This window comes from Psychrobacter sp. UBA6766, from assembly GCF_002453355.1.
Lineage (GTDB): Bacteria > Pseudomonadota > Gammaproteobacteria > Pseudomonadales > Moraxellaceae > Psychrobacter.
Genome location: NZ_DKGQ01000013.1, coordinates 1 through 57,671 on the forward strand (window position 1 = coordinate 1; position 57,671 = coordinate 57,671).

Annotated in this window: 51 protein-coding genes (1 of these 51 running past the window's edge); 28 read left to right on the forward strand and 23 right to left on the reverse strand. The window is 43.4% G+C overall.

What is annotated here, in order from left to right; translation table 11 throughout:
* Nucleotides 1-71 precede the first annotated feature (71 nt).
* The 3 genes from B4K26_RS03090 to B4K26_RS03100 form a co-directional block, all read right to left on the reverse strand.
* Nucleotides 72-1,706, reverse strand: coding sequence for a CTP synthase (locus tag B4K26_RS03090; RefSeq protein WP_296243480.1), 1,635 nt, complete (start codon nucleotides 1,704-1,706; stop codon nucleotides 72-74).
* Nucleotides 1,707-1,933: 227 nt separating this feature from the next.
* Nucleotides 1,934-3,013: a porin gene (locus B4K26_RS03095; protein WP_296243481.1), complete on the reverse strand. Its 1,080-nt coding sequence runs from the start codon at nucleotides 3,011-3,013 to the stop codon at nucleotides 1,934-1,936.
* A gap of 578 nt (nucleotides 3,014-3,591) precedes the next feature.
* Entirely contained in the window at nucleotides 3,592-5,796 is a 2,205-nt protein-coding gene (locus B4K26_RS03100; protein WP_296243482.1) for a malate synthase G, read from the reverse strand.
* Between the two features lie 544 nt (nucleotides 5,797-6,340).
* On the opposite strand from B4K26_RS03100, the gene B4K26_RS03105 reads away from it, so the two are divergent.
* On the forward strand, nucleotides 6,341-7,039 hold the full coding sequence (locus B4K26_RS03105; protein ID WP_296243483.1) for a tRNA-(ms[2]io[6]A)-hydroxylase: 699 nt from the start codon (nucleotides 6,341-6,343) through the stop codon (nucleotides 7,037-7,039).
* A gap of 182 nt (nucleotides 7,040-7,221) precedes the next feature.
* On the opposite strand, the gene B4K26_RS03110 is transcribed toward B4K26_RS03105, so the two are convergent.
* The 6 genes from B4K26_RS03110 to mtgA all read right to left on the reverse strand — a co-directional run bounded on the left by B4K26_RS03110 (nucleotide 7,222) and on the right by mtgA (nucleotide 12,021).
* Entirely contained in the window at nucleotides 7,222-7,446 is a 225-nt protein-coding gene (locus B4K26_RS03110) for a hypothetical protein (protein ID WP_296243484.1), read from the reverse strand.
* A gap of 137 nt (nucleotides 7,447-7,583) precedes the next feature.
* Complete coding sequence (locus B4K26_RS03115) at nucleotides 7,584-7,946, reverse strand: hypothetical protein (protein ID WP_296243485.1); 363 nt, start codon at nucleotides 7,944-7,946, stop codon at nucleotides 7,584-7,586.
* A gap of 96 nt (nucleotides 7,947-8,042) precedes the next feature.
* Complete coding sequence (locus B4K26_RS03120; protein WP_296243486.1) at nucleotides 8,043-8,294, reverse strand: hypothetical protein; 252 nt, start codon at nucleotides 8,292-8,294, stop codon at nucleotides 8,043-8,045.
* Between the two features lie 90 nt (nucleotides 8,295-8,384).
* Nucleotides 8,385-8,555 (reverse strand): hypothetical protein, encoded by a 171-nt coding sequence (locus B4K26_RS03125; RefSeq protein ID WP_296243487.1) that lies wholly within the window; start codon nucleotides 8,553-8,555, stop codon nucleotides 8,385-8,387.
* Nucleotides 8,556-8,903: 348 nt separating this feature from the next.
* Nucleotides 8,904-11,150 carry a polyphosphate kinase 1 gene (gene ppk1 / locus B4K26_RS03130; protein WP_296243488.1) on the reverse strand — a complete coding sequence of 749 codons (2,247 nt, stop codon included), beginning with the start codon at nucleotides 11,148-11,150 and terminating at the stop codon, nucleotides 8,904-8,906.
* 184 nt (nucleotides 11,151-11,334) lie between these two features.
* Nucleotides 11,335-12,021 carry a monofunctional biosynthetic peptidoglycan transglycosylase gene (gene mtgA / locus B4K26_RS03135; protein ID WP_296243489.1) on the reverse strand — a complete coding sequence of 229 codons (687 nt, stop codon included), beginning with the start codon at nucleotides 12,019-12,021 and terminating at the stop codon, nucleotides 11,335-11,337.
* 232 nt (nucleotides 12,022-12,253) lie between these two features.
* On the opposite strand from mtgA, the gene B4K26_RS03140 reads away from it, so the two are divergent.
* The 5 genes from B4K26_RS03140 (at nucleotide 12,254) to B4K26_RS03160 (ending at nucleotide 16,972) form a co-directional block, all read left to right on the forward strand.
* Entirely contained in the window at nucleotides 12,254-12,571 is a 318-nt protein-coding gene (locus B4K26_RS03140) for a glutaredoxin family protein (RefSeq protein ID WP_296243490.1), read from the forward strand.
* A gap of 78 nt (nucleotides 12,572-12,649) precedes the next feature.
* Nucleotides 12,650-13,849, forward strand: a complete 1,200-nt coding sequence (locus tag B4K26_RS03145) for an alpha-hydroxy acid oxidase (RefSeq protein WP_296243491.1) — start codon at nucleotides 12,650-12,652, stop codon at nucleotides 13,847-13,849.
* 246 nt (nucleotides 13,850-14,095) lie between these two features.
* Nucleotides 14,096-15,076, forward strand: coding sequence for a rhomboid family intramembrane serine protease (locus B4K26_RS03150; protein ID WP_296243492.1), 981 nt, complete (start codon nucleotides 14,096-14,098; stop codon nucleotides 15,074-15,076).
* A 79-nt stretch (nucleotides 15,077-15,155) separates the two neighbouring features.
* Nucleotides 15,156-15,968 carry a MipA/OmpV family protein gene (locus B4K26_RS03155; protein WP_296243493.1) on the forward strand — a complete coding sequence of 271 codons (813 nt, stop codon included), beginning with the start codon at nucleotides 15,156-15,158 and terminating at the stop codon, nucleotides 15,966-15,968.
* 140 nt (nucleotides 15,969-16,108) lie between these two features.
* Nucleotides 16,109-16,972, forward strand: a complete 864-nt coding sequence (locus B4K26_RS03160; protein WP_296243494.1) for a DMT family transporter — start codon at nucleotides 16,109-16,111, stop codon at nucleotides 16,970-16,972.
* Nucleotides 16,973-17,112: 140 nt separating this feature from the next.
* Here B4K26_RS03160 and fumC read toward each other — a convergent pair whose 3' ends face one another.
* Complete coding sequence (fumC, locus tag B4K26_RS03165; RefSeq protein ID WP_296243495.1) at nucleotides 17,113-18,516, reverse strand: class II fumarate hydratase; 1,404 nt, start codon at nucleotides 18,514-18,516, stop codon at nucleotides 17,113-17,115.
* A gap of 140 nt (nucleotides 18,517-18,656) precedes the next feature.
* Between fumC and B4K26_RS03170 the strand changes: the two genes are divergently transcribed.
* Both B4K26_RS03170 and B4K26_RS03175 read left to right on the forward strand, forming a co-directional pair.
* Nucleotides 18,657-19,376, forward strand: a complete 720-nt coding sequence (locus tag B4K26_RS03170; RefSeq protein ID WP_296243496.1) for a 5-formyltetrahydrofolate cyclo-ligase — start codon at nucleotides 18,657-18,659, stop codon at nucleotides 19,374-19,376.
* Entirely contained in the window at nucleotides 19,376-19,633 is a 258-nt protein-coding gene (locus tag B4K26_RS03175; RefSeq protein ID WP_296243497.1) for a hypothetical protein, read from the forward strand. Before B4K26_RS03170 ends, B4K26_RS03175 begins: the two co-directional genes overlap by 1 nt.
* 89 nt (nucleotides 19,634-19,722) lie before the next feature.
* Here B4K26_RS03175 and B4K26_RS03180 read toward each other — a convergent pair whose 3' ends face one another.
* Nucleotides 19,723-21,096: a Na+/H+ antiporter family protein gene (locus B4K26_RS03180; RefSeq protein ID WP_296243498.1), complete on the reverse strand. Its 1,374-nt coding sequence runs from the start codon at nucleotides 21,094-21,096 to the stop codon at nucleotides 19,723-19,725.
* 318 nt (nucleotides 21,097-21,414) lie between these two features.
* On the opposite strand from B4K26_RS03180, the gene lon reads away from it, so the two are divergent.
* The 4 genes from lon to B4K26_RS03200 all read left to right on the forward strand — a co-directional run bounded on the left by lon (nucleotide 21,415) and on the right by B4K26_RS03200 (nucleotide 27,587).
* Entirely contained in the window at nucleotides 21,415-23,997 is a 2,583-nt protein-coding gene (gene lon / locus B4K26_RS03185; RefSeq protein ID WP_296243499.1) for an endopeptidase La, read from the forward strand.
* A 142-nt stretch (nucleotides 23,998-24,139) separates the two neighbouring features.
* Nucleotides 24,140-25,234 carry a hypothetical protein gene (locus B4K26_RS03190; RefSeq protein WP_296243500.1) on the forward strand — a complete coding sequence of 365 codons (1,095 nt, stop codon included), beginning with the start codon at nucleotides 24,140-24,142 and terminating at the stop codon, nucleotides 25,232-25,234.
* A 39-nt stretch (nucleotides 25,235-25,273) separates the two neighbouring features.
* Complete coding sequence (locus B4K26_RS03195; RefSeq protein WP_296243501.1) at nucleotides 25,274-26,380, forward strand: META domain-containing protein; 1,107 nt, start codon at nucleotides 25,274-25,276, stop codon at nucleotides 26,378-26,380.
* Nucleotides 26,381-26,435: 55 nt separating this feature from the next.
* Nucleotides 26,436-27,587 (forward strand): META domain-containing protein, encoded by a 1,152-nt coding sequence (locus B4K26_RS03200; protein WP_296243502.1) that lies wholly within the window; start codon nucleotides 26,436-26,438, stop codon nucleotides 27,585-27,587.
* Between the two features lie 79 nt (nucleotides 27,588-27,666).
* Here B4K26_RS03200 and B4K26_RS03205 read toward each other — a convergent pair whose 3' ends face one another.
* The gene (locus tag B4K26_RS03205) at nucleotides 27,667-28,086 is read right to left on the reverse strand and encodes a hypothetical protein (protein ID WP_296243503.1); all 420 of its coding nucleotides are present in this window, start codon (nucleotides 28,084-28,086) and stop codon (nucleotides 27,667-27,669) included.
* Nucleotides 28,087-28,362: 276 nt separating this feature from the next.
* Here B4K26_RS03205 and B4K26_RS03210 point away from each other — a divergent pair, with 276 nt between their 5' ends.
* Nucleotides 28,363-28,920 (forward strand): superoxide dismutase family protein, encoded by a 558-nt coding sequence (locus B4K26_RS03210; RefSeq protein WP_296243504.1) that lies wholly within the window; start codon nucleotides 28,363-28,365, stop codon nucleotides 28,918-28,920.
* Nucleotides 28,921-29,048: 128 nt separating this feature from the next.
* On the opposite strand, the gene topA is transcribed toward B4K26_RS03210, so the two are convergent.
* Together topA and B4K26_RS03220 are read right to left on the reverse strand one after the other, a co-directional pair.
* Complete coding sequence (gene topA / locus B4K26_RS03215) at nucleotides 29,049-31,727, reverse strand: type I DNA topoisomerase (RefSeq protein ID WP_296243505.1); 2,679 nt, start codon at nucleotides 31,725-31,727, stop codon at nucleotides 29,049-29,051.
* 281 nt (nucleotides 31,728-32,008) lie between these two features.
* On the reverse strand, nucleotides 32,009-32,584 hold the full coding sequence (locus tag B4K26_RS03220; protein WP_296243506.1) for a hypothetical protein: 576 nt from the start codon (nucleotides 32,582-32,584) through the stop codon (nucleotides 32,009-32,011).
* 303 nt (nucleotides 32,585-32,887) lie between these two features.
* On the opposite strand from B4K26_RS03220, the gene B4K26_RS03225 reads away from it, so the two are divergent.
* A complete protein-coding gene (locus tag B4K26_RS03225; RefSeq protein WP_296243507.1) occupies nucleotides 32,888-33,427 on the forward strand; it encodes a DUF2799 domain-containing protein in 540 nt (179 codons plus the stop codon).
* 220 nt (nucleotides 33,428-33,647) lie between these two features.
* Here B4K26_RS03225 and B4K26_RS03230 read toward each other — a convergent pair whose 3' ends face one another.
* From B4K26_RS03230 to B4K26_RS03240, 3 genes are all read right to left on the reverse strand, one after another.
* Complete coding sequence (locus B4K26_RS03230; protein ID WP_296243508.1) at nucleotides 33,648-34,049, reverse strand: ExbD/TolR family protein; 402 nt, start codon at nucleotides 34,047-34,049, stop codon at nucleotides 33,648-33,650.
* 97 nt (nucleotides 34,050-34,146) lie between these two features.
* Nucleotides 34,147-34,866: a MotA/TolQ/ExbB proton channel family protein gene (locus B4K26_RS03235; protein WP_296243509.1), complete on the reverse strand. Its 720-nt coding sequence runs from the start codon at nucleotides 34,864-34,866 to the stop codon at nucleotides 34,147-34,149.
* Between the two features lie 155 nt (nucleotides 34,867-35,021).
* Nucleotides 35,022-35,969, reverse strand: coding sequence for an energy transducer TonB (locus B4K26_RS03240; protein ID WP_296243510.1), 948 nt, complete (start codon nucleotides 35,967-35,969; stop codon nucleotides 35,022-35,024).
* A gap of 344 nt (nucleotides 35,970-36,313) precedes the next feature.
* Between B4K26_RS03240 and B4K26_RS03245 the strand changes: the two genes are divergently transcribed.
* The 4 genes from B4K26_RS03245 (at nucleotide 36,314) to B4K26_RS03260 (ending at nucleotide 40,560) form a co-directional block, all read left to right on the forward strand.
* Complete coding sequence (locus B4K26_RS03245) at nucleotides 36,314-37,369, forward strand: siderophore ABC transporter substrate-binding protein (protein ID WP_296243511.1); 1,056 nt, start codon at nucleotides 36,314-36,316, stop codon at nucleotides 37,367-37,369.
* An 86-nt stretch (nucleotides 37,370-37,455) separates the two neighbouring features.
* Entirely contained in the window at nucleotides 37,456-38,562 is a 1,107-nt protein-coding gene (locus B4K26_RS03250) for an ABC transporter permease (RefSeq protein WP_296243512.1), read from the forward strand.
* 93 nt (nucleotides 38,563-38,655) lie between these two features.
* Entirely contained in the window at nucleotides 38,656-39,735 is a 1,080-nt protein-coding gene (locus B4K26_RS03255; RefSeq protein WP_296243513.1) for an iron chelate uptake ABC transporter family permease subunit, read from the forward strand.
* 54 nt (nucleotides 39,736-39,789) lie between these two features.
* Entirely contained in the window at nucleotides 39,790-40,560 is a 771-nt protein-coding gene (locus B4K26_RS03260) for an ABC transporter ATP-binding protein (RefSeq protein WP_296243514.1), read from the forward strand.
* Between the two features lie 46 nt (nucleotides 40,561-40,606).
* On the opposite strand, the gene B4K26_RS03265 is transcribed toward B4K26_RS03260, so the two are convergent.
* The gene (locus B4K26_RS03265; RefSeq protein ID WP_296243515.1) at nucleotides 40,607-42,007 is read right to left on the reverse strand and encodes a PepSY-associated TM helix domain-containing protein; all 1,401 of its coding nucleotides are present in this window, start codon (nucleotides 42,005-42,007) and stop codon (nucleotides 40,607-40,609) included.
* Nucleotides 42,008-42,162: 155 nt separating this feature from the next.
* Entirely contained in the window at nucleotides 42,163-44,238 is a 2,076-nt protein-coding gene (locus tag B4K26_RS03270; RefSeq protein WP_296243516.1) for a TonB-dependent receptor domain-containing protein, read from the reverse strand.
* Nucleotides 44,239-44,941: 703 nt separating this feature from the next.
* On the opposite strand from B4K26_RS03270, the gene B4K26_RS03275 reads away from it, so the two are divergent.
* The gene (locus B4K26_RS03275; protein WP_296243517.1) at nucleotides 44,942-46,375 is read left to right on the forward strand and encodes a uracil-xanthine permease family protein; all 1,434 of its coding nucleotides are present in this window, start codon (nucleotides 44,942-44,944) and stop codon (nucleotides 46,373-46,375) included.
* A gap of 144 nt (nucleotides 46,376-46,519) precedes the next feature.
* Here B4K26_RS03275 and B4K26_RS03280 read toward each other — a convergent pair whose 3' ends face one another.
* Entirely contained in the window at nucleotides 46,520-47,185 is a 666-nt protein-coding gene (locus B4K26_RS03280; protein ID WP_296243518.1) for a TetR/AcrR family transcriptional regulator, read from the reverse strand.
* Nucleotides 47,186-47,543: 358 nt separating this feature from the next.
* On the opposite strand from B4K26_RS03280, the gene uraD reads away from it, so the two are divergent.
* From uraD to B4K26_RS03325, 9 genes are all read left to right on the forward strand, one after another.
* Complete coding sequence (gene uraD, locus B4K26_RS03285; protein WP_296243519.1) at nucleotides 47,544-48,065, forward strand: 2-oxo-4-hydroxy-4-carboxy-5-ureidoimidazoline decarboxylase; 522 nt, start codon at nucleotides 47,544-47,546, stop codon at nucleotides 48,063-48,065.
* A 42-nt stretch (nucleotides 48,066-48,107) separates the two neighbouring features.
* Nucleotides 48,108-48,476 (forward strand): hydroxyisourate hydrolase, encoded by a 369-nt coding sequence (gene uraH, locus B4K26_RS03290; RefSeq protein WP_296243520.1) that lies wholly within the window; start codon nucleotides 48,108-48,110, stop codon nucleotides 48,474-48,476.
* Nucleotides 48,477-48,602: 126 nt separating this feature from the next.
* Nucleotides 48,603-49,949 carry a urate hydroxylase PuuD gene (locus B4K26_RS03295; protein WP_296243521.1) on the forward strand — a complete coding sequence of 449 codons (1,347 nt, stop codon included), beginning with the start codon at nucleotides 48,603-48,605 and terminating at the stop codon, nucleotides 49,947-49,949.
* 76 nt (nucleotides 49,950-50,025) lie between these two features.
* On the forward strand, nucleotides 50,026-51,018 hold the full coding sequence (puuE, locus tag B4K26_RS03300; RefSeq protein WP_296243522.1) for an allantoinase PuuE: 993 nt from the start codon (nucleotides 50,026-50,028) through the stop codon (nucleotides 51,016-51,018).
* Between the two features lie 128 nt (nucleotides 51,019-51,146).
* Nucleotides 51,147-51,671, forward strand: coding sequence for an ureidoglycolate lyase (locus tag B4K26_RS03305; RefSeq protein ID WP_296243523.1), 525 nt, complete (start codon nucleotides 51,147-51,149; stop codon nucleotides 51,669-51,671).
* 131 nt (nucleotides 51,672-51,802) lie between these two features.
* Nucleotides 51,803-52,639 carry a bifunctional allantoicase/(S)-ureidoglycine aminohydrolase gene (locus tag B4K26_RS03310; RefSeq protein ID WP_296243524.1) on the forward strand — a complete coding sequence of 279 codons (837 nt, stop codon included), beginning with the start codon at nucleotides 51,803-51,805 and terminating at the stop codon, nucleotides 52,637-52,639.
* A 232-nt stretch (nucleotides 52,640-52,871) separates the two neighbouring features.
* On the forward strand, nucleotides 52,872-53,147 hold the full coding sequence (locus B4K26_RS03315) for a Trp family transcriptional regulator (RefSeq protein WP_296243525.1): 276 nt from the start codon (nucleotides 52,872-52,874) through the stop codon (nucleotides 53,145-53,147).
* A gap of 111 nt (nucleotides 53,148-53,258) precedes the next feature.
* Entirely contained in the window at nucleotides 53,259-54,677 is a 1,419-nt protein-coding gene (locus B4K26_RS03320) for an anthranilate synthase component I family protein (protein ID WP_296243526.1), read from the forward strand.
* Nucleotides 54,678-54,709: 32 nt separating this feature from the next.
* Complete coding sequence (locus B4K26_RS03325) at nucleotides 54,710-55,369, forward strand: anthranilate synthase component II (RefSeq protein WP_296243527.1); 660 nt, start codon at nucleotides 54,710-54,712, stop codon at nucleotides 55,367-55,369.
* Between the two features lie 75 nt (nucleotides 55,370-55,444).
* On the opposite strand, the gene B4K26_RS03330 is transcribed toward B4K26_RS03325, so the two are convergent.
* The 3 genes from B4K26_RS03330 to B4K26_RS03340 all read right to left on the reverse strand — a co-directional run.
* Entirely contained in the window at nucleotides 55,445-56,185 is a 741-nt protein-coding gene (locus B4K26_RS03330; protein ID WP_296243528.1) for an amino acid ABC transporter ATP-binding protein, read from the reverse strand.
* A 79-nt stretch (nucleotides 56,186-56,264) separates the two neighbouring features.
* Nucleotides 56,265-56,948: an amino acid ABC transporter permease gene (locus B4K26_RS03335; protein WP_409521374.1), complete on the reverse strand. Its 684-nt coding sequence runs from the start codon at nucleotides 56,946-56,948 to the stop codon at nucleotides 56,265-56,267.
* A 53-nt stretch (nucleotides 56,949-57,001) separates the two neighbouring features.
* A protein-coding gene (locus B4K26_RS03340) for a transporter substrate-binding domain-containing protein (RefSeq protein WP_296243530.1) crosses the window boundary here: on the reverse strand, nucleotides 57,002-57,671 show its 3' portion. 167 nt of this gene lie beyond the right edge of the window; the window shows 670 of its 837 coding nt (coding positions 168-837); its start codon lies beyond the right edge, outside the window — the gene reads right to left on this strand; its stop codon occupies nucleotides 57,002-57,004.

Sequence of the window (57,671 nt, forward strand, 5' to 3'; positions counted from 1 at the left end):
CAACTTATGGGGGTCAGTTCAAGATCAGTCTTTTTTATAACGATAGAGCTAAAGCTGTTGTGAGATAAGTATTATTTATTGTCGCTATAGTTTCTTGCGGCTTTAACAAAGCTGTTAAACAGTGGATGACCACCACGTGGCGAGCTTGTAAATTCAGGATGGAACTGTACCGCGACAAACCAAGGATGGTTAGGAATCTCAACCGACTCAACCAAATGCTGCTTGGCAGAATAGCCAGATATGGTCATGCCTGCTTGCTCTAATGGTTCGATATAGCGACTGTTCATCTCGTAACGATGGCGATGACGCTCGGTAATATTGGTTGCGCCATAGATTTGCGCAAGCTTACTACCGGCCACCAACTCGGCTTGCTGAGCGCCTAAACGCATGGTGCCACCAAGGTCTGAATCATCGCTACGAATCTGTAGCTCGCCGCGCTCATCTAACCATTCGGTAATCAAACCAATGATAGGTTCGGCTGCGGTGCGATGGAACTCAGAAGAATTGGCATCGATATGCAATACATTACGCGCGTATTCAATCACTGCTAGTTGCATACCGAGACAGATACCAAGATACGGCACGTTATTTTCACGCGCATAGGTAATGGCTTTCATTTTACCTACCGTGCCGCGCTCACCAAAACCGCCCGGCACCAAAATAGCATCGGCATCGTCGAGACGGGCAAATAACTGCTCATCCGTTTCTAACAGCTCAGCATCGATATAGTCAATTTTGACGTCGGCTTTATGGGTAATACCTGCATGCAACAAAGCTTCGTTGATAGATTTATAGGCATCTGGCAATTCAACATACTTACCTACCATCGCAACCGTCACCGCCGCTTCAGGGTTGAGCTGTGCTTCAACCACTTTATCCCAATCGCTCAAATCCGCTTCTGGTACATCAAGACCAAAACGCTCACAGATTAAGTCGTCAAGATCTTGCTCATGCAGGGTACGCGGTATTTGATAGATGCTCGAGGCATCTTCACACATAATGACCGCACGCTCTTCGACGTTGGTAAATAACGCAATCTTGCGGCGATTGTCTTGTGAGATATGGTGATCAGAGCGGCAGATTAAGATATCTGGCTGCAGACCAATAGAGCGTAGCTCTTTTACTGAATGCTGGGTGGGCTTGGTTTTGGTTTCGCCCGCACTAGCAATATAAGGCACCAATGTTAAATGCATGAGCATGGCGCGATTGCGTCCAAGCTCCACTTGCATTTGGCGAACCGCTTCCATAAAGGGAAGTGACTCGATGTCACCGACGGTACCGCCAATCTCGATAATAGCGATATCATAACCTTGACCACTGGCAAGGATTTTGCTTTTGATCTCATCAGTGATATGCGGAATCACCTGAACCGTACCGCCCAAATATTCACCGCGGCGTTCTTTATTCAATACGTTTTGATAGATGCGACCACTGGTGAAGTTGTTGCTCTTACTCATCTTTGAATGGCGTAAAAAACGCTCATAATAGCCCAAATCCAAGTCAGTCTCGGCGCCATCTTCGGTCACGAACACTTCGCCGTGTTGGAACGGACTCATTGTCCCAGGATCGACGTTGATATACGGATCCATTTTGGTCATCGTTACGCTTACACCACGCGCCTCTAAGACGGCTGCAAGAGAGGCTGCGGTAATACCTTTTCCTAGTGAGGACACTACCCCACCGGTCACAAATATAAACTTGGTCATAGTACTCTGTCGGTAATTGGTAAAGAAGGATTTTACTAAAAATACGCCAAAAAATATAGGGCAAAAGCACAAACTCTTTAAAACACTCAGTTTTTAGCGCTTAGCCACCATAAGCGCACAGTCATCATAGGCATGACTATTATACGCCACTACCCCTTTAAAAAGCGCATAACAAAAAAACTCACCCCGAAGGATGAGCTTTTTATAATCAGATTCTAATGCTTAGATTAGAATTTGTATTCTAGACCAGTACCAAGTACGAATACCTCTGCATCGCCTTTTATATCATTTTTTATACGATCTTCTCCTTCAATAGGTGAATCCGTATAATACGTGTAACCAACATTATCAGCTTTATTCAAACCAGCATAAAGATGAGCAATGATGTTGTCTTTATAAAAGTATTTACCACCAACAACGATTTGATCAGAGTCAGAATTATCAAAACCATTTAGGTTAGAGGTGTTGTTATACTGAGCATACACTGATGCTGGACGAGCAAAGTTCGTTAGAGGCATCTCACCACTGATGACGAAACCTTTTTCTTTTGACTCGCCGCCATCATAATCAGCAACTTGGTATAGGGCGCCCAATCTTACTGGAGCTGCCATAAATTTACCTAGATCAACAGTTGCTGTACCACGGATAACGTCACCACCACCAACAATATTTTGATCCTTGTCATACGCTAAGCCAGCAGTAAATCCTGTACCTTGGTCAAATAGCGCAGCAACACCAAAGCCTGAGTTGTCATTACCATTGGCATCGTCAGAGCTATACATGGCAGATATTTCTAATGGTAAGTTGTTATATTTAGGCGCAGTCCAGATGATTGAACTTGGGATACGGTTACTATCCACCATGTTTAATGCTGAAACCACTTCACTTTCGTTTTGAGTTTGGCCTAGGTTATCCCAGTAACCTTGGTTTACCACAACGTTATCAATACGAGCTAGTGTTGATTGGTTTTTACCAACACGGAATTCACCGAACTGTTTGTTTACAACACCAAGGAATGTATCACGGTTAGTAAAACCATTGCTATCACCATCAATGCGTGTGCCATACTCTAACTGATAGATAACATCAGTGTTAGCAGTCATGGCTTCAGAACCTTTAAGACCGATACGTGAAGCATGAGAATTAATCTCTACGGTATCTTCGTCATAGTTATAGCCAGCAGGTCCATCCAATTCGGCATTAACATAGTCAGCAGCTAAGAATGCTTTACCGTATAGAGTTGGTGCTGCATTAGCCGCAGATACAGATAGGGCAGCGATTGCTGAAGCTAAAAGTAGTTTTTTCATGGGGGTATCTCCACTTTACAATTTTAGTAATGAGCGAGCTATTATTAGCCGTTGCCCAATATGGTATCGTCACAAATCCTCAAAGATATAATGTGTAACTGGCTACCGAGATTAGTCAGAAACAAGTGTGGCGAAGTGCTATTACCGTAAGATGAAAAAAACCATGACTTACATAACTTAGATAAAAATCGTAACTGCCATGTAAACGGTGGTCTTTATCGCTCTGTTGTGTAACATCCGTTACCAAACTCATACTTCGATTACAAGCATAACAACTTTGACATAATTTGCAACATATTTTTCGGTGTTTAATAATGAAAAATATTGAAGTCCCTAGCCAGCATAAGGTTTTACGTTTATTCTTATATAAATAAAAAAACACCCCTACTCGCTACAGACGAATAAGGGTGAGTTTATAATCAACGTTAGTAGACTTAAGTCTTCTGTTGATAAGCAGAATAAAATTTATCAGCATAGGGCTAGTTATCACTGATAAGTAGCCCGACGGTAAAGTCTAATTATGGTCTACCCGACTCATTTATTTTATCACTCACTTAATCAACAATAAAAAAAGCTACCTAGCAGTGAGTATTTGCTTTTAGATCCAAGCGCGCTTGATGCAATAATGGTTCGGTGTAACCGCTCGGCTGCTCGCGACCTTTAAAGACTAGATCACAAGCTGCTTTAAATGCGTAAGAGTTCTCAAAGTCATTTGCCATCGGCTGATAGCTACTATCGCCAGCATTTTGCTCATCGACGACTTTTGCCATGCGCTTCATGGTGTCCATGACTTGCTCTTCACTTACCACGCCATGATGTAACCAGTTAGCGATGTGCTGGCTTGAAATACGTAAGGTCGCACGATCTTCCATTAAACCTACATCATTAATATCAGGAACTTTAGAACAACCAACGCCCTGGTTTACCCAGCGTACGACGTACCCCAAGATACCTTGGGCGTTGTTGTCTAGCTCTTGTTGTTTCTCTTCTTCTGTCCAGTTGGTGTCTTTTGCCAATGGAATAGTCAAAATATCGTCTAAGCTGGCACGCTTGCGTGATTTTAGGCTGTCTTGAACATCCGCGACATTGACCTCATGGTAATGCATGCTGTGCAAAGTAGCACCCGTTGGTGATGGTACCCATGCAGTGCTAGCACCTGCTTGTGGATGCGCGATTTTGCTTTCCATCATCTCTTTCATTTCATCAGGCTTCGCCCACATGCCTTTACCAATCTGCGCATGACCTTGTAGGCCCGTCTCTAAACCAATATCGACGTTCCACTGCTCATAGGCGGGTTGCCAAGCTTGCGATTTCATATCGCCTTTACGTACAAAAGGACCGGCATTCATACTGGTATGCATCTCATCACCGGTACGGTCTAAGAATCCTGTATTGATAAAAATAACGCGCTCTTTGGCTTGGCGGATGGCTTCTTTTAGGTTGACCGTCATACGGCGCTCTTCATCCATAACACCGATCTTAATGGTGTTACGCTCTAAGCCTAATAGGTCTTCGGCAGCATCGAACAGATCGTTTGCCATTTTGACTTCTTCAGGGCTATGCATTTTTGGTTTAACGATATACATCGAGCCTGTACGCGAGTTTGATAGCTCGTTTTTGCCTTTAAGATCATTTAACGACAATAACGGGGTAATCAAACCATCCATCAAGCCTTCGAAAATCTCTTCTTGACCATTGCCCAAATCGACTAAGATGGCTGGGTTTTGCATCAAGTGACCAACGTTACGGAGCAGTAAGAGTGAGCGACCTGGTAAGACAAGCGCACCGCCATCTGGCGTGGTGTATTCGCGATCCGGATTTTGTTTACGCGTACGAGTTTTGCCGCCTTTTTCAAAAGTTTCTTGCAAATCGCCATTCATCAAGCCAAACCAGTTGCGATACACTTCTACTTTTTCTTCAGCATCAACCGCAGCGATTGAATCTTCACAATCTTGAATTGCCGTAATGGCTGATTCTAATAGCACATCTTTGATGTTTGCTAGATCGTCTTTACCAACTGGATGGCTGCCATCGATTTGGATTTCAGCGTGTAAATTGTTGTTCTTTAATAAAATGCCAGTTGGACTTTCGGCCTCACCCACAAAACCTGCAAACTGAGCGGCGTCTTTTAGTTCGGTACTGCTATCGCCTTGCATGACTTCAAGCTTGCCATCAACCACTTTAAAGCCAGTGGCATCGTTATATGAGCCTGATGCTAGGGCAAAGTTTTCATCTAAGAATTTTTTGGCATAGGCGACGACAGCTGCGCCTCGCGTTGGGTTATAGCCATCTTTTGCCTCTTGACCATTTTCATCGCTGATCACATCTGTGCCGTATAAAGCATCGTACAAGCTACCCCAACGTGCATTGGTTGCGTTCAACGCATAGCGCGCATTACGAACTGGTACGACTAATTGTGGTCCTGCGATATGAGCAATCTCGTCATCGACGTTTTGGGTGCTAACTTTGAAATCGTCGCCTTCTGGCAATAAGTATCCGATTTCTTGTAAAAACGCTTTATAAGCTGGGTAATCAATATCGCCATCTTTGGCAGGATGGTCTAGGTGCCATTGGTTAATTTGTTCTTGGATTTTAGCACGGGTCGCGAGTAGCTCTTTGTTGCGTGGCGTAAACTCCTTGATGACCTTTTCAAATCCTGACCAATAACTGTCTGAATCAACACCGACTTTCGGCAGCACTTCGTTTTCAATAAAATCGAACAACTGCTTATCGATGGCAAGAATGCCTTTTTGAATACGATTGGCGTTAGAAGACTGGCTCATATTGTTATCCTTATCTGTTCGTGAAGTGTGTTAATCCTAGGTTGTACTATCTGAGTTGCTACTATTTGCACCAGTTTAAGCAAATACTAAATCGCTAACCTTTACTTTGTGCGCTAGTATTGATAGTTGATATAATGCTGAGTCGCTGACTATTAACTGACAATAATAGTAAGACAAAATGTCCCAAAAGCAAAATATCATCCTACTATCAAATAATAAAATAAACAAGGAAACCTCATTTAGCAAGTAAATACTTAGGCTGTCTATAAATGATACCTTATAAGATATAAGCCTTGAACGCTATAAATAGCTTGGCGGCGTCTATCCACTTAAAAACATATTAGAACTGTAAGTAATAATTACAATATGTATTTATGCTTTATGGTTATCTATCAAATATAAGCACAAGAGGCTCAGAAGAGCGCTAAATGATAGTAAAAAAACTTGAAAGGGTAGTAAAAATACTTGTTGTTAGAAAAGTTATTTTATCAATGCGTTCAAACAACTCCCTTCTCAATAAATTTTAATGAGGCCCAGAGAAACTATGACTATAAATGAGCAGAACCCTGCAGAACTTACTCAAGAGCATGATACACAAGAAGACAGTGTTGATATAACTCAACTAAGAACGCCTCTAAAAGTGGACCTATCGCCTATTTATAAATTTTTGGGGGCCCGCACCACCCAAGCTTGGGTCAATGCCGCCATTGGGGGTTTGCCGTTAATCATTCAAGACCATGCCAATTGCGAGAAAAAAGCAGCTGGCACGGCGATGAATCTAATGTTTCGTTATGAGTTCTCATACGATTTACAGCGAAAGTTAGCACAGTTAATACGTGAGGAGATGCTGCACTATGAACAAGTACTCGGCATCATGAATGAGCGAGGACAAGAATGGACATATTTGAGTGCGGGGCGTTATGCAAAAGGGATGCTTAAACATAAACGCACTTACGAGCCATCAGCGATGGTAGATGTATTAATTATCGGGGCGTTTATAGAAGCGCGCTCTTGTGAGCGTTTTGCAGCGTTGGCGGAAGTCATCAATGATGAGCGTTTGGCGAAGTATTATCGTTATCTGCTCAAGTCAGAAAGTCGTCATTTTGAGTATTATCTGGCGTTGGCGCAGTCGTTGTCTGACGACAATATCGATGAGCGCGTTGCCTTTTTTAAAGCAGTCGAAGCAGAGCTGATATCAAGTCCAGATAACGAGCTACGCTTTCACAGCGGTATACCTGCTTGATTTGCACGGACTTCCTATTAAATTTCATTTGAAGTAAAAAATGATTTAAAATAAAAAGGGTACAACAGTTAGGTAATGACAATCTCGCTAAATGTTGTGCCTTTTTACTTAATCCGGATTAAATCCATTATCTGAATCGATATTTTTTATTTTTCTTAAATACGCTTATTTTATTAAAAACTTCATCTATCGCTTTCTGTTACCGAGGTGTCATACTGCTTATGATTTTTTACAACATGGTGTGGATCATGATCATTCGTTAATCTTTCCGCTTCCGCTGGGTTAACCTTTTGCAGAGCATCATCGGGAACAATCCCCTTATTGTCATCGGCATCTTTAAGTTTAGGATTGTCTTCTGGATGATTCAGTTTTTGGTAAGTGACATCGACTTCCCTATCATTTGGCATATTCATGGCAATTCTCTTTCTAATTTATTAAAAACTAAGGCTGTCAAACTAACGCTATAAAAACAATAACTGTCTGAACATGCCATAATTCTGCATGTGAGTAACCTTTCAATGACCAATGAGTGACCATCTAAAGATTAGACGTCTTTTTCATCGGGGTTTAATACACGCGTTTGCGCATTGTCAATATTTGCATAACGATTCAGGTCATTTATATCTGTACTCTTAGCCGCTTCGTGAATGGTGTTATGCTCATTCACGCCTTCGTCGAAGGCATTGCCCTCTTGATCGCGGCGATCTGGCTGACGCGCTGGGTTATCATTATAATTTACATGCTCTGAATCTATGATACCTTCTTTAAAGGTATCGGTACCTTTATTTATTCTAGTATTTTCTTCTATTTCATCGTGAGCACTAAAGGAATCAACCTCAACATCCGCTTCTTGAAGGCGGGTTTTGGTTAATTCAGGATCTTTGGTTGGCATATCTTTGGATTGCATCGTGGTATCCTTATCTTTTTTTAAATTATTATTTTTATCATGATAGTAAATCGCTACATTCGCTCATTTATCTTTCAATTGAATAACTGCTACCAATTACTCATTATTTTTTTGAGACAAGTCATAAGCGTTTAAATCTGCCACATTCTTGCCACCAGCTGGCAAATTCTCTTCTTTGCGTGGATCTACATAAACTTCATCGGTTTCTTGCGACGCTTGTTCAGGTCCATCAATATCTGGTTCGTATTTTCGACCTTTATAGCTGTTTTTAGGGTTATTTGGTTTTAATGCGGCTGGATCATTAATTGGAACTGGTTCTTCATCATTAGGATGGGTTCTATCTTTCATGGCGCGTGCCTCGCGTTTATGGTTAAGCATCAGATGACATTTACCGATTACGTTTCTCTTTTACTGGTAATAACTCATCATACGAATTTATTATTTGTCAGTGCGTAAATCTTCTTCGATAAAAGGTGTCTTTTGCTGTTCAGTTAAGTTCTCTGGTGTATCTACCTGCTTTTTATTTTCTAAGTTTTTTTCGATTTGCTGACTATCTGCTTGTTCTGCTGCTTTTTTAACATCAGATGTATCATTATTAGTATTGCTCATGGTAAAACCCTTCTTTTTTATAATGGATTTATGATTCATTATCCTTGTCAACCATTTGTAAATTATTAATATATAGATAACTCCTTATGAGTGATAATTTATGAACGACCATTTATTAACAAACAAGCTATCAACGACAAGGTATAAATTAATTATAAGAAGAATTTTCGGCTTCTCACCAGTGTACTGCGGTATCAATGTGTGAATAAATGTGAGGTTACCCGACAGTTTGTAACTTTCATCACTCTTCACCCAATAAAAAAACCAAGCACCTGTGTTTACCTGTACTTGGTTTTATTGGACTTTTACAGAGTATATAGCGTTTAAAAATGGCGCTGGAAAATTACGCTACACTGACTCGCCAACGCCATTAATAACCTTTAACAAATGCTCTTGAGCAATGTGAGGCGTCTCATCTGCCGCTGGCTGCAATTGCTGCCAGACGCCATCACCGCCTAAAATCCACGCTTGAGTATTGTCTCTTAGATAGTTGATTAATCCATCTTGATAAATTTGCTTAAATAGTTTTTTATCTTCAATTGGAAACGCGACCTCAACGCGGTGGAATAAGTTGCGATCCATCCAGTCAGCACTGCCGCAATACAAGCGCTCGTCACCATCATTATAAAAGTAATAAATGCGAGTATGCTCTAAAAAACGCCCGATGACAGAACGTACGGTGATGTTTTCAGACAACCCTTTTACTTGCGGGCGCAGGCAGCACATAGAGCGCAAAATCAGCTCAATTTTAACGCCTGCTTGCGACGCGTCATATAATTTATCAATCAGACGGCGCTCGGTCAGCGCATTGACCTTGACGATGATATGCGCGCGCTTGCCCGCCTCGGCATGAGTAATCTCATCATCGATAAAGCTCATTAGCTTTTCATGCAGCGTGAAGGGTGCATGGAGGAGTTTTTTCAGATTGGCCGGTTTACCCATTCCCGTTAGCTCTTGGAATATTTTGTGCACATCTTCTGAGATGTCAGGGTCGGCTGTGAATAATCCGTAATCGGTATAAACCTTGGCATTGGCAGCGTGATAGTTACCAGTACCTAGATGCACATAACGGCGAATTTTATCGTCTTCACGGCGAATGATAAGCATCAGCTTGGCATGGGTTTTGTAGCCAACAATACCGTAAACTACTACTGCGCCAGCTTCTTGTAGATAGTTGGCGACGGCGATATTTGAGGCCTCATCAAAACGGGCGCGTAATTCAATAACCGCTGTCACTTCTTTGCCATGACGCGCCGCTGCCGCTAAAGCTTTAACGATTTCTGAATTGGTTCCTGAACGATACAATGTTTGCTTAATGGCCAATACTTTTGGGTCATTTGCCGCTTGCCACAGTAAGTTGATAATTGGCGAGAACGCGTGAAACGGATGGTGTGTCAAAACATCGCCTTTACGCATCGCGGCAAACATGCTGGTCGCTTTATCGAGTTTATCGACTTCACGACGAAACGGTTTGGGAACGACATGAGTAAAAGGCTGATAACGCAGCGCTGGAATGTTAAAGTCAAACAGCAAGCGTGTTAAGTTGACAGGACCATTGACGCGGTAAAGTTGATTGTCATGCAGCTCAAACTCATTGAGCAAATAATCGCTAATGGGCGCTGGGCAATCGGTAGTGACCTCTAAACGCACCTTATCGCCAAAACGGCGGTTTTCAAGCTCGCCCTCTAACGCTTTGGCAATATCATCGACATCGTCTGCCAAATCCAAATCGGCATTGCGCGTTAGCCTAAACTGATGGCAGCCGGTGACATTCATCCCCGGGAATAGCTCACCGATATGCTCATGAATCACGGCGGACAGCATCACATGGTGCTCTTTACCACCCGTTAGCTCATCCGGCAGACGAATGACACGCGGTAGACTGCGCGGCGCTGGTACAATCGCCAGGTTGATATCGCGACCAAACGCATCTTTGCCCTCTAACGTAGCAATAAAGTTTAAGCTCTTATTAACTAAACGCGGAAATGGATGGGCAGGATCAATGCTAATCGGTGTCAAAACGGGTGAAACTTGCTCAGTAAAATATTGCTTCATCCACGCCGATTGCTCCGCGCTTAGCTCGTCGCGTTTTAGATAACGGATGTCTTCGTTAGCAAGGGCGGGCAAGATATCTTCATTTAAAATGCGGTATTGTTCATTAATAGCTTCATGAGTAATAGCAGAGATTTCTCTTAATACTTCGCTTGGGCGCATGCCATGAGCACTGGTTGAAACATCACCCATATTGAGTTTTTGCATGATTCCTGCGACGCGAATCTCAAAGAACTCATCCAAGTTAGACGAAAATATAATGAGGAAAAACAACCGCTCTAATAAAGGATGGCGAGGACTGGCCGCCTGCGCCAATACCCGTAGATGAAACTGCAGTAAAGACAAATCGCGGTTAATATAGCTGCTGGCTGAATAGCTACCATCATCCAAACGCTGCCAATCAATTTCCGTTAAGTCCACAGACGAGCTTTGAGTTAAATTTTTATCTACTTCGATAAGGCTGGTGCTGACCTCGATATCGGTGTTTATCTCAACATCAATATTGTCGTCAACTTCATGACCATTATTCTGCTTATTACCCATCTCTGCCACCTTCCTATTCCTTTACCGTGATCGATACGCCGTCATCTTGTATTGTTACTAAAGTCCTTTTAAGCGACTTTTTATGCCAATTGTCTTTTGCCCTTTTTTTTACACCAAAATTTTCTTAGATTATTTTTTCGTTAAGTCGCTTAGCGCAAATCCAGCCGTCATATAAATAAACAGGTTAAGCTGATTGTGGCAAGACGGCATTTTTCATGCGTTTTTTAATAATACGTTGTTTATTGCGCAAGCGTTTGTCGCTTTGATGACCTTCGTAGTATTTTGGATTGGTCAGCATGGCAATGAGTAAAGCCGATTCGTCACGGTTTAGGTTGGCAGCTGATTTATCAAAATAATACTGGGCGGCGGCCTCAATACCATAAATGCCATTGCCAAACTCGGCCACATTTAAATAAGCGGTCAAAATGCGCTGCTTATCCCACAGAGTCTCTATCATTACGGTGATAATCGCCTCCTCGGCTTTACGGGTGTAAGAGCGATGCGAGGTTAAAAATAAATTTTTGGCTAATTGCTGGGAGATGGTTGAGCCGCCCGCTGACATTTTGCCAGTCGCTTCGTTCTTTTTACGTGCCGCCTCAATACCTTTCATATCAAAACCGTTATGCTGGCTAAACGTTGAATCCTCACTGACAATCGCTGCTTGTTTGGCAGATTTGGCAATGGCGTCATACTCTGCCCACGTCTGCGTGACCGTGCCGCCCGTCAAACGATGGGTCAGCATAAACATACTGTTATTGATCGGCTGGGTTTTCCAAATCAACAGTAGTCCTGCGACCAGTATATGGAATGCCACTACCAACAACATGAATGCCAATAATAAGCGTTTGAGAAATTTGCCAAAACTTGCCATGCGAGCGATATCCGAGTGGTTAAAGAATAGTCATCATAATAAATTGCTAACAATAACACGCTAATCATAAATAGCAGGTCATCTTACCTAATCTCACAATCGCTGTCATTATTTACCCCATTTCTTTATCATGTAAATAATACCAAGTGATTTACAGATTTTTGCTTAAATGGCTTAAGATAAAAACTTGGCGACAAAGGCAATAAACAGACATAAGAATAAGAGTGTAAATATGGCTAATGATAATACGGTAGCAATGTTACGGGCACGGATGATTGCCGCGAGCCCCAATCTTGGTACGGCTGATAATCAGAATAAATGGTGGCTACTTGGTACTTCTGGCTGTCATCTGTGTGACATCGCTGAGCAGTTGCTTGCTCAATTTCAAGCGGTGCAGCCGATACGCTATCAGCATGTTGATATTGCCGATTGTGATGAAGCACTGATGATGGAGTTTGCCACCATGATTCCTGTGATATTAACGCCATCGAAACGCTTAAATTACCCGTTTTCAGTGTTGGATTTGCAGCGTTTATTAATAGTGTCATAAAACAGTTTTTATAAAGTGGCTTAATAAAGTAGCCATCATAAACCAGCCATTATAAAGAATCGTAATACTGAGAAACCTATGAAAGAGTTAAGCCCAACTTTAAAAAAAGTTACCGAAATTGAAGACTTACGGCGAGTTGCTAAGCGCAAAGTACCGCGAATGTTTTATGATTACGTCGATTCAGGCTCATGGACTGAAACTACTTATCGCAATAATGAAATCGATTTTGACCGTATTAAATTGCGCCAGCGCGTATTGGTCAACATGGAGGGACGCGCGCTTGCCACTGATATGCTAGGCTCAAAAGTAAAAATGCCGGTAGCTATTGCACCAACTGGCTTTACCGGCATGATGTGGGCGGATGGCGAGATTCACGCCGCACGAGCAGCAGAGAAATTTGGCGTACCCTTCTCGCTTTCAACCATGAGTATCTGTTCTATCGAAGATGTGGCGGAAAATACCAGTGCGCCGTTTTGGTTTCAGCTATATGTGATGCGCGACCAAGAGTTTATGGCAAACCTAATTCGCCGTGCTAAGGCTGCCAATTGTTCAGCGCTTATTTTAACCGCGGATTTACAAGTCCTCGGACAGCGCCATAAAGATATCAAAAACGGTCTATCTGCGCCGCCAAAACCTACGTTTGGGAATATATTAAACCTCATGACCAAGCCACAATGGTGCATGAATATGCTCGGCACCAAACGTCATAGCTTTGGCAATATCGTCGGTCATGCCAAAAATGTCGAAGATATCTCTTCGCTCTCGGCATGGACGGCTGAACAGTTTGACCCGGCGCTGAGCTGGGATGACGTCGCGCATATTAAAGATATGTGGGGCGGCAAGCTGATTATCAAAGGTATCATGGAGCCTGAAGATGCCATCTTGGCTGCCCGTAGCGGTGCCGATGCGTTGGTCGTTTCCAACCATGGCGGACGTCAGCTCGATGGGGCGCTATCCTCTATTGCCGCGCTTACTGATATCGTGCAAGCGGTTCGAGTAGAAAATAGTAATATTGAGATTTGGCTCGATAGTGGTATTCGCTCCGGTCAAGATGTGCTTAAGGCCTTAGCGCTTGGCGCTAATGGAACGATGATTGGTCGCGCATTTTTATATGGTTTAGGCGCTTATGGCGAAGATGGTGTTCGCCGGGCGCTGGAACTTATTTATAATGAGTGTGATATTAGTATGGCGTTTTGTGGCCATACCGACATCAATCAAGTGACCGATGATATTCTGGTTCAAGGCACTTACGAGAATCTCAAAATCAATGCTTATTAAAAAGGTAGCCTTGATTAAATAGTGATATTTTCAGTTCGATATAAAAAGGGTATGTCCAAAATAGCATACTGCTGGTATAAACTTTCCGCGCTTACTGGGTGCTCGGCACTCCAAGCCTTCAAAAAATTTACTGCAACAATGCTGTATCCTTTTTAAGTTGAATCGACTATAACCCACTTATGGGTGACACGCCCTAACCTTAGCCTTTATACTCTACTCATCACTTTTTATTGATAGTTTGCGTTTATGACCATTCAACAATTATTAAAAACCGCGCCCGTCACCACTTTGCTATTAATAAGCTTTATCGGGCTATTTACCATGCAGGTTCTGAGCGGCGTCGATGCCAATAATCCATCGACCGAAGCATTGCTCAAATGGGGCGCCAATGCTCTGCCTTATACCATGGACAATGAACCATGGCGCTTGGCAAGTAGTGCCTTTTTGCACATTGGACTGATGCATTTATTGTTTAACGGTTTTGCCATGTACTTTTTTGGGCAAATCGCCGAGCCAATGTTTGGCTCAGCGAAGTTTTTGGCGTTGTTTTTACTGGCGGCAATCGGTGGCAACTTATTGAACAACTATGTCACGTGGCAAAGTCTCTTGGATGGCACTGGTCAACCTGGGCTATCGGCTGGCGCCTCTGGTGGCATCATGGGTATCGGTGCCGCACTCTTGATAGCCGCGCTATTTAAGATTTCAGTCAATGGCATGGTGCTCAATCTGAAAAGTCTAATCATTATTATGGGCATCAACCTGGTATATGGCTTTGCCGTTCCGGGTATTGATAATGCGGGTCATATTGGCGGCGCGGTGACAGGCTTAATAATCGCGTTGGCTTTTGCCGTTGCTTACCGTCAGCGGTTGGCTATCACGTTACAGAATACGTCTAGTGGAGTTCAAGACATTTATCGCACCACTTATATCAATTCGAGCAGCGCCACTGGCTATTCTACCCAAGCTTCCGCCCCCGTACCCCGCTTTGAAAATGAGGCCGATTTTGTGAATAACAGCAGTTTTAATCATGACTCTGCTGTAAACTTACCTATAAATAATCACGCTAGCCTTAATCACAGCAAAGTTAATGAACAACAAACAACCAAATCGACGCTTATTTGGCAATGGTTACCATGGTTAGTGATGCTGCTTATCAGCGTTGGCTTTGTCTGGTGGTGGCAAGATATTCACCAGCAAATATTACAAATGCTCGCTGTCATTGAGTAAAATGCCATACTTATTTGTGATTATTCCATTTCTCAACTCACTTTTAACCATTTATCCTACCCACTTATGAGAGCAAATCATGTCTAAAACACCAACGCTATCTCACCTAGTTAAGCGCACTGTGCTTAGCGCCTTAACCGCTACTACCTTACTTGGCGTCGCCAGTTTTTCTAATGCCGCGTTTTTCAAAAATAACTTACCAACCGACCAAGATGCTGAGCTCAGCGTTGGCGTCAATGTGATAGCAGTCAAGTCAGCTTATGATTTGGAAGATAGCACCGACATAAAAGTATTGCCGGGTGTGTTTTATGACAACAACAGAGTCTATGCTCGCGGTGCGCAAGCGGGCGCTTATCTCATTAATGATGGCACCAATCAGCTGTCTGCCTACGCTCAGCTTGATGGCAGCGAGTTCGATCCTGACGATGCAACTGGCGCGCTGCAAGGTCTTGATAAACGTAAATCTTCAGCCGCTGCTGGTCTATCCTATCTACGTCGTACCCCTATCGGTGGTTTCCGCCTGCAAGTCGCCACAGATGTGTTAGATAAAAGTGGTGGCAATACGGCGCGCTTAACCTATCTTGCTAAAATCACTAAAAACAAGCTGACGGTTTATCCAAGCATCGGTTTTGAGTACCAGGATGCCGACTATAATAACTATTATTATGGCGTTAACGAGCAAGAGTCGGCGAAAACAGGCGTTGAGGCTTATGAGTCAAATAATAGCTTAAACCCTTATATCAATATCAGTGCCAATTATGATTTCAATGAGCGCTGGGCAGGATTTGCCAATCAAAGTTTAAGCTATCTACCAAATGAGCAATACGATAGTCCAATGGTTGACTCACGGACGGATGCCACGACGACGCTCGGTTTGCTTTATAAGTTCTAGAATTTGATGTTGTAAAAACTTGATTTGGAAAGGCTGAGCATTTTGCTTGGCTTTTTTATTATGTCATTTTGATGATATAAAATATTTGCTTATAATATAAATGCCAGATTTGGTGTCATATAAACAAGGATTATCACACTATGTTCCACTCTACCCTATGGATGATTGGAGCGCTCACCTCATTTTGTTTAATGGCTATTGGCGCTCGTGAGCTCAATGGTCAAATTGGTATTTTTCAAATATTATTTTTTCGAAGTATTGTAGGACTACTGGTATTAGTGCCGATAATATTGGTATCAAATACTTCATCGAAGAGGGGCGGCTTTTTATTCCCTAAACGCATTGAATTACATGTAGTCAGAAATTTATTTCATTTTGCGGGACAATATGGCTGGTTTTTAGGAATAGGACTACTGCCCTTAGCGACCGTTTTTGCTATTGAATTCACTGTGCCATTTTGGACAATAATTATCTCGTACCTTTTTTTAAAAGAATCCATAACGGTAAAAAAAGTGATGGCGGTACTATTAGGTATTCTAGGGGTAATAGTTATCGTACAACCCAGCGCAGAGGGCGCCAACTACGCCTCACTGATCGTTTTGGGCGCAGCCATTTGTTATGCGTTTTCTCATGTTTCCACAAAATTACTGTCTAATACCGAAAGCCCTCTTGCTATCATTTTTATGATGTGTTTGATCCAAGCACCTTTAGGATTATTTTTATTTATAGAAGGTTGGACCACGCCATTAGGCATTCAGTGGCTATGGCTTATCATCATAGGGGTAACCGCGCTATCAGCACATTATTGTATGACCAAAGCCATGCAACATGCAGAGGTGACCTTCGTTGTAACGATGGATATGTTTAGATTACCGCTGATTTCAATCATTGGTGTACTGTTATATTCTGAGAATTTTAGCGTTGCCTTAATAATGGGAATCATACTGATAATGGCGGGTAATTGGTTAAATATATACTCTAAGAAAACCGATAAAGTAAGATAGTAAATAACGACAATACTGGTCGGAAGTGAAGTTAAGCGTATACGATCAGTTTACTATCGCTTCCGAGTCAGAAGAGCAAAAAAAGACCTTGCCACATTACGTGACAAGGTCTTTTTATTATTCTAAAAATATTAGACAGCTTAAGAAGGATGCACCATGTCAGCAGGTGTCACCCACTCATCAAATTGCGCTTCAGTTAATAGTTCTAACTCAACCGCTACTTGCTTCAAGGTTTTATTTTCTTTATAAGCCGTCTTAGCGATTTTTGCCGCGTTTTCATAGCCAACATGACGGTTTAATGCCGTTACTAGCATCAAAGAGTTATGCAAGAAGGCATCGATTTTGTCTTTGACTGGCTCGATACCAACGGCACAGTTTTCGTTAAAGCTATTGCATGCATCGCCCAATAGCTTGATAGATTGCAATAAGTTAAAAGCGATTACTGGTTTATAAACGTTTAGCTCAAAGTTACCTGACGCGCCTGCCATGCTGATAGTGACGTCGTTACCCATCACTTGCGCGACAACCATGGTCATTGCTTCTGACTGGGTTGGGTTGACTTTACCTGGCATGATAGATGAGCCTGGCTCATTTTCAGGAATCGTCAATTCGCCTAGACCACAGCGAGGACCTGATGCCAACCAACGTACGTCGTTAGCGATTTTATTTAAGCTAGCTGCTAGGGTTTTTAGTGCCCCAGAAGCAAATACTTCGGCATCACGAGCGGCTAGCGCTTCAAATTTATTTGGTGAAGTGACAAACGGTAGGCCAGTCAATGTTGCTAGTTGCTCAGCTGCTTTTATTGCATAATCAGGATGGGCGTTTAGACCTGTACCAACCGCTGTGCCCCCTAATGGCAACTCATATAAACCTTGTAGAGCATTGTCGATACGAGTTAAAGAATGATTAAGTTGGCTGACATAGCCGCTAAATTCTTGACCTAGTGTCAAAGGCGTGGCGTCTTGTAAATGGGTACGACCAATTTTTACGATGTTGTCAAATTCTTTAGCTTTCTTATCCAAAGTGTCACGTAGTGCTTGTACCGCTGGAATCAATAAGCTATTGATTTGACGAGCTGCTGCCACACGAATCGCGGTTGGGAAGCTGTCGTTGGTAGATTGCGCATGGTTGACATGGTCATTTGGGTGAATTGGCGTGTAGCTGCCACGCTCAGAACCTGCGATTTCATTAGCACGATTGGCCAATACTTCGTTCATATTCATGTTTGACTGCGTACCAGAACCCGTCTGCCAAACCACCAATGGGAACTGGTCGGTTAAGCCACCATTGATGACTTCGTCAGCAGCTTGGACGATTAGATCACGTTTATCGCCATCGATACGCTCAAGGCTCGCATTAGTAATAGCAGCGGCTTTTTTAACCAGTGCCATCGCTTCAATCATCGGACGTGGCAACGTCTCGCCACCAATTTTAAAGTTCTCACGGCTACGCTGAGTTTGCGCACCCCAATAAGCATCAGCTGGGACTTCCACGTTGCCCATGGTATCTTTTTCGGTACGAGTTGCCTGATTCTGTGTCGACATAACTACCCTCTTTGATGGTTTGTTGTATAGCTGCTTCGAAAAAGTGCAACATACGCTGCACATAAAGGAAAATACGTTTTAAAGTGCCGTTATGATAGCATGACTTATGACAAATTTCTCCAAGTCCGTGAGGCTAACTGATGTCTAAAAGTACCAGCCAACAACAATCTACTACTGCATTATCTGATTCGATATCTCAGTTATCGACCGATGACGCTCGCTCTAAAAATACTGTCCAAGTAGCAAGTATTTTGAACAATCCACCAAGACGGCAATTTACGCGCCAGCGTCGCCAGTTAACGGCTGGCGAACGTAGACAGTACGCGCGCATGGCAAGTTCGCATTTAATTAAATTGCAACAACGCTTACCACCGCATGCGCGTATCGGCTTATATTATGATGGCTTTGGTGAGTTACCCACTCAGCCACTGTTAGACTGGATCATACGCTTAAATTATCAGCCTTATTTACCAGTGGTTGGTTCGCTTGGACGTGACGATAAGGGTAACGTTGATAAACACCTGCGCTTTGTGCCTATTTATCATAAAACATTATTGAATGTCCCGTCACGTATTCATCGTTTAGGAATGAAGCAAAACCATCATCGGCGCTTGCTGTGGGCGCGTGAGTTAGATGTGATTATCTGTCCGCTCGTGGCGGTTGATAAAAATGGCAATCGTATGGGGATGGGTGGCGGTTTTTATGATACAACGCTTGGTAAAAGCTATCAGGCAGGGTTAAAAAAACCGTTAAAAATTGGCTGGTGCTACGACTTTCAAGTGGTTGAGCAGTTACAACGTCAACCGTGGGATGTGCCGTTAGATGGCTTAATAACGCCGAGCGGCATAAGGTGGTTTTAATGAATGATAATGATAAATTTTTGCATACTAACTCTAGCGCTGAGAATGTTGAGGAATATTTGCAAAGACTAGAACAGACGGATGATGTTGAGCTGCTATATTATAGTCAAGAGCAGCCTTTTAGCGCTGATGAGCTAGCACGGCTTATTAATGAAGAACGCTTAAACGAATTACTGGCACAGAGTGATGATTTTTTGCGTAGTGTAAGTGGTGAGATTAAGAGTTTTGATGAGGAAGATATTAATAGTAGTAAATAATGAGGAATATCTAATAAGCAACTAAAAAGGCGAATGATTGTTAAATCCCTCGCCTTTTTCAAATCGGTATTAAGCGTCTAGGTTTTCAATTAAAGTACCATCGCCGCAATCCAACCAAATAGTAATAACGGAATGTTGTAATGGATAAAGGTTGGTATCACGCTGTCCTTAATATGGTCATGTTGACCATCGACATTTAAACCAGAGGTTGGTCCAAGGGTTGAGTCTGACGCAGGCGAACCGGCATCACCAAGTGCGCCCGCCGTCCCAACAATAGCAACCGTCGCAAGAGGTGAAAACCCAAGTGAGATACATAACGGCACATAGATTGCTGCCAAAATCGGAATGGTTGAAAAAGACGAGCCGATCCCCATGGTCACAATCAAACCAAGTAGTAACATGACAAAGGCCGCCATCGCCTTATTACCGCCAAAAACTGCCGTTGCGCCATCAACCAATGGTTGGATTTGCTCGGTGGCTTTCATAACCTCAGCAAACCCTTGCGCGGTAATCATAATAAAGCCAATCATTGCCATCAACTTGATACCGTCATTAAATACCGTATCGGCGTCACGCCACTTGACCACCCCTGTCGCCATAAAAACCCCAAAGCCAAACATCGAGCCAAGTAAAAGTGAATCAGTATATAGCTGAACCACAAAGGCGGTGACAATCGCAGCAATCGCTACTAGCGTTTTCATTTTGCTTTGCGTTTGGGCATCGGCGGCTGTTTTGCTTAAAGCGTCATTTTCTACCACCGCATCGCGAGCGTCTTTATCAATGGTTAATTGGGCATACTGGCGCGGCTTACGATAACTAATAAATATAGCGGTCAATAATCCCACTAACATACCCAGCGCTGGAATTGCCATCGCATGCGTAACCGAAATATTAGACACATCAATACCCGCTTCGCCGACATTTTTGAGCATGATTTGATTGAGGTAAATATCACCAAAACCGTAGGGAATAAACATATAAGTGGTCACTAGACCAAACGTAATCAGACAAGCAATCAGACGTCTATCAATTTGCATGCGATTAAAGGCGAGCAGTAAAGGCGGTACAAGCAATGGAATAAAGGCGATATGAATGGGAATTAAGTTTTGACTAAAGCAGCTCATCATAACCAGTCCTGCAAACAGCATGTACTTAATCATGCCGCCTGTCCCTATACCTGCGCCACCTGCATCAATACGTTTAATGACCGCGCCTGCCAAAGATTGCGGCAAGCCAGAATGCGCAATCGCCACCGCAAAAGCACCCAACAAGGCATAAGACAACGCGATTTGCGCGCCATTTCGGATACCTTCTTGAAAGGCGTTTAAGGTATCGGTTATTCCGAGGCCTGCGATAAGTCCACCTGCCAGCGCCCCGATTAACAAACTAAGTACCACGTGTACCCGTGCCAAAGATAGCCCTAGCATGATGACGACTGCCAGTAGCACCGCATTGATGGTCATATTTTCGCCCCTTACCTATATTTTTTGGTCTGCTATCGACACTTTGCTAACCTATTTATTCGCCCTAGTGTTTTAACCCCCATTTCAATTCATACAGCCGTCGTTTGAACTGAGCGGTTAAGACGCGCGTCAGTTTACCTGATTTTGCTCAAAAAACCCACGCGCAGAACCTAGCAGACATATCAGAGAATGCAAATAAAGACGCAATATTCTCCTTGTGGTTGGTTATATAGCCTTGCAATTTTGTCTAGCAGCACCATTTATCTAATCATGAACCACTAACTTGACTTTACAAGTCTGGTGAACGAGGAAGAATATATGAGTGAACATAAAATTGCCCAAGACAATATCGACATCGATGTCGACGTTTCATCTAGCGTTGCTGATAATAATACGCTAAATACCTCATCTGACGATACGTTAGAAAACGAGTCAGAATCGACGTCTGAAACTGTCGAAGACAATGGCAACAAAGTTAAAGATGGCGAAGAGAACTATCTTCCGCTGCTAGCATTACGCGATGTCGTTGTTTATCCGCATATGCAAATTGCCTTATTTGTCGGTCGTGCGCCCTCGGTAAAAGCCGTTGAATTGGCACAAGCCGAATATGGTAATAAAGTATTGGTTGTGGCGCAAAAAGACTCGCTAACCGAGGATATTGATCAAGATAACTTGTATCAGTACGGAACCGTGTGCCGCATCGTCAGTACCATGCCGCATGATAGCGATGAGAATTGCATCAAAGTACTGATTGAAGGTCAATACCGTGCTCGCGTCGATAGCATCGAAAATCATGACGAGCTATTGATGGCAGGCTTTACGCGTGCTGATCTCGATGTCACTATGGACGAGAGCCAGCAAAAAAATACCATTCAAGCCTTAACGACATTGTTTGAAGGCTATGCCGATGCGCGCCTGCGTAATGCCCGTGAGCTAACCCGCGTCGCAAAACGTATCGATGATTTGCTTGAGCTGGTGTATTTTATCTCAACCCGAGTGTCGATGGATTTAGATATCAAGCAATCGTTTTTAGAAAAAGATGATATCAAAACCCACATCAATACCTTGACCGAATATCTCGTTAAACAAAGTGCTGAGCAAAATATCGAGCAAGATATCCAAGATGCCGTTCGTCAGCAAATGGAAGACAATCAGCGCGAGTACTTCTTAAACGAGAAGATGAAAGCCATCAAAAACGAGCTGTCAGATATGAATGACGGCGCGTTCGATGAAGATGACGTGGCTGAGCTTGAGCAGCGTTTAGATGAAGCTGACCTACCAGAAGATGTGCGTAAAAAAGCGGAACAAGAGCTAAAAAAACTTAAAACGATGCCGCCTGCATCGAGTGAGTCTTCAGTCGTTCGTAACTATATTGAATGGATTTTGGATACGCCGTGGAATGCGACGACCAAAGTTTCCATCAATTTAGACAAAGCTAAAACCGTCTTAGATGAAGATCATTACGGCTTGCAAGACGTTAAAGACCGTATTTTAGAGTATCTCGCCGTTCAGTCGCGGGTGAAAAAACTGCGCGGTCCGATTCTTTGCTTAGTAGGTCCTCCGGGTGTCGGTAAAACTTCATTGGGCGAGTCGATTGCTCGTGCTACCGGTCGTAAGTTCGTTCGCATGGCGTTAGGTGGCGTCCGTGATGAAGCGGAAATTCGTGGTCATCGCCGAACCTATATCGGTGCGATGCCAGGTAAAATTGTCCAGTCATTAGCGAAAGTCGAAGTTAAAAACCCGCTATTCTTGTTGGATGAAATCGACAAGATGGCGCAAGACTTCCGTGGCGATCCAGCATCAGCGTTACTTGAAGTGTTAGACCCCTCACAGAACGATACCTTTAACGACCATTATTTGGATATGGACTTAGATTTATCGCAAGTGATGTTTATTTGTACCGCCAACAGCATGGACATTCCGCCAGCACTACTTGACCGTATGGAAGTCATTCGTCTGCCGGGTTATACCGAAGAAGAAAAGGTCAATATCGCGCAAAAATATCTCGTGCCAAAAGCGATCAAAAATAACGGTCTCAAAGAAGGTGAGATTGAAATTGTTGAAGCGGCATTGCACAGCATCGTTCGCAGCTATACGCGTGAAGCTGGCGTTCGAAACCTTGAGCGTGAAGTCAATAAAATCTGCCGTAAAGTGGTTCGCGGTTCGGTCGAAACTCATGGCGCGCGTGCTCCTAAAAAAGCAGAACGTGAGCTAGTGGTGGTCAATGACAAAAACATCGATGACTATCTAGGTGTGCATCAGTATGACTACGGTCTAGCGGAAGAAGAGCCTGAGATTGGTCGCGTGACTGGGCTTGCTTGGACACAAGTCGGTGGTGAGCTACTGACCATCGAAGCTGTCGCCATGAAAGGTAAAGGCGAGCTAAGCTTTACCGGTTCACTTGGCGATGTGATGAAAGAGTCGATTCGCGCCGCTATGAGCGTCGTTCGTGCTCGCGGTGATAGCTTAGGGATTGATTATGAGACCTTTAAAACCACTGACGTCCACGTCCATATGCCAGAAGGCGCAACACCGAAAGACGGTCCATCGGCAGGTGGTGCGCTAACCACAGCGTTAGTATCGGCATTAACGGGTATTGCGATTCGTCCAGATATTGCGATGACAGGCGAGATTACCTTACGCGGTAAAATCCTACGCATCGGTGGTCTTAAAGAGAAGCTACTTGCTGCGCATCGCGGTGGAATCAAGCATGTGTTGATTCCAGCGACCAATGAGCGCGACTTAGCTGATATCCCTGATAACGTCAAAGAAGGCTTGACCATTCAGCCAGTCGCGACGATCGATGAGATATTAAAAGTAGCATTGGTCAGCATGCCAATACCGATTAAGCCTGCGAAAGTAACGGTTGATAAAACCAAAGGTAAAGCGCTACACAATTAATTGAATAATTAATTAATCAGTCTTAGCCATTCAAAAGCCGCTTACAGCAATGTAGGCGGCTTTTTTTGGCAATAATAAACAACAATCTAAATAAAACCCTATGCTATATTTTATACAAATGTTTATTAACTAGGAAAGTATAATGTTAAATCATTTAAGCGTGTCTCTAGTTGTAATAAGCACATTACTACCCTTCGCTTTATTAGGCTGCCAGACCAACAGCCTTAATCATTCAGCACAAACCAGTACCGTTATCGACGATAAAAACTGGTCAGCGACCACGCTCGAATCCAGACTGTTTCAAACCACCACGAAATATGAGTGGCAATTAACCCATGTCAGCGATGATAAGGGTCGAATCAAGCCTTTTAACCAAAAGCTGCCTTTGATAATGGAGGTACATCCAAGCCTTTTAACATTTACAGAAGGCTGTCAGCGTCAACAAGTTTCTTTTGATATGTGGTTACCATTACCGTACCTTTACGGGCAAATCAATATCAGAGAACCATCTGATAACTGCACCACAGTAAACCATTCAATTATCGAAAATTTGAGTAATAAAAACACAATCAAAAACAAAACAGGAAATGTCGTAAATGGTGTTTTTATACCCTATTCAGATACAGCTTTCAGATTTGATCCAGTACTACCAAACTCTGCACAGAATTCTAACAAGACATTAAAACATCTGGCTCTAAAAACCAATAAAGGAAAAACGCTGATTTTTTCGGGTACGCCCAAGCCTGAATATCCTGTGGCGGGCATGCCGCTTACCAATGAATTATTAGAGCGATACCAATGGCGTCTTATTAGTGCAACTGACGATACCAATAAAACTATTAATAAATTTAATCGTCTAGATGTACCTATTACTGCAAACTACAGGCTCGGTTCACATGATTATAGCAATCCTCAGCAAAGTAGTTTTAGCCAAAGTATTGGATTTTCTGTCGGATGCAATGGGGCTGGTGGGTCTTATGCTTTATCTACTAATCAGACGTTGCTAATTGGTGGCAACCCTTCAATGATGGTAGGGTGTGGTGATGACATTGATGATATTGAATCAAGCCTTAGCCGCCTAATGCTTTATAGCGCTAGTCAGTTAACATTGATCAATCTTGATAAGCAGAGAGTATCCAGTCCTTCTGATAACTCTGAATCTAGCTATCTCCTTACTCAAAAGTTAGAATCAGGCGAAACGTTTATCTGGAAGAATGAAATAAAGAAAACACCTTAGCCTCTATTCATTTTCATATTTTTTAAAAAGGATTTTACAATGCTCCTGCCACCTATAAAGCGCTCATTAACTATTATCAGTTTGTCTGTAGCAGTGGGATTAATGGGTTGCCAGTCTGCGCCATTGAATAGTATCCAGCAGACCACTATCGTCAACGCACCTGTTATTAAAGATAAATCTAACTTTACTGACGAGATAGTAATTAAAGAATCACAAGTAATGCAATGGGTAGCTCACTATGACTGGCAATTGGCGCAAGTAATTAATCAAAACGGTAATATCGTCGATATTGCAAACTTTACGCCGATTACCTTACAAGTAGCACCTAGTTCCATCAGTCTTTATCAAGGCTGTGAGCAGTATAGGATGGATTTTTATGCGATGTCCGCGCCGCCTTATCCCTATTATTCTCATCTTGCTAAAATACCCAAAACTTGTCATAACGACAATAGTACTGATACTGCAACTAAAGAGGATAATAGTATTCAATCGCTATTTGTTGAGTACGCACCTGTTAGGCTTAATTTTGAGTTATTGCCAACTTCGCATTTAACATCAGAATCAACGCCAGTCGCCATACAAGCTGCCCCTAAACGTTTGGCACTTAATATCGAAAACGGCAATCGCTTAATCTTTATAGGTTCATCTAAAACGTTGGCAGCTCCCACTGGATTGCCCATTACTAATGAATTATTGGAGCAGTATCATTGGACGCTGGTAAGCGCCGTCAGTAATACTTATGATGCAAAAGGGGAATTAACTAGAAAATCTTTGGGAAATTTTTATCACCCTGATCACCCTATTTCAGCGAGCTTTGAGAGTTGGCCTGACAGTCAATACGCATCCTTTAGCTCAGGCTGTAATGGCTCGCGCGCGCCTTATTCTTTACTCAATGATAATACCTTCGAAGTCGGCATTATTATTAGTACTGTAATGGGCTGCGGTGAGACAGGCAATAGAATCGAGTCCGCTTTGTTTGATTTAATGCGTGATAGCAGCAGTCAGCTGACATTAAGTTTGCAACCTTCAGAACAAGTATCGACCTCATCAAAAAACCAAATTAATTTTCCACACTATAACCTATTGCAAACGATGGCAACAGGCGAAACCTTAGTTTGGCAAAACGAAATAAAAGAGGCGCCTTAACAATATTTAAATTATTTATACGGATCTACATTTAATATAAAAACGGATAAGCATTATGACCCTTTTATGCCATTTATTGACGCCAGCTCGTACGCTTACTTTAATAAGCATGTTGGGCGTGGCAAGCTTAGTCGGCTGCCAGACTATAGATAATAGCGTAATTGAATCGATAACCGCTAAAGCGCCAAAACCAGTAGAGAACAATGAAGCGATTATTACGTTTCCACAAAGTGAAGATAATGAATACATTGCCTCATGGAAACTGCCCGAGCTACCAGTTGAAAGCCTCAACCGCTTTGATTGGAAACTGGTGCGCTGGATAGATAGCCAAGATGTGGTCACTCATGTGGATTCTGATAGCTATGCTGGGGGCGATACTGTACCGCCATTGATAATGGATGTGCGTCCGAGCAATATAGTATTTACATATGACTGCCAGCGTTATCGCCTGCATCATGATGGCTATCATAATTATACTTATAGCTCTTTTGGCGTCACGACTACCACCCCAGCATCCTGTAAAATAAGGGATAAGCAAGTGGCAAGCGATATTGCGGATTATTTAAATCAGCTATTTCCAAAGTATGGCCGAGGCCGTTTTAACCTTAAAGTCATCTCAACACCACAACAGCTATTGCCAAAACTACCTTCTGTCTTAAATAGTACATCTTTAAAAAAACCAACTCCTTATGAATTGGCATTAAACGCCCAAGACAAACAGTTTATCTTTGAGGGTACGCCTAAAAAATTACAGCCGATATCTGGGCTTCCAATTACCTATGAGCTGTTAAAAACCTATCGATGGCGACTCGTTAGCGCGGTCGATAGTAATAATAAAGCTATTATTGAGATCAGCCGTCCAGGGTTTCCCGTCAGCGCCTATTTTGGTTTTCCCGTATACAATGAGGAGCATCAAGTGGGGTTTGGCTCAGACTGTAATGGCGTTGGTGGCCCCTATATTTTAACGCCTGACAATATGCTGTTAATTGGCTCAGGGCCGCAAACCATGATGGGATGTGGCCCAAAACGCGAGGCCGCCGAAGACAAAATCCGAGAGCTTGAGCAACTAAGTAAAAGCCAATTAACCTTAGAGCAACTTTCAAACGCCAATATCGACAATCCAAGCCTACCTTATTATCTGCTTACCCAAAAGCTTGATACAGGCGAAACAGTAATCTGGAAAAACCAAAAAACCGTCACGCGTTAATATAAATTCAAGGCACAAAAAAGCCAAGCATAAAACAAACGCTTGGCTTTCTATATCAAAAGCTAGCCATTACAGACCACTATTTAATCGTCACCGTCATATAATATGGCTTTGGCGTATTGCCTTCGCGAGCTTGATTGCGCGGTTGCAACACACGAATGGTATGCTCACCCGTTTTATCTAGTGTCACCGTCTCAGAACTGATATCTGGCGAATTGGTGCCATAAAGTACAGGATATACATCATTACTACCAACGATGGTTGCGCTGACTTTTTGTCCTTTTTTGGCATAGAACTGATACTCGCAATATTTACTTCCTTTAATCGCGCCCGCCCGATTCACATCAAAGCTGCCCTTTGCCATACGTAATTCTTTAACACCGCAATCGGCGTTATAGTGTAAGTCGCCTGTTTGCGATGCCGCTTGTGCACTACCACCTACGCTCATCAGCCCCAATCCCAATATAGCTGCAGTAGTAATTTTAGACATAATAGTCATGATGACTCCTTATTGTTTTATAAATATTTATTATTGTTATTTCAATTCGTCATGATGAATGATATTGCATTTGATTAACACTGACATTCGTCATTTTATTTTGGCCAAACGTAATTACGAGCTACTTTAATGTTGCTATATCTATAGTACAAGACTTACATATATTAACGCTTTGTTGCGCTTTTGATGAATATCTACCGATTTAGCTTGGCTATACTATTTATCGAGCTCAAAGAAACTCGATAAATTTTAAATATAATATAAAGGAAGACAATAATGAATAAGACGATGCTTGCAAGTGCACTATTATGCGGTTCTGCCCTAGCGATGACGGGTTGCCAAACGGTAGAAGGTCAAATGCAAACGGGTAATCCTGTTAATCAGCCCGCGCTAAAATCAACCATTAAGGCAGTTTCTGGTAATAAAGATGAAGTGGGACAAGTGTTCTTGCGCCCAGTAGACGGTGGCGTTCAAGTTTATGGTAAACTTATGAATTTGCAACCTGGTAAAACAGTCGCATTACATATTCATGAAACGGGTAGCTGCGCCAATATGGGTAAAGCGGCTGGTGGTCATTTTAATCCAGACAACAAGCCGCACTCTAACCCTGATGACATGAATGGTCATGCAGGTGATTTACCAAACTTGACGGCCAATGCCGACGGCGTGGCAACGATTAACTATGTGAATAAGAAAATATCTGCTGCTGATGTCGGTAAATATAGCGTTAACCGTCGAGCCTTTATCGTGCATAGCGGTGCTGACGACTATAAGAGCCAGCCAGCTGGTAATTCAGGTGAGCGCGTTGCCTGTGGTATCATAGAAAAGATCTAATAAGGTTTAACAAATGAGATTTAAAGAATAGCGTTTAAAGTTAAATGCTATTGGTTTCATGAAAATCCATAGCATAAAAAAAACCTCTTAGATATTCTAAGAGGTTTTTTAGTGATAACATCAGGTTTTTACTCTTCTACCCACTCGCCGTTACGCCAATACAGTCCCCAACGCGTGGCCTTACCATTTTTCTCAGAACCGATATACTGCTCTTTTTTCTTGCGTGACCAACGCAGAATCGTTGGATTGCCATCAGGATCTTCATCTGGCCCTTCAAACAAATACTGGAATTTATCTTCCATTTTATCTTTGATATCACGTAGCTCAGCAAGTTTTGGCGGTCGGGTTTCACGGACTTTCGGGAATTTAGACGCGGCTAAGAACATCCCTGCTGCCCCTTCACGCAAGATAAAGTAATCATCGTGCTTGGTTGATTTTAGCTCAGGCATATGGATGGGCTCCATTCGCGGCGGTGCTGCTTCGCCGGTTTTAAGTACCTTACGGGTATTGTCACATTTCTGACACGCAAAGTAAGGCCCAAAACGTCCGGTTTTTAGTTCCATTTGCCCATCGCATTTATCGCAGTCGATGGTCGGCGCATCTGAACCCGGTACTTCAAACTTACCTTCTTCTAGGATATAGCCGTCGCAATCAGGGTTATTACCGCAGATGTGCAGCTTAAGACCACCATCGACGATATAGCCATTCATCGCCGTTCCGCATTTCGGACAGCGTTTTTTCTCCATCAAATCTTTAACTTCGGCTGCTTCATCATCGCTGTCGCCATCATCAAGATTGGCAAATGCTTCAACTGGCATTAAATTTTTGGTGCCTTTGCAGCGCTCTTTTGGTGGCAAGTTGTAACCCGTACAACCTAAAAATACGCCCGTTGACCCAGTTCGTAGCTGCATCGGACGATCACACAAATCGCAATGGACATCTGGCACATCGGTTGGATCATTTGGGCGCATACCGTCTTTTTCTTTGGCACGGTCAAGAGTCGTCTTAAAGTCGCCATAGAAATTATCAAGGACATCTTTCCAGTCAGTATCGCCTTCTGCGACATGGTCAAGCTTGTCTTCTAGCGCGGCAGTAAAGGTATAATCCATCAAATCGGGGAAACTTGCCGTTAGCCTGTCGGTGACGATATCGCCCATTTTTTCGGCAAATAAACGTTTATTTTCAAGCTTTACATAACCGCGGTCTTGAATAGTCGAGATGATAGAAGCGTAAGTCGAAGGTCGACCGATGCCTTTTTTCTCGAGCTCTTTGACCAAACTTGCCTCGGTATAACGCGGCGGTGGCTTAGTAAAGTGCTGACTTGGATCAAGTTTGTCTAGCGTTAATTTATCGCCTTGTTTGACATCTGGAAGTAAAGTATCGTCGGTCTTTGCTGGTGGCATGACTTTAGTAAAGCCATCAAACACTAAAGTGCGACCGCGCGCTTTTAGTTCAACATCGCTCGCAGCAACAAACAGATTTACCGATAAGTATTTAGCAGGCGTCATCTGACACGCCACAAACTGACGCCAAATCAGCTCATACAGACGGATAGCATCACGCTCAACCCCTTTTAGTTGGGTTGATTTCATATTGACGTTAGAAGGTCGAATCGCCTCATGCGCCTCTTGAGCACCTTGCTTATTACCATAAAAGTTTGGCTTTTCTGGTACGTATTTATCGCCGTAGCTGTCTTCGATATAACCACGCACGGCAGCAAGCGCATCGCCAGATAAGAAAGTCGAGTCGGTTCGCATATAAGTAATATGACCCGCTTCGTATAAGCGCTGCGCCAAAATCATGGTTTTTTTAACCGAAAATCCCAATCGAGTACTGGCCGCTTGTTGCAAAGTCGAGGTAATAAATGGTGCACTTGGGCGCGACTGTGTCGGTTTCTCTTCACGCTCTTTAACAATAAAGTCACTTGTTTTAAGCACTTCTAGGACTTTATCGGTCTGCTCTTTATTAACGAGCTTTAACGTTTTTCCGCCTTGCTTGGTGGCCTCTAAACGAATAGTCTCTTGCTCAGCGTCTGCAGACTTTTTGGTTTTACCACCAGCAACGTGAGTATCAGCATGGATTTGCCAGTACTCTTCTGGGATAAAGGCGCGGATTTCATGCTCACGCTCAACGACCAAACGCATAGCAACTGATTGAACGCGACCTGCTGACAGGCCGCGAGCCACTTTTTGCCACAGTAACGGAGATACCATAAAGCCAACCACGCGGTCTAAAAAGCGCCGCGCTTGCTGGGCATTGACGCGGTCAATATCAAGCTTTGATGGCTGCTTAAAGGCATTTTGAATCGCAGATTTGGTAATCTCGTTAAAGACCACGCGCTCATATTTGCTATCTGCGCCGCCGATGACTTCTTTTAAATGCCAAGCAATCGCTTCCCCTTCTCTGTCCATATCCGTTGCCAGATAGATTTTGTCGGCGTCCTTGGCTAGGGCTTTGAGCTCTTTAATAACTTTGGTTTTATTCGGTAGTACTTCATAAACTGCCGCCCAATCATGTTCAGGGTCAACGCCCATACGCCGTACGAGTGCTTGCTGAGTTTTCTCTTCTTTGGTCAGACTCTTATCTTTTTTGCTCAAAGCTGGCTTCTTCGAGCTTTTACTTGCGCCAACGGGCAAATCTCGAACATGACCAATACTTGAGCGAACAATAAAATCGTCGCCTAAGTATTTGTTAATTGTTTTGGCCTTGGCGGGCGATTCTACAATGACCAAAGACTTGCCTTTTGGGCTGCCTTTAGTTTTGTCAGTAGCCGTAGCTGGGCTTTCTTTGGTTGCGGTTTTTGCCATAAGTGACGACACCATAATAAGTAAAATAGAATAAGAATAAATTTGGCAGCGTGGCGATTTATAATGGTTAGTTATAATGGCTCAGCGAATTATTGTAGTAAGATCTGCCAATAAGAGCGGTTAAAAAACAAACGATAACCTTAATGCATAAATACAGTTATAAAGACGTTACACTGCTAGCCGTTAAACTGTCAACTTAAAATGACTGAGAGTTTGCCAAAAGCGCTTGCATATTGCCTTTTAATGGAGACGAAAAAATAATTTACTAGCTTACTGCGATTTCATGGGCGCTTTTGCATCTTCAATGCCCATTTTTCGAGGTTTGCCTTTAGTATTAACAAGTCGCCTTCAATCGCTTGTTGCTGATAAGCAGGATTGGTCGCGGGACGCACATAAGCAATATCTTCCCAATAGATAACAATGCTATTTGACTTAATCACTAACGCTTTCACAAATGGCTCGATGCTAGCTGGTAGCGCTAGAGGCTCTTTATCTAAGCTAAAATTGGCTTGTACAGGTAAGCTGTTCTTTAAGCCATTGTTGTCGCTATTATTAATACCAACACTTTTATTACCGACATCGCTTGCCGGACGCCATTGACCATCTATCACCTGATATCGCGCCAAGGGCAGCTTCACATTATCCAATACCAAACCGTACTGCCCGATCATGCCGCGGCCATACTCATTGTCTTTGCCCTTCACCCAATCTGGGCAAGTGACCAGCTTTGGGTTGAGCTGCAAACGGCGCGCCGTCATGCGCAGCTTATCTAAACGCTGGTCGATACCGCTAGGTTTGAGCGCCATCATACTCCCTAATACGAATAGTACAATGACGATCGCAATCCACATTCCCATAACCGTCTGACCTTTTAACGAAATTAATGTAGTGCTAGCAATGAAAAGCAGCTCTTCACGACAATCTCATATCTACGTGCTTATAATGAGCGCAAACCTTTAAAAATCAAGCGAATTCAAATACTATCGTTTATAAATGGCCAAACGCTAAGCGAACCTGACACTTACTAACCCCCTATCATTTATAGTGGTATATCAAATGCTTAGTACAGAAAACGCCTCATTTAACAACAAGATGCAAAAAGTTGGTTATTTAAAAAAGTGCTATGATAAACCATAATTTTAAACGCGCGCAGGTTTATTATGAATTATCTTCTTAAGCAGAACTCATCGACCGCTGCACTAGCCAGTAAATGTGTTGGTAAACTGTTGAGTAAATCTGGACTTACCATCCCGCTAGTGGGCGCGACTTTACTTACTTTATCAGGCTGTGCCACTACCCAAAGTCTAACGCCTGAACAATGTCAAAACAGCAATTGGCAAGAAGTTGGCTATGTTGACGGACTTCACGGGCGTTCGGGTGCTTATCTTGGCAACTATACCAATCAATGTGCAAGCGTCATTGGCGCAACGCCAAACCGCGTATTATGGGAGCAAGGACGTCAGCAAGGACTAAAAAACTACTGTACTGAGCTCAATGCCTATAAGTTAGGCCGCGAGGGTTATGATTGGCAGCCTGTCTGTCCGCTCGAAGGCATTGATAAGCTAGAAGAAGCCTACGCGCAAGGTCGCTACTATTATATCCGTCAGCGTGATCTTGATTATCTGCGCTCGCCCTATCCGTTTGGTTATGGTCCCGGACGATTGGGATATGGTTATCGTCCGTTTGGTTATGGTTGGTAATCGCTATAATTGCTACTCGTTATATAATCTACTTACTTAGGCTAAGGATTGCTAAAAAAAGATAACCTCGCCAGGTTACCCAAGCGAGGCGGGAGAAAAATTTATTATTTTAATTATTCTTCTTATTGTCTTGGCTATTTTCTTATTGATCAGCCTAGTGCTTTATCTTGCCAGCGTATTTTTCTAAGCGCTGCCTCTTTAAATTACTTACTTCTGCAAATTACTCGTTAACAAAAGCAATCTTAGTCAATCCTGCTTGACTAGCCGCTGCCAATACTTGTGCCACGGTATCGTATTTACCTTCTTTGTCTGCTCGTAACTGGATAGAAGGATCGTTCCCGCTTGCAGACTGCGCTTGCAGACGCCTTTCTAATGCTTCTATGCTGACAGGCTCATCATCCCAAAATAGGCCAGCATCTTTATCAATACTAATTTGAATGGCCTCTGGCGGTGTTTCATTGACCTCGGCGCTGGTCTTTGGCAGATCTAATGGCACCGTCGGATTCAGTACGGTCGCCGTCAATAAAAAGATAATCATCAATACCAGCATGATATCGATAAGCGGAATAAGGTTCATCTCATTCATGCTTTGACTATCATCATCACCCAAGTGAAATGCCATAACTGTTCTCAATACCGTTAGTTGTCGTCTTTGCTGCTCGTACCTTTAGCTGGTCCGCGCCTTGCTTTTTGGCTTATTTTTCTCTACTGAAGAGCCATTACAGCTGCGATGGCGCGGATTTGTGATAATTCTCAGATGACTGAACAGCCTGTTTGTCTGTATTTGCGCTTTTCATTAACTGAGCTTGAGTCGCAGTAGTACCTTGCTGAATCGATGATTGCTGGACTGCAGACGATTGGAATGATGATTGTTGAACTGCAGCAAACGCGGTAGATTGCGCCAATAAATCATGCGCTCTATCGTTAGCCTGGTACATCACGCGGCGATTGATACGCACCGCAAGGTTATAAAATACCACGGCTGGAATCGCAACGGCGATACCAAGACCAGTCATAATAAGGGCTTCACCTATTGGTCCTGCTACTTGTCCTAATCCTGCTTGACCAGTGGTTCCGATGTTATGCAGCGCATGAAAAATACCCCAAACTGTTCCAAACAACCCAATGAATGGTGCGATGGCTGCTGTGGTTCCAAGAATTGGCAATCCGCGCTCACTTGCAAAACGGTAGCGACCGATATGCTTAAGTAGCGTCTGCTCAATCACCAATCGTCGCGACGCGGCATCCGTGTCAGCTAAGCTTGCTTGTTTATTATGAATATGTTGACTCAAATCGTCAGCGACACTAGCTGCCAGTTTGCGACTTTGTAGTATACGGATGATACCGGTCACCCAAGAGGCAACAGATAAAGCGATGAGCAAAAAGAATAAGGTTCTGGTCACCATATCGCTATATTGCCAGTAGGTTGTAAAGTCCATATCAGACTCCTTAAATTGGGACGTCGTTACTTGTCATTTTTGATTTTCAGCAAGGCATATTTCAAATGTTCATATGCATTTCTAATACTTACTGGCACATATCTTTGTCATAACTGGTTGCTATATATCTGTCTTATAACTATGTTGTTATACATTTACGGAACCGCATAAGCGATTGGTAGGGTGACATTGCCAACCACTGGAGCGCCGTTTTTTGTAAAAGGTTTGAATTTCCCTGAGCGTACTTGACGCTGCGCTTCTTTATCTAAAATCGAATTTCCAGACGATTGGATAACTCGCACGCTATCAATACCGCCCTGTTTATTCACTCTCAATACCAACACCACATTGAGCGTGTCGCCTGAACGGGCTCGCCTAGCAGCGCGGTCGGGAAAGCTAAAGTTTGGCGCCGATGCCCAATTAGCAGCACTGGCTGTAAAGTTAACCGGTTCATTACTTGCCGCTGCCGCTTTAGCATCAGCCTCTGCTTTTGCTCGAGCAGCAGCTTCTGCAGCTTGCTTTGCAGCCTTTATTTCAGCGGCTTGTTTAGCAGCAGTTGCGGCTTTGGCGTCTGCCTCCGTTTGAGCCTCACGGGCGGCTTGCGCATTTGCTTCTTGCATAGCTTTTGCTTGCATTTGTGCTTGTTGCGCGGCTTTTTCTGCCTGTGCCGCTATTATTCGGCGCTGCTCATCAGCAGCTGCTTTATCTATAACTGGTGGCTTGTATTCTATTTTTTTCTTTACTGGTTGTTCTTTTATAGGCGGCTTTTGTGGTGGCGCTTCTTTTTGAACCGTTGGCTTTTCCTCTTTTACCACTGGATCTTGTGGTGTAACGGCTGCAACTTTTTGTGGTGATTTAGCCTTAGGTTCGGGATTATTTTTTGGCGTTTCTTCTACCTCTGTAACCATACTTTCGACAGGCTTAGCAGGTAATGTGACCATTTGAATTTCAAGCGGCGGTGTGTTTTTGATGGAGTCAACTTTAGGCGCAGGCGCCTTGATTAAAACTAAAGCGATTGCTGTCAGCACGTGTAACCCGACCACTACAATAATAGCGATAAGTATCAGTCTCAGAGGTGGCGCGTCTAAATCCGTTGAACTCATAACACCCTAACATTTAACCGTCATAGAATGGCGCTAATAATAATGCAAACGATAACTATTATCAATAGTAAATGTTTAACTCCTCTATTTTTTTGCGGCCTATCTTAAGTAAAGCTCTTAAGCAAAGTTGTTTTAAAAGTAAAAAGCGCTTAATAAAAACCATTATCATTAGCATTGATAATAAGTCTCAATTACTTTATCATGGCAGTTATTTTGTTATGTTAAAAAAGCAAGTTAACGTAAAACTCTGCTTATAAATTCAGGCTTTCTTACTCATTGTTTCGCCGTTTTCTTTATCATTTTTATAATAAAACCAACCAAACCTTTGATATACCGAGTTATTTATGTCTACTACTTTATGTTCTAATCGTACTGTTAATCCTCTTTTTAAACGTCCATTATTAGCTGCCATGATGACAGCGCTGATTGCCAGTATTGGCCTAGCAGGTTGTAGCTCGCCTGACTCAAGTGATAATGAGATTACCGAAACCAAAGCTGAAAACCAAACAGCCGATGAGGCCTCGAATGTTGCTGAGAATGACAATGTCTCTGTTGCGACCATCCCTGTCGATACAGTAAAAGGCAAAGTCGATTTAGCGATAAACCCGTCACCATTGGTCGTTTATGACATGACCTTGATGCAAGACTTAGCAGCACTTGACGTCGCGGTTGACGGCATGCCAAGTGGACTACACTTAGATAACTTACAATCAAAAGTACATCCTGATCCTAAAGAAGTTGGAACGGTTTTTGAACCAGACCTTGAAGCATTGAATGCCATGCAGCCGCAAGCTATTTTGATTGGTTCGCGAATGGCAGAAAAATACAATGAGCTATCAAGTATCGCACCAACGCTCGATATGAGCATTGATACGGCAAATATTTATGAGTCAAGCAAGCAGCGCCTGCATGATTTGGGTGCCTTATTTGGTAAAAGCGATCAAGCATTAAAATTGCAAAGCAATATTGACTCGCTGATTGATGAGACAAAAGCTTTAACGAAAGACAATAAAGGAAAAGGCTTGGTAGTCATGGTCAATGGCAATAAGCTGTCCGCCTATGGTGATAAGTCGCGCTACGGCTTTATTCATGGTGTATTAGATATTCCAATGGCAGATGACCAAATCACTGACGCCCGTCACGGTCAGCCAATCTCATTTGAATATCTACAAAAAACCAATCCTGACTGGTTATTCGTCGTCGATCGCAGCGCCGCGATTGGTGAAGATGGTGCTGGTGCCAAAGCCGTGTTGGACAATCCACTGGTCGCGCAAACCACTGCTTGGAGTAAAGACCAAGTGGTGTATCTAAGTCCAGATTCTTACTTAGCCTTTGGCGGTTATTACCAATGGATTCAGGATTTAACGACGATTAAAAACGCCTTTGCTGCTGCAAAATAAATCCTATCGCAATACCAGCAACTGTTGCTCATGACAGTTGTTGCTCATGACAATTTTCACACTTCATTTGTAAGCCAGTAGCCGTTATGTCACTATTTTCACCTCGTGCTCAAGCCAGCGTTAAATCCAGCTCTGCTCTGCCCGCTGCGCCATCAAGCTGGCAACAGCGTGCAAATAGTGGCAGCCGTGTCAGCACTAAACCACACCGCGCCGCCATACCGCCCTGGCTTATCAATACCGCTAGCCTCATGATTATGGGGCTTTTGGTAGTATTAAGTTTATCGATTGGGGTGGCAGATTTTTCGTGGTCAGGTATTTTGCAAAGCCTTATCAGTCAAAGTGCTAACTCTGATAGCTCGTTAATGTTGGTGAGCCGTATTCCGCGCACCGTTGCCATTATTTTGACTGGTGTGGCGATGGCAGTAGCAGGCATGATTATTCAAGTGGTGCTAAAAAACCGCTTCGTTGAGCCATCAATGGTTGGGGCAACCCAAAGTGCTGCGCTAGGTTTACTCGTAGTCAGTTTATTGTTCCCCGCCAGCGCGCTGTTGGTCAAAATGGGCGTCGCGACCATAGCAGCGGTAGGTGGCATGACGCTCTTTATGCTGCTGATTCACCGCGTTCCGCCGACAGATTTTTTGATGATTCCACTGATTGGTATTGTCTTTGGTGGCATTATCGAAGCCGTGACGACCTTTATCGCTTATCAAACTGAGTCATTACAGATGCTGAGTGTTTGGCAATTTGGCGATTTCTCTTCGGTATTAGCTGGACGTTACGAGCTGTTGTGGTTGACAGGTGGACTGTGCGTGCTGGCTTATATTATCGCTGATAAACTGACCATCGTTGGTTTGGGTGACAATATCGCGCTGAACTTAGGGATTAGTAAACAACAAGTGACGTGGCTTGGGGTGGGAATGGTAGCGATGATGAGTGCTGTTGTGGTGGTAACGGTTGGGATGATTCCATTTATCGGCTTGGTCGTACCCAATATCGTTAGCCGCATCATGGGCGATAAATTACGCCGCAGCTTGCCAGCAGTGGCTCTTTTAGGGGCATCAGCAGTACTGCTCTGCGATATCATTGGACGCTCCATTCGCTATCCTTTTGAGGTTCCTGTTGCGACGGTTTTTGGTGTGGTCGGTACGGTGCTGTTTTTATGGTTATTATTACGTGCGCCTGCTGAGCAATAATTTGGCTCATTAAATATGGTTATTTAAACATTGCCATCTTTTTTCTTAACTTTTTTGTCTTACTAGATAAGCTTGGCACTATAGGATTTATTCATGTTCTCACCGTCTAAGCTGCATTCTGGAAAAACTGGCTCGGCAGAAAAGAGTATTCCTAAAAATGGCACTTTAAAAGACAACAGCCATGCAAATACTTCTAACCAAAGCCGATTAGCTCAGCTTTGGGCATTTATCGCCAGTCATCCAAAATCCATTGCCGCCGTTATATTATTTATCTCGATGGTCCTATTTTTGACGATCAACGTCAACGGTCATTGGGATTTCGCCCTGCCATTACGTGGTAAAAAATTGCTGGCACTGATGGTTGTCGGCTATGCGATTGGTGTATCAACGCTACTGTTTCAAACCTTAACGCACAATCCTATTCTAACGCCGTCACTGTTAGGCTTTGACTCGCTATATGTGTTATTGCAAAGCTTACTGGTGTTCTTCTTGGGCACCATTAGCTTTACCAGTATCAATCCTATCGTGAAATTTACCCTCGAAATCGTCCTCATGTTTGGTGCATCGTTACTATTATTTCGAGTATTATTTTCAAAAAGCAGTCAGGATTTGACGCGACTTATCTTGGTAGGCGTTATCTTTGGCGTGTTGTTTCGCAGCTTATCGGCGCTGATTGCACGGCTTATTAACCCCGATGATTTTGTGGTTGTACAATCGGCCAGTTACGCGCAGTTTAATACCGTCAATCCGCAGCTTTTGGGCATTAGCTTTGTTATTTGCGTCATCAGTGCACTGTTTATCTGGCGCTGGCGATATCAATGCGATGTCTTAATGCTAGGCAAATCGCAAGCGATTAACCTCGGTATCGACTATCAACGCCTCGCTTTTGGGCTATTAACAATCATCGCGGTATTGGTCGCTACTGCTACCGCCTTAGTCGGTCCAGTGACCTTTTTTGGTTTACTCGTCTGCGCCTTGACCAATCGTATCGCGCGGCATATGTATCATAGTGAGCGTCTGATATTGGTCAGCTTGGTGGCGATGATTTGCTTGGTTCTTGGTCAAACCATATTTGAGCAGGTGCTCGGCATGGCAGGCGTATTGTCAGTCGTGATTGAACTGGCGGGCGGCTTGGTATTTCTATTATTAATATTTATGACCTATCGCCGTTAAAGATGATTTTTTAAGACGCAACGGGTTAAAACTTTTCTAAAAACAAGAATTGCTATGATTAAAATAAATAATATTTCTCATCATATTGGCAAACAGCAAATCCTGCATGACATTACTCTGTCTTTGCCGCCCTCCCAAGTTATCGCTCTAATAGGGCCGAATGGCGCGGGAAAATCGACGTTGTTTTCAGTGATGGCCCGCTTACAGCCGCTGCAATCTGGGCAAGTCAGTTTCGTTGTAGGTAATGAGGAGCATGATATCGCCAATTGCCCTGTGCGCATGCTGTCTAAGACAGTGGCAATGCTTGGGCAAGACAATCAAGTACAAGGCCGACTGCGCGTGCACGAGCTGTTAATGTTTGGGCGCTATCCTTACCATCAAGGACAACCAACGGCTGATGATCAGCAAAAAGTGCAAGAGATTATCGAACGCTTTGAGCTTGAGCCGTTAGCCGAGCGCTTTTTATCAACGCTCTCTGGTGGCCAACGTCAACGCGTGCTGATTGCAATGATTGTTTGCCAAGATACGCCGTACCTACTCCTTGATGAACCGCTCAACAATCTAGATATGTATCATGCTGGCCGTCTGATGCGTGAGCTGCGTGAGTTGAGCCATACTGAGCAAAAAACTGTGGTGATTGTCTTGCACGACATCAATCAAGCCGCACAATTTGCCGATACGGTAGTGACCATGAAAGAGGGTCGCGTACTGGCGACAGGCGCGCCTGTTGATGTCCTTACGCATGAAACGATGAGAGAATTATATAACGTCGATGTGACCGTACTTAATCATCAAGGCCGACCAGTGATTGTGGATACGGTTTAAGTACGGCCTATCTTGTGATTGATTTTTAATCGTTAATTCTTAATCGTTAATTTTTCATGGTCGTTTTGAACAGGCGCTTTGAAAAGTCGTTCTTAACTGTTAATTTCTGCCTTTGCTTTAATCGACTCTGATGACCTTTGGCCCATAGATAAAAACCTGTAGCGGACAAAATAGCCACGGTCAATCCTATCATTGCTAAAAATATTTGATAAAGTAGATGATTGATACCGTGACTAATATGTCCCATATGCAGCGTCGATAACCATTGATCGATCTTATTACCAAAGGTGCTTTGATAACCGAAATTGACCTTTTCGACTTTACCAGCCGCCGCATGCACTGTGATAGACGAAGCGCCACCGTGCGTGCCGACATCTTTATCCGTTTTAAAGCGCATTTGCCATTGCCCTTCTTCCGAAAGCCAGCGTATGCCTAATGGCTGCTGAACGGTTACGCCGTTTTTTTGCGCAGCAATATGCGCTTGCTTCCTTAAATACGCAATACTATTCGCTTTATTAACAAAAGCATCACTACCTGTCTCAGTGCTTATTGATGCAACGGCTGACATAGCCTGCACGTTCGATTTATCTGCTGTTTTTGCTTGGTTTTTCTCCCTGCCTTTAGCCTCTCTACCTTCAAATCCGACCACTGCTTGCATCACAGGTTGATAGACCGATTTTAAATTAAAACCGACACTCGACCACGCAATGACAAATAGCATCAGCCACAGCCATAAACCAAAAGCGTGATGTAAATCATAATTGAGCTTAAAGGTATTGGTTTTGCGGCGGATTTTCCACGCCGGCAGCCAGCGCTTAATAAAAGACGTGCGTTTTTTAGGCGCAGTTTTAGATACAGTTTTCTGCAATGCTTTTTTACCGTTAACGGCTCTAGGAAAGGTTAAATAAAAACCAATAAAGCAATTAATCGTCCAAATAAGCGCAATCACACCTAACAGCAACTTACCAATATCACCGAGCAATAAATCACGGTGCAACCAAAACACTTTCCACATGGTATTGCGCCATGCCCATTCATCTTTATCACGCGTTCCTACGATATCGCCGTTATAAGGGTTTACATAAACCTCTTGAAACGGGGCTTTAGGTTGATTTTTAGCGCTTTGACCTCGAACTCTATCGACTGAAAATACCGCAGATTTATCCGCTTCTAATGACGTTGGCATACTAGAAAAATTGTATTCTGGATAGGCGGCGACCACCTTATCGTGCAACCCTGCAATAGGAAGCTGCGGCGTATCTTGCCGCTCAATCTGTACCAATTGATGATTAAACACATCATCCAACTCGTCATGGAAAGCCAATAACGAGCCAGTAAGACCCGCTATGATTAAAAAGCCTGCCATCACAAGCCCAGTATAACGATGAATCCAAAGACAAATACGGCGCATATTCAATACAAAAGAAGATAATGAAAGTGAAGTCATGAGTGCTGATTCTTTATGAATATATAGGGTTAATGGTGGTAGAGCCGAAGCGTAATTTTTAAAAAGAAGGCTTAAGTGCCAAAAAATGGTGATAAAAAAGCCAGCTCTTTTTTATAAAAAGCTGGCTTCTTTGCTACTAGAAAATAAATGCAGGCTTAAAACTGATACGTCAATGACGCTTTGATATTACGACCTGGCTCAAAGTCAGTGCTATCATCTTTTAGAGGATCGAATCTTGAAGCATGACTGGCATAAGTTTCATCAAAGATATTATACACGCCAACCGTGGCTTTTAGACCTTCTACTTGTGTTGGCAAGTAGCTCATAAAGATATCATGAACGTCATAGCTTGGTTTTTTAATTTCTGTAACTTCTCCTCTACTTATAAAGGTCTGTGTGACAGGGGCGACATAGGTGCTGCGCCAGCCAAGCTCAGTGGTATCGGTTGGCTGATAGGCCAAATTGACCATGTATTTATCACCAGCATCTGCGGCTGATCCTGTTTGTGAATAAAAACTGTAACCTGTATCTTCACCCTTACTACGAGCATGAGCGTAGCTTAATCCCATGCTGAAGTTATTCATTTTATAATCAGCGGCCAGCTCAACACCTTTGATTTTATAATCTTCATCCTTATTGACCGCACCTTGGCAATCATTTCCAAGATTTGGTCCACAGCTTAGACCTGAGCGTATAAATTCAATATAGTTTTCGATATTGGTTTCAAAATACTTACCGCTTAATTGTAGCGCATCATTAGCCGTGGTGAGATCGCGCAAGGTTGTGACGATACCCACTTCGGTATTATCGCCCTCTTCTGCTTTTAAATCGTTATTAACGACAGTGCCAGCACCATCTCGATTGAAAATAGCTTGGCTTAAATCTGGGCCATTGAACAGCTGAGTATAGCTAGCAAAAACCTGTGTACGTGGCGCAATCTCGTAGCTTGCTGCTAGCGCACCGACGACATTATCATACGTTTTACCACCAGCAACAAAATCTGGCGCTTCATAACGGTCATAACGCACGCCTGGCGTTAGGCTGAATTTGCCCATTTGCCATTGGTCTTCTAAATAAACTGACGTATTTTTAGCACTATCTTCCCCTGATGCGGGCAGTTTTGTTGAACGGTCTTTAGCGGTGTAAAAATCTGACTGTTTTTTATAGTGCTCTAACCCTGCGATCAGTTTATGGCGTCCTGAGGCTTCATCAATCACACTGGTGTTTTCGATTTTACCGCCAGTGGTTTTTACTTTTGCATCCCAATCATAGCCTGGCGATGTTTTCGGGTCATTATCACGCGAAATTTGGGTCTCGGTTTGATAAATAGTGGTATCAACGTCGATAAGCGAGCTTGCTGGGTTAAAGTTATAATCAAGCGTATACGTATCACGCTTTACTTTTTGCGGGATTGGATCATCGCCGAGGCTTGGAAAATCTGGGCGGAATGGAAAGGTCCCTTCTTTATCAGTTCGGCTAAAGCTTGCGCCTACATGATGGTCCTCACCAACATAAGCACCAGCTTTTAATAAGAAGCTCTCGCTCTCACTGTCTTCAAACAACTCACGGCCTTCGCCGTCTTCACCCGAGCTGGTATCACGCTTACCATAATAGGCCAATAAATCGACATTATCAGATGGGGCGCCAAAAACCGTGGCTGACGTCAGTAGCTCATCATTATTACTGGCATAACCTGCTTTTAGCTTGGCACCAATCTTTTGACCTGGTTTGAGTAAGTCAGCGGCATCGACCGTTTTAAAAGCAACCGCGCCGCCAAGTGCATCATTACCGAGCGTGACAGAATTATTACCCACTGCCACATCCGCTTGCTTAAGCAAATCAGGATCAATGGTAATGTCGCCCATATGATAGAACAGCTTACCTTCTTGACGCGCGCCATCAATAGTGACTTTTAGGTTGCTGTCTTCAAGACCGCGAATACGAATACGCTGATTGACCGATGAAGTACCCCCTATGGTCACACCTGGAACGACATTTAAAAAATCACTCAAATGACTTGCTTGCTGAGCTGGCGTATAGTCTTCCACATCAACGTTATCTTCTTGTACTTTTTCACGAACTGAACTGTTAGCAGTCACCGTGATGGTTTGTAAAGTAGTACTAGGCAATTTCTCTGCCGCAACCGCTAGCTGTGACCACAGGACTGCCGAAACAGCGACCGATAAGACCTTTAATGGCTTAGAAAATGTGGCTGACTTGACTTCGCGCATAACACACTCACTCTTCTTACTATTAGGATTAAAGTGCTACTTCTAAAAGTAGTTTGGGATTTTGCTTTCTTATTCTTTCTTAAAACATTTGTCATTTTCTGATTTATAGCCCTTACTAAATCAAAAGACTCACATAAGAATGACATGATTAACACTAATGATAATGATTAGCATTTAAATTATGACAGGCATAATAACGAAGTATTAACAATTTGGCAATAAATAAAATGAGAAATTTATTTTAGTAAAATGGGCAAAAGCACGAAGGTTAAAGAATGTCTTTGAGTGACTGTTTACAAACGATTAACGCCAGCCATTGTTTTGCTTGAGATAAGCGCGACGATATTCGTTTAAATCATGATGATGAAATAAATAAACCCCTTAGTAGCAAAAAAAACATTGCAATAAGCAAGGCTTTCACTATACCCTTAGATAGCTGACTAATTAGTCAGGTTTTAAACTACGATGTTTGGCAATATTAATAAATAATGGTGACCTGCTTTTATTTATTAGCACACGGACCAGTGCGACTCTCTGTTGGACAACTGGTAATAAATAGATAGTAGATAAGGTGCATGACAAGAGATAACTAAGAGCTTTTATTCTCAAATAAGATTCTTTCTTCTCAAGTCATCTCCTTTACTACGCTGTTTAAGTCTGTCTGCAGAGATTGGACTAAAAGTCACTTTAGGAGGAAGCCAAAATGAGTGAAGTTACTCAAGGAAACCCTGATTTATTATATGGACTGCATGATCGTCCCGCCCCTGCAAAAGCATTTTTAGGAGCGGTACAGCATGTACTTGCCGCTTTCGTGGGGATTATTACGCCATCCTTAATCATTGGCGGTGCTTTGGGTTTGGGAGAGCATATCCCCTACCTTATTAGTATGTCGTTGATGGTATCAGGGGTCGCCACCTTTATTCAGACTCGCAAGGTAGGGCCGATCGGCTCCGGATTGATGGCTTTACAAGGCACGAGTTTTGGTTTTTTAGCTGCCGTCCTTGCCGCAGGGTTTGTGGTAAAAAATAAAGGCGGTAGCCCAGAGGAGATTCTCTCTGTCATCTTTGGGGTATCGTTCTTCGGCGCGTTTGTTGAGATATTTTTAAGCCAGTTTATCACTAAGCTCAAATCTTTGATGAGCCCTATCGTCACCGGCTGTGTTATTGTTACGATTGGTCTGTCTTTAACCAAAACAGGCCTGACCGATTTGGCAGGCGGGGTTGGCGCAGAAAACTTTGGTAGTATGGAGAACTTATTATTGGGCGGTGGTGTTCTGGTCAGTGTGGTACTGATCAGTATCGTCAATAATAAAGTGATTCGCTCGAGTGCTATTTTTATCGGTCTGATGCTTGGTTTAATTGCAGCGATGTTTATGGGCCGTATTGACTTTTCTTTAGTCTCTGAAGCGCCTTTACTGACCGTGCCTATCCCCTTTAAATACGGTTTAAGCTTCGATTGGCAAGCGTTTATTCCGATTGCCTTTATGTATATCATTACCAGTATTGAGACATCAGGCGATTTGACAGCCACCTCAATGATTTCAGGCGAACCTATTCAAGGTCCTGTCTATGAAAAACGCATCAAAGGCGGCGTGCTAGGTGACGGGGTTAATTCGTGGATTGCAGCGGTATTTAATACCTTTCCTGTGACTACCTTTAGCCAAAATAACGGCGTGATTCAAATGACGGGTATCGCAAGTCGCTACGTTGGTTTTTATGTGGCCGCGATATTATTTACCATGGGATTGTTCCCTATCCTTGGTGCTATCTTTACGCAACTGCCAAAGCCCGTCGTTGGCGGCGTGACACTGTTGATGTTTGCAACCGTCGCAACCGCAGGTATTCGAATCTTATCAACGGTAAACTTTACCCATCGTAATATCTTAATTATTGCAACCTCGCTCGGCTTATCGATGGGTATTGCGTTTGTCCCTGATGTGTTTGCTCAAACGCCACAGCTGTTTCGCAATATTTTTGGCTCGGCAGTGACTATGTCAGGTATCGTCGCTATCACATTAGACATGATCTTGCCAAAGAACTATGGCGTCGAGTTTGATACGTCTGATCAGCATATTGAAGATGGTCTAAAGCCAGTTCGCGTGTTGCCTGAAAGTGAAGTTGGAGGTCAAGCGTTATAATTGAGATAGGGTTTAATTAAGCACAGATGCTTATCTTTACTACATTATCAAACCGTCTTTACGATAAAGCATGAATATGGCTAGTATCGTAAAGACGGTTTGACCTTTGACCTCAATAAGAACTAAGACACCTCTTAATATCAGCTATTCAAGTCCGCAACCGCGAAGGATAAACGGTATTAAGAAGTCAGCCGCGCGCGCTTCATCTTGCTTGTCATAAGCGTCTTTTTGCATAAGACCGACGATTTCTGTTTCAAATTCTGCATAACGCTGCGTCGTTGCCCAAATCAAAATCAATAATTGTAATGGGTCAGCGATACCAATTCGGCCTTGCTCATGCCATATTTTCATTACTTGAGACTTATCAAGCGCCCACTCTTTCATGGTTGTCGACATAAAATCATGCAGATGCGGCGCGCCGCCGATGACTTCTAAAGCAAACAATTTATGACGATTTGGGTGCGCAAATGCTTGATGTAATTTGGTTCGCACAAATTTTTCTATCACAGTTTTTGGGTCACTGTCGACCGTCATCGTCACCAATCCTTCATTCCATTCTTGAATGATAGAGCGCAAGACCATTTTGTAGAGATTCTTTTTGTTTTTAAAGTAGTAATGAACATTGGCTTTTGGCAGTCCTGCTCGATCAGCAATTCCTTGCATCGTCGCGCCGCGATAGCTTTGTAGTACAAACTCCTCTTCTGCTGCCGCCAAAATCACCGCTTGGTTTTGTGCACGGATATCTTGCTGATTGCGATGAACGGCGTTCTCAGAAGCGGACGATTGGGACGTTTTATCAGGTTGGGTCATAAGATTAACCATTAAATAGGATGGTGAATAAGTAGCCATATTCCAACATATCACTGGGTCAATAAACCAATTTAATTTTTGATATGTAGAAAATATAACCAGTCAGTAAAAAATATTTTGCACAAAACAGTTGACCAAATGGTCAGGTTTAAGCAGAATGGGATATAATAAACCAATTACCAGCCAATCGATACTGCTTTAGCGTGTGTTTGTATCACAAAGAAAATCGATGCTTCGCTATTATAGCGAGTAATTAAAACGTATTAATAACAACGTCGCCATTAAAAACAGTCATTAAAAAACAGTTATCAAAGCTTAAGCATTAAACGCTTTAGACTTAAAAGAAAAGGATGTCACTGTGAGCTTATCACTAGCGCAATTCAACGCCCTCTCGCAAGCCGATGCAATCTCGAAACTATTGACCTGCTGCACCAGCGCCAACTGGGCTCATAGCGTAGCAGGCGCTCGGCCTTTTGCAGACATAGACGACCTACTCGCCAGTAGCGACCAGGCTTGGCAGCAAGCACAAACCCAAGAAGCCAACTTGCTTGAGGCATTTGACGGTCATCCACAAATTGGAAATATTGACTCGCTAAAAGAAAAATACCGCAACACGCAAGACAGCGCCGCCCATGAGCAATCTGGCGCTAATAACGCTGACATTGATGTCATTGAAGCCTTGGCAAAAGGCAATCAAGGGTATTTCGATAAGTTTGGCTTTATCTTTATTGTCTTTGCAACGGGCAAGAGTGCACAGCAAATGCTGGATTTATTGCTAGCGCGCTTGCCAAACGACCGCAGCACTGAGCTGCTCAATGCCGCTGCTGAGCAAAACAAAATCACTCGATTACGCTTACAAAAACTGCTGGGCGCTGCGTGATAAAGCAGCTGTTTTTTTATTGATTATTTATAAGGAACTGTCATGTCAGGAACGCTCTCATCACATATTTTAGATACCCATCTTGGTAAACCAGCTGCTGATATCGCTGTCATACTGCATCGTTTGAACGCAAGCGGGGAAGCGTCATTTTTGGCTAAAAGTGTCACTAATGCCGATGGCCGCGTGGCCATCGACAGCTGGGAGTTCGACCCAAGTATTGATATTGCTGAGTATCACTTAGACGTTGGACGTTATACCTTAACCTTTGATACTCAAGCCTATTTTGATGCGCAAAATTTAACGGCATTTTATCCGCAAGTGGTCATTGATTTTATGATCAGTGATGGCGGTCACTACCATGTACCGTTACTACTAAGCGCCCACGGCTACAGTACTTATCGCGGCTCCTAGCTTAATGATTTTAAAAACTAGTACGGTAAAAAAGCTGTAAAGAAATGCTAAATCAAGAATATTAAGTTAAGAACACCGAACAAAAACATTGAAAGTAAGAACACTGCAAAAAAGGACAATTCGCGCATGGGTGCATATCTTCTCGACTGGGTCGCTTTATTTTTTCGCTGGTTTCACGTCATCGCTGGCGTAGCCTGGATTGGGGCGTCCTTTTATTTTGTTTGGCTAGATATGAGTTTACGTAAGCCGCCACAGTGGAAGGCGGACAAAGGCATCTCAGGCGACTTATGGGCAGTACACGGCGGTGGTTTTTATGAAATTGCCAAATATAAGCTTGAACCAGAAGAGATGCCAAAAACCCTGCATTGGTTTAAATGGGAGGCTTATACCACGTGGCTTACCGGTATGGCGATGCTGTCTATCGTTTATTACGCCAATGCCACCGCTTATTTGATTGATCCAAGCAAAGTGGCTTTTGGCAGCAGCGTCGGTGCCATTTCGACCAGCTTATTATTTTTATTTGGTAGCTATTTTCTTTATGAAGTGATTGTTCGTAGCCGTCTTGGTAAAAACTCGCTGATTTTTAGCAGCATTATTTTTATCCTATTAATCATTGCTTGTTGGGGTTCTTATCAGCTGTTTAGTGACCGCGCGTCATTTATTCATATCGGCGCTATTTTAGGGACGGTGATGGCGGGTAACGTCTTCTTTGGCATTATGCCCGCTCAGCGTGCGCTGGTAGATTGTGTACGCCGCGGCGTGAAGCCGGGTAAAGAAGTGGCGGATTTGGCGCTACAAGCAAAAAATCGCTCATTGATGAATAATTACTTTACCTTACCGCTTATCTTTACCATGATTAGTAACCACTATCCGATGATGTATTCGCATGCACACGGCTGGTTGGTCTTAGTATTCGTCGGTATTATCACGGCAACGGTTCGTCACTATTTCAACCAAAAACACTTGGGTCACAATAAGCCAAAATTCCTATGGATTCCCGCATTAGCGACGATACTATTGATTATTTGGATGCGTCCAGCCCCTGTTGAACCATTACCTGCCGCTGTTTCTACTGAAACGGCCGCATCAGATAATACGCCGCTATCTACTGATGATGCAACAGTTAGCACTGCTGTTAATCAGCCTAATGATGCGACTGAAAATGCTGCCGTCGAAGCTGGCGCTGCTACCAATGAAACGGCTACCGAAGTCGTACCTGTAACCGCTTCAGCGGATGATGCCATTATGAATATCGTGCATACACGGTGTACAACTTGTCACGCAGCCAAGCCAACCCAGCAAGGGTTTGCGGCACCGCCATTGGGCATTATCTTGCAGACACCAGCAGATATAAAAGCCCATCAAGCCAAAATTGTCACGGCGGTACAAACTGGATATATGCCTTTGGGCAACTTGACCCAATTGACCGATGAAGAACGCCAACAACTCGTTGCTTACGCCTCAGGATTGTAAACAGCTAAGCGACTAAAAGTAGATAAATAGAAATGCTAACTCTTATTCTGCTTTATTTATTTAGGATAAATTAAAAATGAGTAAAAAAATAACCAGTGATTTTAATCACGACACCTACCCACGTGACTTAAAAGGTTATGCTGGCAATCCTCCAAAAGCCAACTGGCCGGGCGGCGCAAAGATTGCTGTACAGTTTGTATTAAACATTGAAGAAGGCGCGGAAAATAGCGTTATTCATGGAGACGGTCAGTCAGAGCGCTTTTTATCCGATGTACTAGGTACGCCCGAATTTAACAATCGTCACCAATCTATCGAATCAGCCTTTGAGTATGGAAGCCGAGTGGGCGTTTGGCGTGTGTTAGATACTTTTAAAGAGTATGGTTTACCTATCACAACCTTTACGTGCGCGGCGGCGGCTGAAAAAACCCCTCATATCATTGAGCGTGTATTAGAAGATGGTCATGAAATTGCCAGCCACGGGCTACGCTGGATTACTTATCAATACATGTACCGCGAGACTGAACGCGAACATGTTCGCCGCGCCACCGAAATCTTCGAGCGTATGCTTGGGAAGCAGCCTCTTGGTTGGTATACCGGTCGCGATAGCCCCAATACGCGCGAGCTGGTCGCCGAACAAGGCGGTTATATCTATGATTCAGATTCTTATGCCGATGAGCTGCCCTACTGGCTAAACGTAAAAGTAGAAGATAGTGATAAAATCACTCGAAAGCCGCATTTGGTTATTCCTTACACGTTAGAGACCAATGACATGCGCTTTTCGTCAAGCCCTGGTTTTACCAACGCTGAGCCTTTTTATCAGTATTTAAAAGACAGCTTTGACACGTTATATGAAGAAGGCGATAAAAACGGTAAAAACGCGCCAAAAATGCTCACCATCGGTTTGCACTGCCGTATCATTGGCCGCGCGGGTCGTATCACCGCCCTCAAAAAGTTCTTACAATATATTACCAGCAAGCCCGATGTTTGGGTATGCCGCCGCGATGACATTGCCAGACACTGGTATGAAAACCATCCAGCAACGGCTGACAACAGTGTAAACTGGATGTAACCATAAAGTGCTAAAAGAGCACACCAATAAAAACATCATACTGTTATTGACCGCTGACAGTCTATAACTTAACAAGCTGCTAAAATAGCCAAACAAATGACACTACTAACCAACCTAAAGGTGAACTCATGACTACTACAATCATCGCTAAGCCTTTAACTAAGGCCGAATTTGCACCTTTTGGTACGGTGATTGAGCCCTATGATAAAGAAGATCAGACGTCTGAAAACTGCTATTTCATTAACAGAGGCTATGCTTGTCGACATCATGCGATTGCTGAAGCCAAGCTTGACGGCGGCGATGTTGGCATGAGTATCTTTCGTGCCAAAAAGCGTGAGCTCCCTATCGCCTTATCGGTGATGGAGTATCACCCATTTGGCACGCAAGCGTTCTTTTCGATGAATGGTCAAGATTATATTGTTGTCGTTGCACCAGCCGGTGAGCCGCCACGTTCTGCGGCTGATTTGTCAGTGTTTTATGCCAAATCGCATCAAGGCGTGCAATACGACGCCAATGTCTGGCATCATCCCCTACTGGCACTTGGTCGCGACTCTGATTTTTTGGTCGTTGATCGTATCAACGGTGAGGGTAATAACTGCTACGAACTTACTATCGATGCTTGGCAAGTGAGTATTGAAATAGAAAATGAGTAAGCTTCGCCTATCAAGCCGCACTTAATCCAATTTAACAAGGGCAATCCCAGCCAAACACAAATACTTACCTTTGGCTCCCTGATTTCAGAAACAAATTTATCGCGGCACAAACCCACTAAGGAACACGAACAATGTCAACAAGAAATACCTATTACGCCCCAACTGGCGGATTGCCTCCGCAAACACAATTACTATCCGATCGAGCCATTTTTACCGAAGCTTATGCAATTATTCCTAAACGTGTACTCACCGACATTGTTATTAGCTACTTGCCGTTTTGGGAAGGCATGCGTATGTGGGTTATTGCTCGTCCTTTAAGCGGTTTTTCAGAAACCTTTTCACAATACATCGTTGAAGTAGCCCCAAACGGCGGCTCTGAAAAGCCTGAGCTGGACACTAAAGCAGAAGCGGTCTTGTTTGTCGTTGAAGGCGAAATGGATATCACTATCGAAGGCGAAGCACATCATCTTGAAGCGGGTGGTTATGCATTTTTACCGCCAGGCTGTAAATGGACGCTAAAAAACAATAGCGACAAACACGTTAAATTTCATTGGATTCGCAAAGCTTATCAATTTGTAGAAGGTCTTGAGGTGCCCGAAGCCTTTGTCACCAGCGATCATGATGTTGAAGCTATTGAGATGCCAGACACCAATGGCGTTTGGAAAACCACCAGGTTTACCGAGCAGTCTGATATGCGTCACGATATGCATGTCAACATCGTGACTTTCCAGCCAGGTGGCGTGATTCCATTTGATGAAACTCACGTTATGGAACACGGATTATATGTTCTAGAAGGTAAAGCCGTCTATCACTTAAACGCTGAGTGGGTTGAGGTTGAAGCGGGTGACTTTATGTGGCTTCGCGCATTTTGTCCGCAATCTTGTTACGCCGGTGGTCCTGGCCCATTTAGATACTTGCTATATAAAGATGTGAATCGTCATATGCCGTTTATTCGCCCAGAACGATAAGCCATTTGGAATAATCATCAGTATAAATGCATCCTATTTAACAGCAAAGTCAGCTCATTACGGTGAGCTGGCTTTTTATTTTATATCGAGTTGGATACTATTAAATAATCTTTTAATCAAACACTTTTAAAACATCCATTACTTTAGTTGTTTTTTTCGTACTATTGTACTAGAATGCTGAAACAAGCCAATGTTTTGCTTATTACTTTGTCTATTACCAAGATTAAATATTATGAACACCGATCCTTATCACAGTTTATTAAATTATTTGGCAAGTTGTCATGATAGTGCTGCTATCGACGAGCTATTTCGTGCGCTATTGACCGATAAAGAGCAATTTGAGATTGCCAATCGTATTCGTATTTTTGACCTATTAGATCAACGAATGACCCAACGCGAGATATCTGAGCAGCTAGGAGTTGGGATTGCCACGGTTTCGCGCGGTGCTAAAGCCATGCAAAATCATGATGTCAGCGCCTTACTCGCGACGCATAGAAAACATGCATAGAAGAAATGCATAGAAGAAACGCATAGAAAAGACACTTAATTCATCAAAAAATACGTTTTTATTCTGCTTTTTTTTTATTGAATAAATACTTGAACTACTTTGGACATTGTTATGACCGCTTCTCCTTCTCAGCATCGCCAACCTGCTGCTATTAACATTCCTAGCAAGCCGCAGCGGATTAAACTCACGCAAGACATTGATTTTCTAGCGCTATTCAAACGCATTGAGCGCGCGTTCGATACTTGTTATCTGCTTGAGTCATTGGGAGAAGATGGTCATATGGCACGCCATCATGCGATTGGTTTTGATCCAATTATGACCATTGCCGCCATCGATCGCACGACTTTGGCGATTACTGATAACAAAGCGTCTAAAACCGCTCATTATCAAACCGACAATCCTTATCAGCTACTACGCCGCATCACCCCGCAGCACGTCATTGCTCGCGACCAAAGCGGCGGGCTGGTCGGTTATCTAGGCTATGATAGCGTCAATTTTTTTGAGCCAAGTCTCAATGCCAAGTCAAGCGATGATTTTGAACCCTTTAAATTTGGCGTTTATTTAGACGGTTTGACGCTAGATAAAATGACGGGCGAAATATTCTATTTTTACTATCCGACTGAACAACAAGACAACCGTATAGAGCAAATCAAAGCCTTACTTGACGCGCCAGTTCCGAGCTATGAGCCGCCGACGGTTGAGTTTTTGGGCGATGGCATGAGCCAAGAAGAACATGCCATCGCCGTCATGCAGGTTAAAGAAGACATTATCTCGGGGCGTATCTTTCAATGTGAAGTGGGCTTTAAATCCAAATATCGCATTAGTGGTGATAAGATACCGATCTATGAAAAATTGCGCGCCGTCAATCCATCGCCGCATATGTACTTTATGAAATTTGCTCAGCAGTGCATCATCGGTGCCTCGCCTGAGCTCCTGTTTCGCTTACGTCAAGGTGAGATGGAAACTTACCCATTGGCAGGAACAGCCAAGCGCGGCGTTAACGTCGCAGAAGATCGCCAGCTTGCCAGAGCGTTACTAAATGATGCCAAAGAAATTGCTGAGCACAATATGCTCGTTGACTTGCACCGTAATGATATCGGCCGCGTCGCTCAATTTGGAACGGTAAAGGTGCGCAATTTAATGGATATCAAACGCTTCTCACACGTTCAGCACATCTCCTCTGAAATCGTCGGAATCTTGCACCCTAATGAGGACATGTTCAGCGCCCTTGCCAGCAACTTCCCTGCTGGCACTCTATCAGGGGCGCCAAAGGTCGAAGCGATTAAAGTCATTAATGAGCTTGAGCCCGATGGTCGCGGTGCTTATGGCGGCGCACTAGGTTCATTTAACTTTAATGGTGATTGTATCTTTGCCATTCCTATCCGCAGCCTGTTTATTAACGGCAAATCCGCCTACGCGCAAACTTGCGGTGGTAATGTTTATGACTCCAATCCTGCTGATGAATATTTAGAAATCCAGCGCAAGCTTTCGGCGATGAAAGTAGTGTTAGATAGCTTTATGCATCCGTAATTTAATACACTTTATCAAAGAGTTTATGACCCATGAATGTTTTAATTATCGACAACTACGACTCGTTTACTTTTAATCTATACCAATATATTGGCGAGATTTTGCAGACGATGGACAATAATAAAAACGGTGCTAAAGAAGCAAACGTCATCGTCAAACGCAATAACGAGATAACCTTAGCAGATGTACAAGCGATGAATCTTGATAGAATCATCATCTCACCAGGTCCTGGCGCGCCCGGTGATCCCGCTTACTTTGGTATTTGTGCAGAAGTCATCGAAGTCATGGGAAAAACAACACCACTATTGGGTGTTTGTTTGGGAATGCAGGGCATCGCCCATGTCTTTGGTGGTGACGTGATGCGTGCGAGCGTACCAATGCATGGCAAGGTTTCAGCGATCCGCCATAATGGTGCGGGAGTCTACCAAGGATTGCCGCAAGAGATAGAAATCATGCGTTATCATTCGCTCATGGTGAAGGCGGATACCTTGCCCGATTGCTTAACGGTCACCGCCGTCGTGAGCAACGACAAGCATCACAATTTAAGCGTAACGGAGGCGGCACTGGCAGGTGATGAAATTATGGGGCTTGCGCATACCGACTACCCTATTCAAGGGGTGCAATTTCATCCAGAATCTTTTGCGACTGAAGGGGCGAAGCGTTTACTGATGAATTTTTTATTGCAGGTATAATGAGGACGCACTAAAAAAGAGCGTTAAATAAAAAAGACCGGCTTGTTAAAGGCCAGCCTTTTTTAAAGTGAGCTACTACTCAATACGCTGTAAAAACGCTCGCGTTCGTGGATGCGTTGAGTCTTCAAACAACTGTTTTGCGCTCCCCTCTTCGACCACTTGACCATCTTCAATTAAGACGACATGATCAGCAACATCACGGGCAAAGTTAATTTCATGGGTCACCACAACCATTGTCCAACCTTCAGAAGCTAGCTGCTTCATCGTTCCAAGAACGTCTTGAACCAACTCTGGGTCAAGCGCCGAGGTTGGCTCATCAAACAACAATAACGACGGCTCAATCGCCAGTGCGCGGGCAATGCCAATACGCTGCTGCTGACCACCAGACAACTGGAATGGGTACAAATCCGCTTTATCAGACAAGCCTACTTTATCGAGCAGGGCTAATGCTTGCTCTCGTGCTTGTGCTTTGCTTTGTCCTTGAACCACCGTCGGCCCAAGCATTAAATTCTCAATCGCCGATTTGTGCGGAAACAAATTATAAGACTGAAATACCATGCCAGACTTACGTTGCAGTGCGAGCAAGGTTTTCTTTTTGGGTTTGGTGGCAAAATCGACGGTCAAGCTACCATCATCAAAAGCGATAACGCCTTGATCAGGAATCTCTAGCGCATTTAAACAGCGCAAAAAAGTGGTCTTGCCCGACCCTGACGGTCCTAATATGACAACCACCTTGCCTTTTTCGATAGACAAGTCGATGCCTTTGAGAACTGGATTGCTACCAAAGGCTTTGTGAATATTACTGACTTGAATCATAAAGGTTTCCGCTTACAAATTAGAAAGTGCTAATTAGAAAAACAAACGACAAGATAATTGACTATATTTTTAGCAAAAATTATTTTGCCACGTAACGATCAAGGCGGGTCTCAAGCTTACCTTGAATAAAGGTTAAGAACAGACAAATTCCCCAGTAAATAAACGCCGCTTCAGTATAAACCAGCATGAACTCATAGTTACGCGCGGTGATGATTTGTGCCTGTTTAAACAGCTCAGTGACCAGCACCAATGACGCCAAAGACGTGTCTTTTACCAAACTGATAAAAGTATTGGATAAGGGCGGTACTGATACCCGAAGTGCTTGGGGCAAAATGACATGACGAAAGGTTTGTAGATACGTCAGTCCAACCGTCGAACCCGCTTCCCACTGACCTTTTGGAATCGATAAAATCGACGCCCGCACCGTTTCTGACGCATAAGCACCGATATTCAATGAAAAGGCGATAATTGCTGAAGGAAACGGATCTAGCTTAACGCCAACGCTTGGCAAGCCATAAAAGATAATAAACAGCTGTACCAGCATTGGCGTTCCACGAATGGCGGACACATAGATACGGGCAAGCCGATAAAGAATCTCATGGAACCAGCCCGCACGTGGCACGATACGAATCAGAGCCACCGTCAGCGCAATAATCATTCCAATCGCAAATGATATCAATGCCAACGGTATCGAATAATAGATTCCACCTTTGAGCATTGGCCAAAATGAATTGATGACAATATGCGCCCGATCAGCACTCATGAATGGCAGTAATGCCAATAAGTCGGTTAATACTGAGGTAATAGAAGCTAGCATTATTTTTGTTGACTTATATCAGCACCAAAGAATTCTTCGCTAAGTTTGGTTAGCGTCCCATCGGCTTTTAACTCTGCCATCGCTGCATCTAATTTTTCGACAACCGCGTCATTACCTTTAAGCAATATCAAGCCTGAACCTGTCTGCTCACTGGCAGGAGCAACCAATTTAATCTCAAGATTGGCGTCTGGGAATTTCTTTAGATAATCCAATACGGCAAGATTGTCATTCATGGTAAAGTCAGCGCGGCCTTGCTTAACCAACTGGATCGCTTGCGCCATACCATCGACAGGAACGACCTCTGCTTCATAGCGCTCCGCCAGCTCACCATAGTTACTGCTAAGCGACTGTGCCGAACGTAGCCCTTTTAGATTTTCCCAAGAGCTATAACGATTGTCATCAGTCGGTGCCAATACCACAGCGCCTGACCAGCTATATTCGGTTGATTTATCGTATTTTGCTAAACGCTCAGGCGTGGTCAGTGCTACCTGATTGGCGACCATATCAAAACGTTTCGAATCCAAACCAGCCAGCATGGCATCCCACTGGGTTTCTTTAAATTCGACATCTACCCCTAGTTTATCAGCAACCGCCCGCGTCACTTCGACGTCATAGCCCGTCAGCTTGCCGCTCTCATCATGATAGGTAAACGGAGGATACGTACCTTCG

Excerpts from the sequence above, each read along its gene's own strand:
- B4K26_RS03090 (WP_296243480.1), bottom strand. The coding sequence starts at position 1,706 with ATGACCAAGTTTATATTTGTGACCGGTGGGGTAGTGTCCTCACTAGGA.
- B4K26_RS03095 (WP_296243481.1), bottom strand. The coding sequence starts at position 3,013 with ATGAAAAAACTACTTTTAGCTTCAGCAATCGCTGCCCTATCTGTATCT.
- B4K26_RS03100 (WP_296243482.1), bottom strand. The coding sequence starts at position 5,796 with ATGAGCCAGTCTTCTAACGCCAATCGTATTCAAAAAGGCATTCTTGCC.
- B4K26_RS03105 (WP_296243483.1), top strand. The coding sequence starts at position 6,341 with ATGACTATAAATGAGCAGAACCCTGCAGAACTTACTCAAGAGCATGAT.
- B4K26_RS03110 (WP_296243484.1), bottom strand. The coding sequence starts at position 7,446 with ATGCCAAATGATAGGGAAGTCGATGTCACTTACCAAAAACTGAATCAT.
- B4K26_RS03115 (WP_296243485.1), bottom strand. The coding sequence starts at position 7,946 with ATGCAATCCAAAGATATGCCAACCAAAGATCCTGAATTAACCAAAACC.
- B4K26_RS03120 (WP_296243486.1), bottom strand. The coding sequence starts at position 8,294 with ATGAAAGATAGAACCCATCCTAATGATGAAGAACCAGTTCCAATTAAT.
- B4K26_RS03125 (WP_296243487.1), bottom strand. The coding sequence starts at position 8,555 with ATGAGCAATACTAATAATGATACATCTGATGTTAAAAAAGCAGCAGAA.
- ppk1 (WP_296243488.1), bottom strand. The coding sequence starts at position 11,150 with ATGGGTAATAAGCAGAATAATGGTCATGAAGTTGACGACAATATTGAT.
- mtgA (WP_296243489.1), bottom strand. The coding sequence starts at position 12,021 with ATGGCAAGTTTTGGCAAATTTCTCAAACGCTTATTATTGGCATTCATG.
- B4K26_RS03140 (WP_296243490.1), top strand. The coding sequence starts at position 12,254 with ATGGCTAATGATAATACGGTAGCAATGTTACGGGCACGGATGATTGCC.
- B4K26_RS03145 (WP_296243491.1), top strand. The coding sequence starts at position 12,650 with ATGAAAGAGTTAAGCCCAACTTTAAAAAAAGTTACCGAAATTGAAGAC.
- B4K26_RS03150 (WP_296243492.1), top strand. The coding sequence starts at position 14,096 with ATGACCATTCAACAATTATTAAAAACCGCGCCCGTCACCACTTTGCTA.
- B4K26_RS03155 (WP_296243493.1), top strand. The coding sequence starts at position 15,156 with ATGTCTAAAACACCAACGCTATCTCACCTAGTTAAGCGCACTGTGCTT.
- B4K26_RS03160 (WP_296243494.1), top strand. The coding sequence starts at position 16,109 with ATGTTCCACTCTACCCTATGGATGATTGGAGCGCTCACCTCATTTTGT.
- fumC (WP_296243495.1), bottom strand. The coding sequence starts at position 18,516 with ATGTCGACACAGAATCAGGCAACTCGTACCGAAAAAGATACCATGGGC.
- B4K26_RS03170 (WP_296243496.1), top strand. The coding sequence starts at position 18,657 with ATGTCTAAAAGTACCAGCCAACAACAATCTACTACTGCATTATCTGAT.
- B4K26_RS03175 (WP_296243497.1), top strand. The coding sequence starts at position 19,376 with ATGAATGATAATGATAAATTTTTGCATACTAACTCTAGCGCTGAGAAT.
- B4K26_RS03180 (WP_296243498.1), bottom strand. The coding sequence starts at position 21,096 with ATGACCATCAATGCGGTGCTACTGGCAGTCGTCATCATGCTAGGGCTA.
- lon (WP_296243499.1), top strand. The coding sequence starts at position 21,415 with ATGAGTGAACATAAAATTGCCCAAGACAATATCGACATCGATGTCGAC.
- B4K26_RS03190 (WP_296243500.1), top strand. The coding sequence starts at position 24,140 with ATGTTAAATCATTTAAGCGTGTCTCTAGTTGTAATAAGCACATTACTA.
- B4K26_RS03195 (WP_296243501.1), top strand. The coding sequence starts at position 25,274 with ATGCTCCTGCCACCTATAAAGCGCTCATTAACTATTATCAGTTTGTCT.
- B4K26_RS03200 (WP_296243502.1), top strand. The coding sequence starts at position 26,436 with ATGACCCTTTTATGCCATTTATTGACGCCAGCTCGTACGCTTACTTTA.
- B4K26_RS03205 (WP_296243503.1), bottom strand. The coding sequence starts at position 28,086 with ATGACTATTATGTCTAAAATTACTACTGCAGCTATATTGGGATTGGGG.
- B4K26_RS03210 (WP_296243504.1), top strand. The coding sequence starts at position 28,363 with ATGAATAAGACGATGCTTGCAAGTGCACTATTATGCGGTTCTGCCCTA.
- topA (WP_296243505.1), bottom strand. The coding sequence starts at position 31,727 with ATGGCAAAAACCGCAACCAAAGAAAGCCCAGCTACGGCTACTGACAAA.
- B4K26_RS03220 (WP_296243506.1), bottom strand. The coding sequence starts at position 32,584 with ATGGGAATGTGGATTGCGATCGTCATTGTACTATTCGTATTAGGGAGT.
- B4K26_RS03225 (WP_296243507.1), top strand. The coding sequence starts at position 32,888 with ATGAATTATCTTCTTAAGCAGAACTCATCGACCGCTGCACTAGCCAGT.
- B4K26_RS03230 (WP_296243508.1), bottom strand. The coding sequence starts at position 34,049 with ATGGCATTTCACTTGGGTGATGATGATAGTCAAAGCATGAATGAGATG.
- B4K26_RS03235 (WP_296243509.1), bottom strand. The coding sequence starts at position 34,866 with ATGGACTTTACAACCTACTGGCAATATAGCGATATGGTGACCAGAACC.
- B4K26_RS03240 (WP_296243510.1), bottom strand. The coding sequence starts at position 35,969 with ATGAGTTCAACGGATTTAGACGCGCCACCTCTGAGACTGATACTTATC.
- B4K26_RS03245 (WP_296243511.1), top strand. The coding sequence starts at position 36,314 with ATGTCTACTACTTTATGTTCTAATCGTACTGTTAATCCTCTTTTTAAA.
- B4K26_RS03250 (WP_296243512.1), top strand. The coding sequence starts at position 37,456 with ATGTCACTATTTTCACCTCGTGCTCAAGCCAGCGTTAAATCCAGCTCT.
- B4K26_RS03255 (WP_296243513.1), top strand. The coding sequence starts at position 38,656 with ATGTTCTCACCGTCTAAGCTGCATTCTGGAAAAACTGGCTCGGCAGAA.
- B4K26_RS03260 (WP_296243514.1), top strand. The coding sequence starts at position 39,790 with ATGATTAAAATAAATAATATTTCTCATCATATTGGCAAACAGCAAATC.
- B4K26_RS03265 (WP_296243515.1), bottom strand. The coding sequence starts at position 42,007 with ATGACTTCACTTTCATTATCTTCTTTTGTATTGAATATGCGCCGTATT.
- B4K26_RS03270 (WP_296243516.1), bottom strand. The coding sequence starts at position 44,238 with ATGCGCGAAGTCAAGTCAGCCACATTTTCTAAGCCATTAAAGGTCTTA.
- B4K26_RS03275 (WP_296243517.1), top strand. The coding sequence starts at position 44,942 with ATGAGTGAAGTTACTCAAGGAAACCCTGATTTATTATATGGACTGCAT.
- B4K26_RS03280 (WP_296243518.1), bottom strand. The coding sequence starts at position 47,185 with ATGACCCAACCTGATAAAACGTCCCAATCGTCCGCTTCTGAGAACGCC.
- uraH (WP_296243520.1), top strand. The coding sequence starts at position 48,108 with ATGTCAGGAACGCTCTCATCACATATTTTAGATACCCATCTTGGTAAA.
- B4K26_RS03295 (WP_296243521.1), top strand. The coding sequence starts at position 48,603 with ATGGGTGCATATCTTCTCGACTGGGTCGCTTTATTTTTTCGCTGGTTT.
- puuE (WP_296243522.1), top strand. The coding sequence starts at position 50,026 with ATGAGTAAAAAAATAACCAGTGATTTTAATCACGACACCTACCCACGT.
- B4K26_RS03305 (WP_296243523.1), top strand. The coding sequence starts at position 51,147 with ATGACTACTACAATCATCGCTAAGCCTTTAACTAAGGCCGAATTTGCA.
- B4K26_RS03310 (WP_296243524.1), top strand. The coding sequence starts at position 51,803 with ATGTCAACAAGAAATACCTATTACGCCCCAACTGGCGGATTGCCTCCG.
- B4K26_RS03315 (WP_296243525.1), top strand. The coding sequence starts at position 52,872 with ATGAACACCGATCCTTATCACAGTTTATTAAATTATTTGGCAAGTTGT.
- B4K26_RS03320 (WP_296243526.1), top strand. The coding sequence starts at position 53,259 with ATGACCGCTTCTCCTTCTCAGCATCGCCAACCTGCTGCTATTAACATT.
- B4K26_RS03325 (WP_296243527.1), top strand. The coding sequence starts at position 54,710 with ATGAATGTTTTAATTATCGACAACTACGACTCGTTTACTTTTAATCTA.
- B4K26_RS03330 (WP_296243528.1), bottom strand. The coding sequence starts at position 56,185 with ATGATTCAAGTCAGTAATATTCACAAAGCCTTTGGTAGCAATCCAGTT.
- B4K26_RS03335 (WP_409521374.1), bottom strand. The coding sequence starts at position 56,948 with ATGAGTGCTGATCGGGCGCATATTGTCATCAATTCATTTTGGCCAATG.